Genomic DNA, 57,671 nt, shown 5'->3' on the forward strand with positions numbered 1-57,671 from the left:
CAAAAGATTGCTAATAAGTTAGCTTACGTAATGGCTGGTGGTGATTTATCAGAACCAACCTTGGTATCAGAACAATACTTATTGGATATTGAAAGAGAAGCATTCTTGAGTTTATGTACAGAACGTAAGACTTTGGAAAGAATCCAATTCATGCTAACCAAAGGGAAACCATTACGCAACTAAATCCCATAGGGATTATATATGGGTAGCAAAAAACAATTAAGATAATAAAGTTCCGTAGGAACGACATAAATACAAAACATGAAAACAGCATATATAGTTAAAGCCTATCGAACCGCAGTAGGAAAAGCACCAAAAGGAGTTTTTCGTTTCAAGCGTCCCGACGAATTGGCTGCAGAAACCATACAGTTTATGATGAATGAACTGCCTGATTTCGACAAAACAAGAATCGACGATGTCATGGTGGGTAACGCCATGCCTGAAGCCGAACAAGGATTAAATGTAGCGCGTTTGATTTCGTTAATGGGATTAAAAGTAACCGATGTTCCGGGTGTAACGGTAAACCGTTATTGCGCTTCGGGATTGGAAACGATTGCCATGGCAACGGCTAAAATCCAAAGTGGCATGGCTGACTGCATCATCGCCGGTGGAGCCGAAAGCATGAGCTTTATTCCGATGGGTGGTTACAAACCAACTCCCGATTATGCAGTCGCAGCCGAAGGTCATGAAGATTACTACTGGGGAATGGGATTGACTGCGGAAGCGGTTGCCAAAAAATTCAATGTGTCACGTGAAGATCAGGATGCGTTTGCATTGAACTCACATCTAAAAGCTATTAAGGCACAAGCCGAAGGTAAATTCGACAAACAAATTGTTCCGATTACCATCGACCAAACATTCATAAATGAAAATGGTAAAAAGGAAACCAAGTCCTATACAGTAACCAAAGATGAAGGTCCAAGAGCAGACACCAATTTAGAAGCTTTAGCAAAGCTGAAACCGGTATTCGCGGCAGATGGTAGTGTTACGGCAGGAAGCTCTTCCCAAATGAGTGATGGTGCCGCTTTTGTATTAGTCATGAGCGAAGACATGGTAAAAGAACTAAACCTCACTCCTATTGCGCGCATGGTTAGCTATGCCGCAGCGGGTGTTGAACCAAGAATCATGGGAATTGGTCCGGTGAAAGCTATTCCGAAAGCATTGGCACAAGCTGGTTTAAAACTAAACGACATCAATTTAATTGAACTAAACGAAGCTTTTGCTTCACAAGCTTTAGCGGTTACAAGAGAATTAGGATTAAATCCGGATATTATCAATGTAAATGGTGGTGCGATTGCTTTAGGTCATCCACTAGGTTGTACCGGAGCAAAATTATCAGTGCAATTATTTGACGAAATGAAACGCCGTGGCGATAAATATGGAATCGTTTCTATGTGCGTCGGAACCGGACAAGGTGCGGCAGGAGTTTACGAATTATTATAATCAACCAACTATAAAAAAATAACGAAATGAGCGATATAACTCGTGGAGGACAATTCCTCGTAAAAGAAACAAAATGTGAAGACGTTTTCACACCGGAAGATTTCTCAGAAGAGCAAATCATGATGCGTGATTCTGTTAAGGAATTCGTTGACAAAGAAATCTGGCCAAACAAAAATCGCTTTGAGGCAAAAGATTATGCATTCACTGAAGAAGTGATGAAAAAAGCCGGTGACATGGGATTCCTTAGCGTTGCTGTTCCTGAAGCTTATGGCGGAATGGGAATGGGATTCGTGGATACGTGTCTTGTTTGCGACTATATTTCGGGAGCAACGGGTTCGTTTTCGACAGCTTTTGGAGCGCACACCGGAATTGGAACGATGCCAATCACCTTATACGGAACGGAAGAACAAAAACAAAAATACGTACCTAAATTAGCTTCAGGCGAATGGTTTGGTGCGTATTGCTTAACAGAACCAGGTGCAGGCTCTGATGCCAACTCAGGAAAAACAAAAGCAGTTTTATCTCCTGATGGAAAATATTACAGCATTACAGGAGGAAAAATGTGGATATCCAATGCAGGTTTCTGCTCTTTATTCATCGTGTTTGCCCGAATCGAAGATGATAAAAACATCACTGGCTTTATTATAGAAAATGATCCAAGTAACGGAATCACTATGAATGAAGAAGAGCACAAACTCGGAATCCGAGCCTCCTCTACACGTCAGGTTTTCTTTGCTGATACTAAAGTTCCGGTTGAAAACATGCTGGCCGGTCGTGGTGAAGGTTTTAAAATTGCTATGAATGCGTTAAATGTTGGTCGTATCAAATTGGCTGCCGCCTGTTTGGATGCCCAACGTCGTGTGACTTCCAATGCGGTGAATTATGCTAACGAAAGAATTCAGTTTAATGTTCCGATTTCAAGTTTTGGAGCTATAAGATATAAATTAGCCGAAATGGCTGCTTCGGCTTATGCCGGAGAAAGTGCCACGTATCGTGCTGCCAAAGACATTGAAACCCGTATCAAATTACGAGAAGCCGAAGGAGCTTCACATCACGAAGCGGAATTGAAAGGTGTGGAAGAATTCGCCATTGAGTGTTCAATCCTAAAAGTAGCCGTTTCTGAAGATGTTCAGAACTGTGCTGACGAAGGAATTCAAATCTATGGCGGAATGGGATTCTCAGAAGATACACCGATGGAAAGTGCCTGGCGTGATGCGCGTATTGCGCGTATTTATGAAGGCACAAACGAAATCAACCGAATGTTATCGGTTGGAATGCTAATCAAAAAAGCGATGAAAGGCCACGTTGATTTACTTGGACCAGCATCGAAAGTACAGGAAGAATTAATGGGCATTCCGTCATTTGACACACCAGATTACTCAGAATTATTTTCAGAAGAAAAAGAACTTATCGGCAAATTGAAAAAAGCATTCCTTATGGTTGCTGGCGGTGCCGTTCAAAAATACGGTCCTGATTTAGATGCACACCAACAGTTATTAACCGCCGCCGCCGATATTTTAATAGAAATCTATATGGCCGAAAGTACCATTTTGCGTACAGAGAAGCTGGCTAAAAAAGAAGGTGAAGCCAACGTTAAAGAGCAAATCGCCATGGCCAAATTATACTTATATAAAGCCGTAGATGTAGTTACCCAAAAAGGAAAAGAAAGCATTATCTCTTTTGCCGAAGGCGATGAACAACGCATGATGCTAATGGGATTACGTCGTTTTACAAAATATACCAACATGCCTAATATTGTGGGATTGAGAGAAACAATCACAACAAAATTAGTGGCGGAAAATAGTTATTGTTTTTAGTTTAAATTAAGTTAATTGTTTGAGAAGACCATCTGAATATTCAGGTGGTCTTTTTTTTGTACATTAGCTAATCTTTTATTTTAATCAAATACTTATGAAGTACACTACAAAGTTCATCTCACTGCTCCTACTCGTTTTTTGTTTATTGGGTACCAAATCAATGGCACAAAACACTGTTAAGAACGAAGCGCTTCATCAGTTATTTGAAAACTACTATCAGGAAAGGCTTAAACTATTTCCTCTCGAAGCAACTTCAAGCGGTGACGAACGTTATAACAATTTGCTTCCAAACGACGGAAGCCAGGCATTTCTAAAAGAAACACATGATTTGAATACCAAATACCAGAAAAGTTTAAATAATTTCAAGCCTGACCAGCTAAATGCAGAGGACAAAATCTCCTATTACATTTTGAAAGATGTACTCGCCAGAGAATTAGAAGCCGAGCAATTCCACAGAGAGAGAATGCCTTTTGCACAATTTTTTGCCTTGCCGCTAACGATGGGACAATTGGGAAATGGCAAAGGCAACCAACCATTCAAAACGGTAAAAGATTATGAAAACTGGCTGGAGCGTATCGATGCTTTCACGGTTTACGCAGATACGACAATTGCCAATTTCAGAAAAGGAATCAAATCAGGTATGGTTTTGCCAAAAGCCTTGGTGGTCAAAATGGTTCCTCAGTACACAAGCTTAGCAGAGAAAGACCCTGCAAAAAATGTCTTTTACGGACCGATAAACAATTTCCCAGTAACGTTTACTACTGAAGAAAAAGCGAGATTAACAAAAGCGTATACAGAAGCCATCAACACCAAATTAATTCCGGCCTATCAAAGAATGTGCGATTTTTTTGCGGGCGAATATATGAATGCGGCTCGCTCCACTAGCGGTATTTCCGCTTTGCCAAATGGTGATGCCTTTTATCGCTATAATATCTATTTCTTCACTACGCAACGCACAAAACCTGAAGACGTGCACCAAACCGGATTAAAAGAGGTTAAAAGAATCACAGGTGAAATGGAAAGATTAAAGGATAAAATAGGATTCAAAGGCACACTCAAAGAACTCTTCAACTTTATGCAGACAGACAAACAGTTCATGCCTTTTAAAACCAATAAGGAAGTATTGGATGCCAATGGTGCTGTGCTCGAAAAAGTTAAGCCCTATTTGAGCAAATATTTTAGCATGGAGCCAAAAACACCTTTTGAAATGAGAGAAGTTGAGGCGTTTAGAGCCGCTGCTGCAGCGCCACAATACAACCGCAGTTCCGCTGATGGGAAACGCCCAGGCATTTATTATTTCCCAATTGTTGACCCGACTAAAGTTAACGTAACCAACTTTGCGCTTGAGGCAACTTTCATCCACGAAGCCATTCCAGGACATCATTATCAGATATCATTAATGCAGGAAAATAAGTCCTTACCATCATTTAGACGCTTTGCCAACTTCCCGGTTTTCTCAGAAGGTTGGGCATTGTATGTGGAATCATTGGGTGATATACTGGGTTGTTATACTGATCCTTATCAAAAAATGGGTGCCTATGGTATGGAAATTCACAGAGCCATTCGTTTAGTGGTCGATACCGGTTTACATACAGGAATGATGACTCGTGAAGATGCCATTAAATATATGATGGACAACGAAGCCATAGCAGAAAAAACAGCAACTGCAGAAATTGAACGCTATATGGCTATGCCAGGTCAGGCGTTAGCCTATAAAACAGGTGAATTAAAAATCAAAGAACTTCGTGATAAATATCAAAAACAATTGGGTAACAAATTCAGCCTGCGCAACTTTCATGATGCTTTACTGCAAGGCGGAAGTATGCCGCTAAATGTATTAGAAATGTATATGGCCGAATGGGTAAAAACACAATAACTTTCTGAAGTCCGAAATAATCTGAAAAAGCCATTCGTATACCCGAATGGTTTTTTTATTCTTATATTTATCAGGAAATTTTCAAACACCAACTTCATATGAATAAAAGAATATCCTTCTTACTCACACTTTCATTTATTTCCGTTAGCATAAATGCGCAAGAGGAAAGCAAAGAACCAAAATGGGATGTTGCCAAACCAGGTGACAGCTTTAACTACAAAAAACAAAATTTTACTACTACCGAAGGCACATGGATGAACCTCGATGTCAGTCCAGATGGGAAAACTATTGTTTTTGATATGCTGGGCGATATTTACAATATGCCGATAACAGGTGGCAAAGCCACTGTGCTTCGTTCCGGAATTCCTTTTGAAATACAACCGCGCTTTAGTCCGGATGGGAAACATATTTCCTTTACCAGTGATGCTGGTGGTGGCGATAATATTTGGGTTATGAAAGCCGATGGCACTGATGCCAAACAAGTAACCAAAGAAGATTTTAGATTGGTAAACAATGCCTGTTGGATGCCTGACGGGAATTATTTGGTTGCCAAAAAACACTTCACCTCACAACGTTCTTTAGGTGCCGGTGAAATGTGGCAATACCATATTTCAGGTGGTTCGGGAGTACAATTAACAAAACGTAAAAACGACCAGCAAGATGTCAACGAACCTGTAATTTCTCCTGATGGAAAATACATGTACTACAGTGAAGATGTTTATCCGGGTGGTTTTTTTCAATACAATAAAGACCCAAATAAAGAAATCTTTGTTGTTAACCGCTATGATTTTGAAACCGGAAAAACAGACCGACTAACCGGTGGTCCCGGAGGTGCAGCACGTCCTCAGATTTCACGTGATGGAAAATTGTTGGCTTTTGTAAAACGAGTACGTGCCACAACGGTTTTATACATACAGGATTTAGAAACAGGCGAAGAATGGCCAATCTACGATAAATTGGACAAAGACCAACAAACCGCCTGGACATTGTTTGGTGTTTATCCTAACTTTAGCTGGATGCCTTCTAATGATGCTATCGTGTTTTGGGCTGGCGGACATATTCAAAAGATTGACATTAAAACTTTAGCGGTTACTCCTATTCCGTTTACGATTGATGTTGCTATTGATGTTGCAGACCGAGTACATTTTGATACCCGAATTGCAGATAATGATTTTACCGTAAAAATGATACGGGATGCTGTTACTTCTCCAGATGGAAAAACAGTAGTTTTCAGAGCTTTGGGATATTTGTGGACAAAAGCTATGCCAAACGGAACTCCAAAACGACTGACTTCGGGAACCGACTTTGAAGCGGAACCAACATTTTCGGCAAGCGGAAAAGAAATCGTTTATGTAACATGGAATGATGCTAACCTTGGCGCTATTAGAAAAGTAGGCATTGATGGAAAAAATCCGGTAAAACTAACTACTGAAAAGGGCATTTTCAGAACACCTAATCTTTCGCCTGATGGCAAAATGATAACCTATCTCAAAGAAGACGGTAACATTGATCAAGGTTATGCTTTTTGCAAAAAACCCGGAATTTATACTATGAATGCTACAGGTGGAAATGTGAAATTTGTTTCTGCAAGTGGCGAATATCCTGTATTTACAAAAGACAGCAAACGTATTTTCTTCCAAACAGGTGGTGTCTTTTTTGGCGAATTAACTAAGGAATTAAAAAGTATTGACCTTAACGGAAAAGACGAACGCAGTCATATCAAATCAAAATATGCCAATCGATTAGTGCCAAGTCCAAATAACGAATGGATTGCTTTTACGCTCTTGCACAAAGGTTATGTAGCGCCTTTAAACATCAATGGTCAAACGGTTGATTTGGATGATAAATCTACAGCCGTTCCAGTTTCCCAATTGACAAAAGACGCTGGTATCAGTTTGCATTGGTCACCAGACAGTAAAAATGTGATGTATACTTTGGGAGAAACCTATTATAACAGTGCGCTGAAAGACCGTTTTACATTTTTGGAAGGTTCACCGGTTAAAGTTGAGCAACCAAAAGATGCCGGAATCAAAATTGGCTTAACATCTAAAACAGATAAACCAAAAGGACGCATTGCTTTGACAAACGCACTTATCATCACTATGGAAGGTGATAAAGTTATCGAAAAAGGAACACTAATCATTAACCAAAACCGTATTGAAGCTATTGGTAAAACTGGAGAAGTAGCAGTTCCGGCAGATGCCCGTGTTTATGATATGACAAATAAAACCCTGATGCCCGGAATGGTTGATGCACATGCACATATTGGCGCATTCCGATACGGCTTGACTACGCAGCAAAACTGGCAGTTTTATGCCAATTTGGCTTTTGGCGTGACCACATCACATGATCCGTCATCTAATACTGAATCTATTTTTACACTTTCTGAAATGGTAAAAAGTGGTGCTTTGGTTGGCCCAAGAGTTTTATCGACCGGTTATATTTTATATGGTGCTGATGGCGATTTTAAAGCTGTGATTAACAAACTGGATGATGCCCGTTCTTCTATTAAACGTACCAAAGCTTTTGGCGCACTATCGGTTAAAAGTTATAACCAGCCACGTCGTGAACAACGCCAACAAGTGTTACAAGCAGCGCGCGAAGAAGGCATTAATGTTGTACCTGAAGGCGGTTCTACCTTTTTTACCAACCTGAGCATGATCATTGATGGTCATACCGGAATTGAACACAATATTCCCATCACACCAGTTTATAAAGATGTTTTAGAATTGTGGGGCAAAAGCAGTGTGGGATACACGCCTACTCTTATTGTAAACTATGGTGGTTTGAATGCCGAATACTATTGGTATCAAAAAACCAATGTTTGGGAAAACAAAAAATTGCTGAAGTTCACACCAAGAGGTATCATTGATTCCCGTTCACGTTACCGTATTATGGCTCCGGAAGAAGATTATCAAAACGATCATATCTTAACGTCTAAAACGGCAAAAACATTAGCCGATAGCGGTGTAAAAGTAAATATGGGTGCTCACGGACAATTGCAGGGAATGGGAGCGCAATGGGAATTGTGGAGCATTAATCAAGGAGGTATGAGCAATATTGAAACCTTGAAAACCGCTACAATAAACGCAGCTAATTATATTGGTGCCGGTAAAGATATTGGTTCACTGGAAGTAGGCAAATTAGCCGATGTTTTAGTCTTAGACAAAAATCCATTGGATAACATACAAAACTCAAATACCATTATTTATACCATTGCAAACGGAAGAATGTATGAAACTGAAACAATGAACGAAGTGGGCAACGAACCTAAAAAACGTGGTAACTTCTATTGGGAAAATTCTAAATACAATGCGGCTTTTCCTTGGCATGAAGAAAGTGATAGCTTTATGCACCAACATTGTTGTGGTGCTATCCATGAGAAAAATTAAACTTCTAATAAAAAGCCCTTGTTTAAAACAAGGGCTTTTTATTTATTCGTTATTGGTACCGATAAAAAACGGCTGCCATATAGTTCCATGCTTCGGGGCATTCAGTTTTTTAGGCTTTACGGCATGCTTTTCAATTACTAGCATGTAAGGATAGAAATGAATGGAATGTATAGCCGATTGGAACTGGCTATTATTCCCCATACTGTTTAATTCATTCACAAGTCCGGCAGCATAGGTGGAAAATTTATTAAAGTTTCCGTGAATATCTTCACATATATAAACGCCTCCGGGACGAATATGCTGCAGCATTTGCTCTAAAGTTACCTGCTGTTGTTCCGGTGTGTGTCCACCATCATCAATAAGTACATCAACTCCTTCAACCTTTGTCTTGAAATCATCCCAAAAAGGCTTGCTTTCCTGATCTCCAATAAATACGGATACATAATCATTTTCGTATTGTCTGCATGCCTCTTCAATATCAATTCCATATATATGGCATTTGTCTCCAAAATAAGAGCGCCACATTTCAAGACTTCCGCCGCTATAAATACCGATTTCTAAAACATCAACTTTTTTTCCGATAAACTTTGCAAAATGCTTATGGTAAACATCAAAATAATGCTCCCATTTCCATATACCGTGTCCTTCTTTGTGATTCTGAAAATAATCCCATAACGGATTTTCATGGGCTGTTTTTATCACATCATTTTCAGGTATAACATCTTTATAGGATTTAGAATATTCATAAGCGCTGCAGGTCGTTGGAACGTTTCTGAATATTTGTCTGAATAATTTTGGCTGTTTTTCAAATGCTTTTAGCAAATTATTCAACGTTTTAAGAGAATGTTTTATTTTCATTATTATGATTTGAAATCTTGACGTTAATTTGAGCCTTATCACACAAAGACTTTGGAAACAAAAATATTATAATTTTCCACAATTCAATATTATTTGAAAAAGAGTTTGCAATATTGGTCTTAATGGCTGTTTAAATTATGAGATTGATGGCTAAATCCTAAGCTGGAATTGGCTATATTTGCCCAACTAAATCGATATAGCTTTATGGAAGAATGCATCTCCGTATTTGATATGCTTAAAATTGGTGTTGGACCATCAAGTTCCCACACACTTGGACCTTGGCGTGCAGCCGAACGCTTTTTATCCGAATTGCAAACAGAAAACATACTCGATAAAGTAACCCGTGTCAAAGTTGATTTGTATGGTTCACTTTCCTTAACGGGAAAAGGTCATGCCACAGATTTGGCCATTATGCTTGGACTTAGCGGACAAGATCCTGAGTATATTCCGGTTCAGGACATTGACGGAATTATCAAAAATATCGAGACTAAAAACGAAATCAACTTAGCGAACAAAATCGTTATTCCATTCTATTTTCTGCAGGACATTGTTTTCAATAAAAACTTTCTTCCTTTTCATGCCAATGGATTGACTTTTTCTGCTTATTTGAATGACGATAAAGAATATGTTTCCACCTTCTACTCTATCGGTGGCGGATTTGTGGTAAAAGAAGAACGTGTAAATGCCAAAAAGAAAATGGAAATCAAATGTGCTTTTCCGTTTCCGATTCAAAACGCCGAAGAATTACTTCAATATACAATTACACAAAACAAATCGATTTCTGAAATCGTATACGAAAACGAAAAATCAATGCGTCCCGAAGCAGAAATTCATCACGAATTAATGCGTATTTGGCATACGATGTTAGAATGCATGTACATTGGCTGTCACTCGGAAGGTATTTTACCAGGCGGATTAAATGTACGACGACGCGCTTTTGATATGCATCAGGGATTAATTGGCTTGGCTAATTATAACAATCCACAAGAATGGTTGGAAACCATCCGAAAAACAGAAGTTAAGTTTCGACAAATATTGAAATGGGTTTCTTGTTTTGCTTTGGCTGTCAATGAAGTAAATGCAGCATTAGGAAGAGTTGTAACCGCGCCAACCAACGGAAGTGCGGGTGTAATTCCATCTGTTTTAATGTATTATTTAGTTATCGAAAATCATCAGGCCGGAGAAAAAGAAATCAAGCAATTCCTTATGGTTGCCGGAGAAATAGGAAGCATTTTCAAAAAAGGCTCAACTATTTCCGCAGCTATGGGCGGTTGCCAGGCAGAAATTGGTGTATCGTCAGCTATGGCCGCAGCAGCTTTGTGTGAAGTGATGGGTGGCACTCCTGACCAAGTATTGATGGCTGCCGAAATTGCCATGGAGCATCATCTTGGAATGACTTGTGATCCAATCGGTGGTTTGGTTCAGATTCCGTGTATTGAACGCAATACTATGGGTGCAATCAAAGCCATCAACGCAGCGGAATTGGCTATGGAAACCGATGCTAAAAATGCTAAAGTTCCGTTAGACAAAGTCATCGAAACCATGTGGAAAACTGCCAAAGACATGAATTCCAAATACAAAGAAACCTCCGAAGGAGGTTTAGCTGTAGCGGTAAATATGGCGGATTGTTAAGCTATAATCTGAAATTAACAGCCAAAGTTATTCTGTGTTCTTTTTTCATTAATTCAGCTGCCCAAGGCGTTGTGCCTTCCGGGCCGTTGACATAACCGCTTGGCGAAGTGGTACCACCGGAAGAAGTAAAATATGGAACCGAAGCAGAACGATAACCATATTCCAATCGAAACGTTACATAATCACTTGGCATTACATCAAAAGTAGACGTAAACTGGAATAATCTCAACTTCTCGTTATTGGCTATAGCCAAATCAAAATTATTGGGAACATCACCCGAAACAGCTGGAGTAAAAGCTAAATAAGGTGATACATTCACACTGTTCACCACCGATTGATTGGTTAGATAATCTCCACGTAGGGTTAGCGCCAATTTGTTTTGATGAAACCAAATTCTATTCGCAATCGAAGTACCAATCATAAAGTTTTCCGAGGCTTTTACCTTATCATTAGTTTCATTATTGCTTTGAAAACCATAATGGGAATTGATACTAAAAGCAGCTTGCGAAATACCTTTAGCCTTTGGATTTTTATAATAACGAGCTACAATGCTATTGTCATGATGAAAGCGTTTGCGATTAGATTGATTGCCAAATTCGTCAGGGTTTTGGGTATCTTTTCCGAAATAAAAATTGGCCACCAATTGTAAGTTTTCATTCGGACGATAATAATTGGAACTACCTATTCCCAAGCCATTGCTTGAACTATTATAGGTTTGCCAGCCGTTGAGCAGCCACAATTCGGTTTTAAATTTTTGAGACGGATACAATTGAACTCTTGCACCTGAGAAATAAAAAGGCGTAAAATCACAAACCATACTTCGTTGGTAACTCCAATTTTCCTGCGTGATGTAACTCTCGAGACCTATATAACTCATAAAGATTCCCATTTCGACATTCAAACCATACAACATATCAAAGTGATAACCGGCTGCTGCTTCTCGAATGTATTTCAGATTATTGATGCTCGTATTTCTACCGTGATTTACCGAACCATCTGAATCCTGAACAATCGAACCCATTTGTCCGTATTGCAGCCAAAGACGCCCTATGACGTTCTTATAATTGGTTTCCACACCAATGCTGGCAAGATTTACCGTGAACTCATTGTGTCGACCAATCGTGGAAGAAATGGTTTGGGTATTGTCAATCGGATTGGCGAAATTATAATTGTAATAAGTGTCCAAATAAGCAACACCGGTAAATATGGTTTCTTCTTTGTCTTTAAGCGTTAGCGGGAAATGCTTTTGGCGATTCTGACCGTTTATCCAAGTCAAATCCATGCCATCAAAAGGAATCTTGGAAGTTATGGTGTCATTTTGCGCAAAGCAATTTAGAGCGGTTAAAGCGGTTACGGCAATTATAATATTTTTCATTTTATTTTCTGCATAATTCTAAATTAGTCACGGGAGAATACACCATTGGATATTCTTCAATTTTTACATCACTTCGGTCTAAGCCAAAAGCTTTTTCGTCAGAGAGCGATAGTTTTTTGAGCCAGAAATAGGAAGTTAATAACCAACCTTCTTTCAAAGCAAATTCGTTCTCGACAGAGATGAATTTCTCAATAATGACAAACTTATAATCGGGTTCAGCATTGTATTTTGTTGAACCATCAGGTCGGATATGTAAATTCAATTCCTTGCGTTCCACCAATTCCTGAACTATTTTCTTGAAATACAATTCAACTTTTGGCTGCACACGAAATCCTAAATTTAGCACCACTTTAATTACTTTGTCATCCAGCAATTCAATGACTTCATAATTAAGCGTAAAAGGTTCATTGGTTCTGTTGATATGAAGAAACCAATACACATCGGCACGTTTAGGTTTTTTGGCAAATATGGATTTGATAATCTTCTCCTCTATTTCGTATGTTTTATTTGCTTTGGATAAGAAAATTAAATGAGTGGCATATTTCGGGATAGCATCATCTTTACTCAACTCGTTTAACTTGGGTGTCAGTTCAAATAAGTTGACAAACTTCAGAAAACGATTGTTGATTTTTCGGGAATAATACCACACATACATCACCATAAAAATGAACAGCTCGAAGAACAGAAACATCCATCGTTCTTTGATTTTAACAATATTGGCCACAAAAAAGGAAACTTCAATGACTGAGAAAACCATGAGCATTAGGATTACCCAACTCATTTTTACTTTTTTGATAAAAATCAAATAGTAAGACAATAAAACTGTTGTCATCAACATGGCAATAGTGATAGAAAAACCATAAGCGGCTTCCATGTGCGCGGAGTTTTTGAAGTATAAAATCATTAGAATGCAGCCTATCCAAAGTATCGTATTGACCGATGGAATGTAGATTTGTCCTTTTAAATTCGTTGGATTTTTCAGTGCGACTCTTGGCCAAAAGTTCAAAGAAATGGCTTCGTTAATCAAAGTAAACGAACCGCTAATCAAAGCTTGAGAAGCAATAATCGCTGCCAAAGTGGCTATAACAATTCCGATGAGTAAAAACCATTGTGGCATAATCGAATAAAACGGATTTTGTCCGTTTAGGAATTCGTTTCCTTGGTGCATCAACCACGCTCCTTGTCCTAAATAATTAACAACCAATGCTATTTTAACAAAAACCCAAGTGATTCTGATATTCTCTTTCCCGCAATGACCAAGGTCAGAATACAATGCTTCTGCACCGGTTGTACAAAGAAATACAGCGCCTAGCAACCAAAACCCATGAGGATATTCCACAAGCAAACGGTAAGCATAAACCGGATTAAGTGCTTTCAAAATATCAGGATGATGGATGATTTGTAATAATCCTAAAACCATCAGCATTGTAAACCAAACGACCATCGCCGGTCCGAAAATGGAACCTACTCTTTGGGTGCCAAACCGTTGGAAAACAAACAAGCCTGAGAGAATAGCGATTACAATTGGTATTGTTGGCAAATTGGGTACAATGGTTTCCAAGCCTTCAACTGCTGATGCCACTGAAATTGGCGGCGTTATAATTCCGTCTGCCAAAAGTGTCGTTGCTCCGAGAATAGTTGGAATCACTAATTTTCCTTTGCCAAATCTTTTTACTAAAGCGTATAACGAAAACACACCACCTTCACCATGATTGTCTGCAGAAAGTGTCAACAGTACATATTTTATAGTGGTTTGAAATGTCAATGTCCAAAAGACACAGGAAATGCCACCGTAGACTAATAATTCGGTTATGCTTCTATCACCAATGATGGATTTCATTACGTATAACGGACTGGTTCCGATATCGCCATAAATGATTCCGAGTGCGACTAAGAGCGAAGCTGCGGTAATTTTTTGTTTTACAGTTGTATTCATTTTATTATTGATTTTTAGTTAAATTTAGGCATGCGAATGCCTGGGCGAAGACCAAAAGTGGTTTTCACAAAATGTGTTTTTAGATGATTTTGATTAAATTAATTAGCCGGAATTAAAGCGATAACCTACACCCGATTCGGTAACAATGAATTTCGGACGGTTGGCATCTTCTTCAATTTTTTTGCGGAGCTGTGCTACAAAGACCCTTAGGTATTGCGTTTGGTCTGCATAGCTTTGGCCCCAGATTTCCTTTAAAATATATTGATGCGTTAATACACGACCATCGTTTCTGATTAATAATGTCAACAGATTATATTCTGTTGCTGTGAGTTTGATAATTTCATTAGCTACTTTTACAATACGCGAAGCTAAATCTACTGAACAGTTTCCAAATGAAATGGTCAGTTCATTGTTCACGCTTGTTTTATTTCGTAAAGCTGTTCTGATTCGGGCTAATAATTCCTGAGTACGGAATGGCTTTGTCAGATAATCATTGGCACCGCTGTCTAATGCTTTTACGATTTCTTCCTCAGTACTTTTTACCGATAAAATAATAATCGGATGCTGATACCATTCACGCAGTTTTTTCAGAATCACCTGTCCGTCTTCATCAGGCAAACCCAAATCCAATAGTATCAAATCAGGCTGATGACTAGCCGACATTGTAATGCCTTCTTTTCCGTTAACCGCAAATAGCAGTTTATATCCATTAGCTTCAAGAGTGATTTCCAAAAGCTTTCTGATTTGACTTTCGTCATCAATGACCAATATGGAGAAATTATTACTCATTTTCTACAGTATTTGTTGGTAAGCAATCGACAGCAAAAACCATTTCAAAAACAGCTCCGCCTTCTTCGGCATTGCTTAATTTTATAGTTCCATTCTGGACTTCCACAAAACCTTTTACAATAGAAAGCCCTAAACCTGTTCCACCGGTTTTTGAATTTTGCAGACGGTAAAATTTATCAAATACCTTATCAATCTCGGCTTCAGGAAAACCATGGCCATCGTCAGAAATAGTAATAATGCATTTTTTTACCACATCGATATGCATATCGTAATCGGCATCAATTTCATATTTGACTTCGATTTGGATTTTAGCACCTTTTGGAGTGTATTGCGAGGCATTGTAAATCAGGTTGTACAGAATTTGCTCCATCAAACCATAATCTAGTTTGAAAAGCGGTAGATTATCATCGATAACATAAATGATTTTATGATCTTTGGTTTCTTCCTTCAATCGGTCGCAAACATTGTAAATAATCTCTTTTACATCGCACCAGTCCAATTTAGGATGAATATAACCTGATTCTAATCGGGACATATTCAAAAGATTCTCTACCTGATAATTCAGTTTCATCGAAGCTTTTTCGATTTCGTTTTGCAATTTTTGCTGCGTTTCGGCTGAAAGCGTAACATTTCTTTGTTGCAACGTATCAATTGAACCCAGTATAGCAGCTATTGGTGTACGCAATTCGTGCGAAAGAGAATCCAATAACGTATTGTATAACTTTAATGTGCTTGCTCTAGTTTGTTTGGCTTGAATAGCACGCTGCATTCTCTTGAAATTAATTGTCAATACAGCATTTATCAATACTATAATGAAAAATAAGATTAACAATAATCCGTCTTCTGCACTATCAACATGAAGTGTATAGTAAGGTCTAATAAAAAAAAAGTCCAGAGCCAATGCACTCAAAACGGCTCCTAATAAAACCGGTTTTATTTCCAGAAAAATTGCCAGTAATGATACTACCACCAATAAAAGATAACCAACTATTCTATAATCGATAACATCTCTTACGATTAGGCAGGAAAAAGAAACTGCAGCAACTGATAAGAAGCTAATAAGATATTGATTCTTAAGGTTCTTTAACGTTAACTTGTCCATTGGTTTTAATTTTTGACAAAGTTACGGCATTCGTTATAAGCAGAATATAAGGGAAGTTACAGAAAGCATAAAGATTTTATAAAGATTTAGGCCTGACAGGTTTTGAAAACCTGTCAGGCCTGATATTCTAGTATCTGAGCCACTTAATCAATTCTCTCCATGTTGGTTTTTTGCCATACATCAAAATACCGACACGATAAATTTTGGCTGCAAACCAAACTACTCCAAAGAAAGTACTGAATAGAATTACCATTGATAAGATAATCTGCCACATCGGAACTCCAAACGGAATTCGCATCATCATCACTATCGGAGACGTTAGCGGAATCATTGAAAATACTGTGGCAACTGTCCCGTGTGGATCATTCATAACGGTAAAGAATCCTATGTAAACACCTAATATCAAAGGCATAATGATTGGTAACAGGAATTGCTGTGAGTCAGTTTCGTTATCAACAGCTGCACCAATAGAAGCATAAAACGAACTGTATAAAAAGTAACCTCCGATGAAATAAATGATAAAAGAAATCAGGATGGTTGCAATTGGCAGATTCCACAATTCTTTGATATACATTCCAATATTACTAGCTTGTTGTGCAGTTTCCATTGCCTGAGCCTGTGCACCTGCTGATGCTCCCATTTGAACTCCAAACATGCTTGACACAATGAACATAGCGGCCATACCCAATATAGCCCAAATAAGGAACTGCAAAATTCCGGCTAAAGATGTTCCGATGATTTTACCCATCATCAATTGGAATGGTTTTACCGATGAAATTATAACTTCAATAATTCGGGAAGTCTTTTCTTCAATTACGCTTCGCATCACCATGTTTCCATACAAAATGATAAACATCATAATAAGATAACCAAAGGCACCGCCAATAATGATTTTGATTTCGTTTAGACCTTTAAGCGCTTCTTCACCAGACGCTTTTTCTAAATTGATAGAAACATCTGCTTTAGCATTTTTAATCGCTAATGTATCCAAGCCAGCTTTTTGGAAATTTTCTGCAGTGATTTTTTTGGCAATAACATCTTCTAAATCTTCGGTAAAGGAAACACTTGGACTGTCGTTGGAAACGTATTGAATGCCTTTTTGGAGTTGGGCATTGTTTTCGGCTTTCGGAATGATTAAAAGTCCTTCATAGCTTTCACTAACGATACTATCTTTTAAAACTTTTAAATCGACTGTGGATAAATCAACGTATTTGTATTCCTCATCGTTTTTGAATTCATTTACGAATCTTCCGGTTTCATCATGAACGGCAATGGTTTTTAACTCCGCTTTCATCGTACTTAAATAACCAACAAAAACACCAATTCCAACAAACAATAACGGACTTAAAAAAGTCATTACGATAAATGATTTATTACGCACTTTGGCGATAAATTCTCTTTTTATGATAAGTACTAATTTGCTCATTATTTCTCGCTTACAGTTTGGATAAAAATATCATTCATACTTGGAATTTTTTCCACAAAATGAGTTACTTGACCTCTTTTAATTAAAGTATTCAATAAATCATTTGGCGTAGCATTTCCCAGATTAATTTCTAATTTTAATTCGTCATTTAACGATTTGAAATCAGTTTGAGATAAAGTGAATTTTTGTGACAAATCATACATCAAACCTTCAATGTTATCGCTTAGAATTCCGACTTCATAACTATTGCTTCTGAATTGCTTTTTGACATCAGAAAGTTTGCCTTCTATCAGTTTATTTGATTTGTGGATTAAGGCAATGTAATCGCACATTTCTTCTACGCTTTCCATTCGGTGTGTTGAGAAAATTACAGATGTTCCCTGTTTGTTCAACTCGATGATTTCATCTTTAATCAGATTGGCATTTACAGGATCAAAACCGGAAAACGGTTCGTCAAGGATAAGCAACTTTGGCTTATGCAAAACAGTAACCACAAACTGGATTTTTTGTGCCATTCCTTTAGAAAGCTCCTGAATTTTCTTGTTCCACCAACCTTGAATTTCAAGACGTTCAAACCAATAATCCAATTGTTGTTTGGCTTCTTGCTTTGACAATCCTTTAAGCTGTGCCAAATACAAACACTGTTCGCCTACTTTCATGGTTTTGTACAAACCTCTTTCTTCGGGCATATAACCAATTACGGCAACGTGTTCAGGCTTTAGTTTTTCGCCATCCAAAGTCACACTTCCGCCATCGGGCATTGTGATTTGATTGATAATACGAATAAGGGAAGTTTTTCCGGCACCATTTGGACCGAGAAGTCCATAAATGCTGCCTTTGGGAACGGTTAAAGAAACTTCGTTAAGCGCAGTATAATCTCCATATTGCTTAACTACTTTGTTTACTTCAAGTATATTGCTCATACTTTGTATTGTTTTTTGTAAAAGTACTCAATAAGTAATCAAACGAAAATATTTGTTACAAAAAAAACCCACCCTAATTTTTACAAAAGGATGGGAAAAATTGCTATGAAAAAGAAGTCACTTGTTTCCAAGTAACATTCAAATATAAAAATATTTTTTTAACTATGAAAACATATCCTTTACTTTTTCAAAAAAAGATTTATCCCCCTTTTCAGGTTGTGGAATAAAGTTTTCATCGGTTAAAGATTTTTCAAAAAACTGACGTTGTTCTTTGCTTAGGTTTTTTGGTGTCCATACGTTGATGTGTACCAATAAATCTCCATTGCCATAACTATTCAGACTCGGAATTCCTTTGCCTTTTAATCTCAAAATTTTTCCGGACTGAATTCCGTCTTCTAGTTTAATTCTTACTTTACCGTTAACAGCTTCAATGTCTTTGGAAACGCCAAGTGCTGCTTCAGCAAAGCTGATGTATAAATCGTAATGAAGATTTTCACCTTCACGCTTTAAAAATTCGTGTTCAAGTTCTTCTATGGCAACAATTAAATCACCGGGAACTCCATTTCCTGGAGCGTCATTTCCTTTGCCGGAAACCTTTAATTGCATTCCGTCAACAACTCCTGCCGGAATTTTAATTGAAACTGTTTCGTCTTCCAATATCATTCCGTGCGCATCGGCATTGCTTGGTTTGCTCTCGATAGTTTGTCCGGAACCGCCACAAACATGACAGGTTGTAGCTGACTGCATTCTGCCCAAAATGGTATTGGTAACTCTTAAAACCTGACCTTGTCCGTTACACGTAGAACAGATTTTATATTTTACGCCGGCAGCCTGAACTTTACGTTTTACTTTGACTTTTTTCTCAACACCATTGGCAATTTCTTCTAAAGTCAATTTTACTTTGATACGAAGATTGCTTCCTTTCATTCTGCGTTGTCCGCCTGAATTTCCGCCAAATCCACCAAATCCGCTGCCACCAAATGCTCCGCCAAAAATATCTCCAAACTGACTGAAGATATCATCCATATTCATATGATGTCCGCCACCAAATCCACCAGCACCATCAAAAGCAGCATGACCATACTGATCGTATTTTGCTTTTTTATCGGCATCGCTCAATACTTCATAAGCTTCGGCAGCAGTTTTGAAGTTTTCTTCAGCTTCTTTGTTTCCCGGATTTTTATCAGGGTGGAATTCAATCGCTTTCTTTCTGTATGCTTTTTTAATTTCCTCAGCAGAAGCGTTTTTTGACACGCCTAATATTTCGTAAAAATCTTTTTTGCTCATCTTATTTTTCTAAAATTTTAGCCTTGAATTATTGTCCGATTACAACCTTTGGAAAACGGATTATTTTGTCTCCTAGTTTATATCCTTTTTCAATTACGTCAACAATTTTTCCTTTTAAATCATCTGAAGGTGCAGGAATTTGGGTAATCGCTTCCGCATAATCAGCATTAAAAGCATCACCGGCTCTTACTTCAACTTGTTCCAGCCCTTTTGAAACCAGGGTGCTTTTTAATTTCTCGTGAATCAATTCGACACCTTTCAATAAAACATCATCGTCTGATTTTGCAATTTCTACCATTGCTCTGTCAAAATCATCTAATACTGGCAACAAGGATTGTAATACGTCCTGATTGGCAGTTTTAAACAAATCAATTCTCTCTTTAGCGGTTCTTCTTTTGAAGTTTTCGAATTCAGCAAAAAGACGTAGAAATTTATCTTTTTCATTGGCTAAATCTTCCTGAAGCTTTTCTTCAACGGTTAATTCGGTTGCAGATTCAATTTCATTTACAATGTTATCTGATGCATTTTCATCAATAATTGTTTCTTTTTCTGTATTTTCAGTATTCATCGAGTTTTTATTTTTAAAAATATTTTTCATATTCAATTTTTGTTGCTACACTCCAAACAGTTCGGCTAAGCCTCGAGTGATGATTTTCGGTTTGCAAAAGTACTGCCATTTCTTTAAAAATGTCAAATTGTCATTCAATTTTGTTTGATAAAAATTATTTTAAGCCGAAACTAAAAACCAAATTTTAATAAAACTTTAATAAAATTTTAAGACTATTACGATTTCGTTTAGGTTAAATTTGTTACTCTAAAATAAACAAGTATTCAATTCAGGTTAGCTTATCGCTGTAAAAAATTATTAATTCAAGAATCTTTATAGTAAAAAAAGTGCTGTTGTTCAACAGCACTTTTTTTATGAATATAAATCAGCAATAGCTTGCTTTATCTCGGGAAATTGAAATTGGAAACCGTTATCCATAATTTTTTGAGCAGATAGGTTTTTACTGGAAAATAACAGGTAACTCATTTCGCCCAGCAATAGCTTCATAACAAACTGTGGAATATTGGGTAGAAAAAGCGGCTTTTTTAATGTTTTTGCAATAACAGTTGTTAATTCCTGATTGCTTATCGGATGTGGGGTTACCGCATTATAAACGCCTTCTATTTGATTTTCTATTGCAAACAAATACATCGCCACCAAATCATTAATATGTATCCATGACTGAATTTGCTTACCATTTCCCATAGCGGCACCAAAACCCATTTTAATAGGTTTTACCATTTCTGGTAAAGCGCCACCAGCATTTGAAAGGACAATTCCGGTTCTTAATTTACAGACTTTTAAACCTAAAACTTGAAATCGGCTGGCACTTTCCTCCCATTTTTTAACCACATTAGAAAGAAAGCTATCTTCGGTGGCTGTCGCAGTTTCATCATAAACGGTATCAAAGCTTTCAGGATAGATAGCCGTTCCTGAAGCGGAAATAAATTGTTTTACCTGATTTGGCTTTTTTTTAACCAAATTATAAAGCAGTTCACTAGATAATGTTCTGCTTTCTATAATTTCCTGTTTGTAGTTATTTGTCCAGCGTTTTGCAATATTGGCTCCGGCCAAATGAACAATAACATCGACTCCATAAATACAATTTTCATCGATTTTACTTTGCTCCGGATTCCAGTAAAAGCCTTGGCAGTTAGGTTTGTTCTCAATCTTTGAAAGCGAGGTAGTTAAAAAGTGTACCGAATGATTTTTGGATAACAATAGTTTTACCAACTCATTCCCTATTAGACCTGTTGCACCTGTAATTAGAATCGTCATTTTTGAAGTGTTTTTTTATTCCGCTGCGCTCCATAAAGTTCGGCTGCGACTCGGGTTCTCAAAGTTACAATCAACATCTCATAAATAATAGCCAATTGTAATAGGTTTAACTTTTGTTTACGACTTCAATTTGATGCTCCATTCGAAATTTAATTCAGAAACCTGCTCTCCTTTTTCATTCACGCCAATAGATTTCAACCAAATGGTTTGCCCTTCACCAGTTGCAATTGTTTTTTGGATAGCGTCTTCTATTAAATGACCATCATTACAGGTGAATGTTATTCGTCCTGTGGCTTTTTTGGAAAAGTTTGCATTGTTATTGGCAACCAACATTGAGACATTCCTACCGCTATTTTTGATTTGTATCATTACTAATGCACCAGTTGTTAATTCTGCAGCCATGGCTTGTACCGCAAAATACATTGACTTAAATGGATTTTGATTGAACCATCTGTGCTTGACTGTAACAACACATTGTTCCTTTGAAATGGACTTTACTCTTACTCCACTCCAAAAAGCAGATGGTAATTTTAAAAATAAAAAGGCGTTTAATTTTGCAGGAGAAAATTCCATAAGAGCTTGATTTAACTTCTTTCAGTTCGCCCTTCGGGCTCGAGTTACTGTAAAAATACAACAAAATACATTGATTATTCATTTTTCTAAAATGTTAATTTTTTGTTAAATATAAGTACTTTGTATTGCATAATACCTTTTTTTGATTGTATCTTTGTATAAGAAATTAATGGTCTATCTATAGTATTAAAAGTTTCAGTCAATTCAATCAACCAAAAAAGCAAAATCATGACAACAACTAATGACAAAAACATTGCTACCGTTTTACACCTTAGTGCTTTGATACAATATATTATTCCGTTTGGAAATTTTATTTTTCCGATTGTCATATGGAGTTCAAAAAAAGGAGAATCAGAATTTATTGATTACAACGGAAAACAAGTATTGAATTTTCAATTGAGCATCTTTATATATACTGTTGTGCTATGCTTAATCGCCATACCAATATTTATATATACTATTTTTAAAAATGTTCCTTTTGATGCTTGTTTTCATGATGATAATTTTGTAATCAATCATCTAAACTTAGAGCACATAACCGGAGCCGTAATAATCGGAATTGTTGCCGTGCTCCTATTTGTCTTTATGAAAGTTGCAGAATTTGTACTAATCATTCATGCTGCAGTGAAAGCGTCAAGCGGAGAAGAATATAAGTATCCTTTAAGTATTCCGTTTTTTAAATAAATCATCAATCAATCAATCAATCAAAAATCAATCATCATGAAACAATTAATCTTAATCGCAGCAATGTTAATGAGCATGACCGCAAAATTGGTAGCTCAGGAAAACAAAAGTATCGAAGTTAATCACTTCCAAAAACAAAACATTAAGTTACAAAAAGAAAATCATCAATTCGAAATTGTAGCAAAAGAAGACGTTGATGTCAATCTTAAATTCAAACTAAAAGAAGAAGGCTATTTAAATGTTCTTGTAACAGACAAAAAAGACAAAGTGGTATTCTCAAAAAAAATCCAGAAAGAAAGTGAAAACAGAATCGCATTTACCATGGAAGAAAATGAAAAATATACCATCAAGTTAATTGGAGATAATCAATCCAATTTAGTTGTTAATGTTTCCGAAGACTAATCATCACCCGAGGCGCTGCCGAACTGTTTGGAGCGAAGCGAAAAAAATCAAAATCATCAATCAAAATCATCAATCACAATCATCACCAGTTTCAATCATCAACAAAAAACGAATTAGTAATCAGAAAAAATTAAATCATGTATTATGAATATTGAAAACACAAAAGCCCAGATGCGTAAAGGTGTTTTAGAATTTTGTATCTTGTGTGTCTTGAGAGACAAAGAAGCATACACTTCTGAAATATTAGACACTTTAAAAAACGCTAAACTGCTTGTGGTAGAGGGAACAGTTTATCCGCTATTGACAAGACTAAAAAATGACGGTTTGCTCAACTACCGTTGGGAAGAATCAACCTCTGGACCACCGAGAAAATATTACGGTTTGACAGAAATAGGAAAAACATTTTTAACTGAATTAAGTGGTACTTGGACGGAATTGTCTGATGCCGTAAACATCATCACAACTAACAAATCAAAGAAATCATGAACAAAACAGTAAATATTAATATAGGTGGTTTAATTTTTCACATAGATGAAGATGCATACCAAAAATTGACTCGATATTTCGAAGCAATAAAAAGATCTCTTTCTAATTCTTCCGGTCAGGATGAAATCATGAAAGATATTGAAATGCGTGTGGCCGAATTGTTAACTGAAAAACAAAAAAGCGACAAACACGTAATCAACAATAAAGACGTCGATGAAGTAATCGTAATTATGGGACAACCAGAAGATTACCGAATTGACGACGATTCAGACGATAAAGCTCCGGAACCATTTTATCCTTACACTAAATCTAAAAAATTGTATCGCGATAAAGACAGGGGAACAATTGCCGGAGTTTGTACAGGTTTAGGCCACTATTTCGGAATTGACGCTGTTTGGTTTAAAATCCTGTTCCTGATATTGTTATTCGGATTCGGAACAGGTGTACTGGCTTATCTAATCCTTTGGGTTGCGATGCCAAAAGCGGTAACCACTTCTGAAAAACTGGAAATGACTGGAGAACCGGTTACTATTTCTAATATCGAAAAAAAAGTAAGAGAAGAATTTGAAAGCGTTTCTAACAAGTTTAAAAGTGCCGATTACGACAAAATGGGAAACGAGGCAAAAGCCGGAGCTACAAAAGTAGCTGATGGAATTGGTGAAATTTTCATGAGTGTTTTCAAAGTATTTGCAAAAATATTAGGAGCCATAATTGTAGTTTTCTCTTCGTTTGCCTTATTGGGAATATGCTTTGCTTCGATCTTTATGATCTTTTCATCCTCAATGCCGGATAATTACATCCTGAATCACATCAGCACACCAATTGGTTTAGAAACACCTATTTGGGCTCAGGGAGTATTATTCCTTTTAGCTGCCGGAATACCAGCGTTCTTCTTCCTAATACTTGGTTTAAAATTGTTGGTGACCAACTTAAAATCGATTGGAAACATTGTAAAATTCAGCTTATTAGGTGTTTGGATAATTGCGGTTGGAATCTTAATTTCATTAGGAATAAACGAAGCTACACAAATAGCTTATGATGGAAAATCTGTTAAAAAAGAAACGATTAACATAGCTCCGACAGATACGTTATATATAAAGTTTAAAAACAATGATTTTTATTCAAAAGATATTTACCACAACACCGATTTCAGATTGACACAAGACGAGAAAAACAATGAAATAATCTATTCTAACAATGTGACTATTGAAATTATGAAAACGGAAGAAGCATTGCCATACATTCAAATTGAAAGATTGGCAGTTGGAAAATCAGCACATGAAGCAAGAACTCGTGCAGAAAAAATTAAATATGGCTATAAAATTGAAGGAAATCAATTAATTTTAGACAATTATTTATTGACTGATGTTGCCAATAAATTCAGAGGTCAGGAAGTAGAATTGTTCCTTTATTTGCCAAAAGGAACCATTTTCAAAGCCGACGAAACAGTTCAGAATTATGACAGAACCAGCAACGATTTTTTCAACTTGCACTTTAGTTCCAGCGACTATATTTATAAAGTGGAAGAATCTCAGGTAAAATGTTTGAATTGCCCACCTGAAGAAAATGAATACGGTGATGTTGATAGTGAAGAAGTAAACATCACAAATGAAGATGACACCACAAATGTGGTTACTGTAAAAGTAAATGGTAAAATTGTTACTGAAACTAAAACAGCAAAAACAGGTTCTGATAATAACAAAAAAACAACCCTTACGGTTGATGAAAACGGAGTAATCGTTAAAACAAAATAATCATGGTAAAGTTCGTAGTATTTTGCACCAAAGTAATTGCCACAACTATAGCAGCAGCCTTATTTAGCTCTTGTCATGTAAGAGATATTGAATTCGGATCAGGTATAGACGGAAACGGAAACGTGACAACCCAAAAACGCAGCGTTGAGGGTAACTTTACAAAAGTAGATGTAAGTCGCGGTTTAAACGTAACATTGGAACAAGCGGACACCTATTTTGTAGAAGTAGAAGCCGATGATAATTTGCAGGAACACATTACTACCAAAGTAGAAAACGGAACACTTTACATTACTTCAGATGAAAATATTGATGAAGCAACCGCAAAAAACATTCGTGTAAAACTGCCTTCATTAACCGCACTTGAAACCACAAGTGGTTCATCAGTAAGTACTAAGAACACTTTTAACGGAACCGATATCAACGTAAAAACCAGTAGTGGCAGCGAAGCCGATTTAAGCTTAGAATATGACGCCATAAAATGCGAAAGCACTAGCGGAAGCACTTTGGATGTAAAAGGAAAAGCGCTAAAACTAACTACTCATTCTTCAAGTGGAAGCGAAATAGATGCTAAAGGTTTATTGGTTAACGATGTCGTTTCTGAGTCATCAAGCGGCAGTTCAACTGATGTTCATCCACTGGTGAGTTTAAACGCCAAAGCATCCAGCGGAAGCTCAATCGACTATGACGGTTCTCCCAAAACGGTCAGTAAAGAAGAAAGTTCCGGCGGAAGTGTTTCCAAACAATAAGTTAATAAAACATCTCAATGAAAATTGGGATGTTTTTTTTTCTATTTTTGACACTCGAGACTTTTAGTACGAAGTAAAAACATAGATACCTACATTCATGAAAAAAATAATTACGCTAAGCTTCCTTTTTCTCACTGTGCTGACTTTTGCCCAAAAGAAAGAAAAAGTAAAAGGTTCCAAAATCGTTAAACTTGAACAAAAGCAAGTAAATGACTTTGAGTCTCTTGAAGTAGAAGACAACCTTGAAGTATTTTTGATTAAAGGAAGTGAATGTGGCATCGAAATAGAAGCCGATGACAACTTAATAGGTTTTGTCGAGTATAAACTGACTGGTAAAAACCTTCGTATTTCGACTTCAAAAGATATCTCGAGTTATAAAAAACTAAGCGTTCGTGTTACCTATACAGACAAATTTAATTTGGTCAGCGCCAAAGACGAAACTAATGTAACTGCCCTATCCGATGTGGTTTTAGACAATATAACCTTTAAGAGTTATGACTATGCCAAATTGTTTTTGAATGCCAAAACCAAAAGCTTTACTCTGATGGCAAATGACAGATCAAAAGTTGAACTCAATTTAAAATCTGAAAAAACAGCCATTGACCTGAGTAAAAGTGCCTATGTAAAAGCGCTTATTTCATCAGGCGAAATGAAATTTGATATGTACCAAAAAGCATCAGCCGAAGTCGAAGGCGATGTATTAGATTTAAAACTGCGATTAGATAACAACACCGATTTCATAGGTAAAAAACTAACCGCAAAAAACGCTTTAGTAGAAGTTGGTGGTTATGCTAACAGTAGCATTGGCGTCAGCAATATTGCTACTATTGATGCTTCAGGAAATAGCGAAATTGCTTTGTATGGAGAACCTGTTAAAATTGAAATCAAACACTTAGTCGATAGCGCCGTGCTCCGAAAAAAGCCGACAACAAAATAAACAAAAAACCCGTCCAAAACAGACGGGTTTTTTTATGCTATACTTTAGTTTTTTTTAATCTAACGAAGCCAAATAACGTTCGGCATCTAAAGCTGCCATACAACCAGTTCCAGCAGCAGTTACCGCCTGACGATATACATGATCCGCAGCATCGCCTCCAACAAAAACACCTTTTACATTGGTTTTAGAAGTGCCCGGTTCGTTAATGATATAACCTGTTTCATCCAAATTTAAATAGTCTGCAAAAATATCTGTGTTTGGTTTGTGACCAATAGCTACAAAGAAACCTGTTGCAGGAATGTCAATAATCTCACCTGTTGTTTTATTTTTTGCTTTGACTGCAGTCACCACTTGCCCATCACCTATTACTTCAACAGTATCATGGTTCATCAATATGGTAATATTCTCGGTTTTGCGAACGCGCTCTTCCATGATTTTAGAAGCTCTGAATTTTTCACTTCTAACCAACATCGTAACTTTTTTACAAAGTTTTGATAAGTAATGTGCTTCTTCACAAGCCGAATCTCCGGCACCAACAATAACTACTTCCTGATTTCTGTAAAAGAAACCATCACAAACCGCGCACGCAGAAACGCCACCACCCATATTCAGGTAATGTTGTTCAGAAGGCAATCCTAAATATTTAGCCGAAGCACCTGTAGAAATAATCACGGTCTCAGCATGAATTTCCTTAGTATCGTTAATCCAAACTTTATGAACGCTGCCCGAAAAATCAACTTTGGTTGCCCAACCGTCACGAACATCAGTTCCAAAACGTTGCGCCTGGGCTTGCAACTGCACCATCATTTCGGGACCGGTAACACCATCTGCATAACCCGGAAAATTTTCTACTTCATTCGTCGTAGTTAATTGTCCACCAGGTTGCGTTCCTTGGTACAAAACCGGATTCATATTAGCTCTCGCGGCATAAATTGCGGCAGTATAACCCGCAGGCCCGGAACCTATAATTAAGCATTTTACTTTTTCAATAGTATCTGACATGATTTGAATTTATTTGGTTGCAAATGTAAACTTTTCAATGTAAAATAAATTCAGAAACCAATCGCTAAACGCAATTTGTGAATAAGATTTGATTATTGTTGAAAAACATTTTGAGAACTAATTTTAAGTATTATATTTGCACACGCTTTCGGGGTGTAGCGTAGCCCGGTTATCGCGCCTGCTTTGGGAGCAGGAGGCCGCAGGTTCGAATCCTGCCACCCCGACGAGTAAATCCTTTCTGTTGCAAACAGGAAGGATTTTTCATTTTAAAATAGTCAAGCTCGCTTGGGCTATTTTAAAATGAAAAAGGCTTTGAATGTGAAACATTCAAAAGGATTTACTTGTAATAGAGCCCAATATCAGGATATGTAATCCTGCATATAAATAGCCAAGCTCGCTTGAGATATTTTAAAATGAAAAAGGTTTTGAATGTAAAACATTCAAAGGATTTGCTTGTAATAGAGCGCCAAATCAGGATATTCAATCCTGCCTGTTGCATCTTGCATCTTTTCTCTATTTTCTTTTTTCTTGTCTCTTGCTTCTTTTCTCTAAAAACTTCCGATATAATTTCTATTTTTGTTGAAACTAAAACAACACAACTTTATATGCTAATTATTGGAATTGCTGGCGGTACCGGAAGTGGAAAAACAACTGTTGTCCAACAGATTATTAATGAATTACCGGAAGCTGAAGTCGGAGTGATTTCTCAGGATTCTTATTACAGAGAAAACAATAATTTAAGTTTTGAAGAAAGAGGGCTAATCAATTTTGATCATCCGCGTGCTATCGACTTTGAATTATTGGTGAGTCATCTATCCGAATTAAAAAAAGGCAATACCATTGAACAACCTGTATATTCTTTCGTAACACACAACCGCACAGAAGACAGCATTATCACACATCCAAGAAAAGTAATGATTGTGGAAGGAATTTTGATTTTGGCAAACCCGGAATTAAGAGAAATGTTTGATGTCAAAATATTTGTCCATGCCGATTCTGATGAACGTTTGATTCGTCGTTTAAAAAGAGATATTGCCGAGCGTGGGCGTGATATGGAAGAAGTATTAAATCGTTACCAAACGACTTTGAAACCAATGCACCAGCAGTTTATTGAGCCAACTAAAGCTTTTGCTGACATCATTATTCCAAATGATAAATACAATACCGTGGCTATCGATGTAGTGAGAGCCGTTATCAATCAAAGAATTACCTAAAAATGAGTTTCTTCAAAAATCTAACTGATGCCTATCCTATCCTGAAAATCCTCGGGAACAGATACGTTATTGTGTTAGTTTTTTTTACCGTTTGGATGCTGTTCCTGGACAATACTTCTTATTTGGAACATCGCATTCTGAACAAACAACTCAACGAACTCGAAGACAATAAAAAATACTATCAGGACGAAATCAGAAAGGATAGTACAAGTATCAAACAACTCAAGAATCCCGATCAGATAGAAAAATACGCCCGCGAAAAATATTATATGAAACGCGACAGCGAAGACATCTACATCATCGAATTTGAAGGCGATTCTATCATTGACGAAAAAACAGATTCTAAATCTTTATAAACATTATGGCTGAGAATTTATTTGATGCTTTCGAACCCGTTTCTTCCAAACAGTGGAAACAACAAATTCAGTACGAACTAAAAGGTGCCGATTATAACGACACTTTGGTTTGGGAAAGCCTCGAAGGTATCAAAGTAAGACCATTTTATCACGACGATGAATCGGAAATAAAATATGCTTTAAAGGAAAATCCCAAGCCTTTTGAAATTCTGCAAAACATCTTTGTTCACGATATAGCCTTGTCCAATAAAAGAGCATTAGATAGTTTGAATCGTGGCGCAGAAAGCATTCGTTTTGCCATTGAAAATGAGAATGTTGCAATTGCTGATTTGATGCAGAACTTACCTTTAAAAAACGCATCATATTTTTTTTATTTGCCGTTCCTTTCAATCGATTTCGTAACTAAAATCAATGACTTTGCTGCTAAAAATAACGCAACCTGTTTCGTTCAGCTTGACCCAATTGGGCAACTAACAAGAGACGGAAACTGGTTCGAAAATTTAGACAAAGACTTCGAAAAGCTGAATGCAATTAGTGCTAAAACTACTATTCGTTTTATTGCTATTCAATCAGGTATTTATCAAAACGCCGGTGCCAATATGGTGCAGCAACTCGCCTATACTTTGGCTCATGTCAACGAATATTTTAACCGAATCAAAAGCAGCAACCAACCAATAACTATTGAAGTTGCTGTTGGAACGAATTACTTTTTTGAAATTGCCAAACTTCGTGCGCTGCGTTTATTATTCAACACTTTGGCAAAAGAATACAGTCACACTTTCGATTGCCATATAATAGTTACACCAACAAAACGCAACAAAACACTATACGACTACAATGTCAATATGCTGCGCACCACAACCGAATGCATGAGTGCAATATTGGGTGGAGCCAATTGCATAGCCAATTTGCCATATGATGCATTATATCACAAAGACAACGAATTTGGTGACCGAATTGCGCGTAACCAATTATTGGTGTTAAAACACGAAAGCTATTTTGATAAAGTCAGTAATCCGGCTGATGGTGCTTATTATATCGAAACCTTAACCGAACAACTAGCCGAAAAAGCCTTGTTGCTTTTCAAAGAAATCGAAGAAAAAGGTGGTTTTATTACCCAACTCATCGAAGGAAATATCCAGAAGAAAATTAGCGAAAGTGCTGCTAAAGAGCAGGAACTTTTTGATACCGGAAAAGAAGTTTTATTGGGAACCAACAAATACCCAAACAAAAACGACAAAATGAAACACGATTTGGAATTGTTTCCATTCCTAAAGCAAAAGCCACGAAAAACTTTAATCACACCGATTATTGAAAAGCGTTTAGCCGAAAAATTAGAACAGGAACGTTTAGCTCAGGAAGACTAATGAGAAAGAACATTCAACATATAAAAATAGTGAAGCAAGAAGCAAGAGCCAAGAAGCAAGAAGGAAACAACTTCCTTACGGCTGAAGGTATCGAACTCAAACCTTCATACTCTGAAGCAGACATTGAAGAGCTAGAACACATCGGTTTCGGAGCAGGCTTTGCCCCTAACCTTCGTGGTCCGTATGCCACTATGTATGTGCGTCGCCCTTGGACAATCCGTCAATACGCTGGTTTCTCTACTGCCGAAGAAAGTAATGCGTTTTACAGAAGAAATCTGGCCGCAGGACAAAAAGGGTTATCTGTTGCCTTTGATTTAGCTACGCATAGAGGTTACGATTCCGATCATGAAAGAGTTGTTGGTGATGTTGGAAAAGCAGGCGTTGCGATTGACAGTGTTGAAGATATGAAAGTCTTATTCGATCAGATTCCGTTGGATGAAATGTCGGTTTCGATGACGATGAACGGTGCCGTTTTACCTATCATGGCATTCTATATCGTCGCTGCCGAAGAACAAGGTGTCGCTGCCGAATTGCTTTCAGGAACCATTCAAAATGACATACTAAAAGAGTTTATGGTGCGGAATACCTATATCTATCCGCCTACACCATCGATGAAAATCATTGCTGATATTTTTGAATATACCAGCAAAAAAATGCCGAAGTTCAACTCGATATCTATTTCGGGTTACCACATGCAGGAAGCTGGTGCTACTGCTGATATTGAATTGGCCTACACATTAGCTGACGGTTTGGAATACATCCGAACTGGATTGGCAACCGGAATGAAAATCGATGAATTCGCCCCACGCCTTTCGTTCTTTTGGGCTATTGGCATGAACCATTTTATGGAAATTGCCAAAATGCGTGCAGCCCGAATGTTATGGGCAAAACTGCTAAAACAATTCAATCCAAAAGACGAAAAATCATTAGCGTTGCGTACACATTGCCAAACTTCGGGTTGGAGTTTAACCGAACAAGATCCTTTCAATAACGTAGCGCGAACTGCCATCGAAGCAGCAGCGGCAGCCTTTGGCGGAACGCAGTCTTTACATACCAACGCCTTAGACGAAGCCATTGCGTTGCCAACCGATTTCTCAGCACGTATTGCGCGTAACACCCAGATATTCCTGCAGGAAGAAACCAAAATCTGCAAAACAGTCGACCCTTGGGCCGGCAGTTATTATGTAGAAAAACTAACCGCCGAAATCACTGAAAATGCGTGGATGCTGATTGAAGAAGTAGAATCCTTAGGCGGAATGACCAAAGCCATCGAAGCCGGAATTCCGAAACTGCGTATTGAAGAAGCAGCCGCACGTAAACAGGCTCGTATCGACAGTGGTCAGGATATTATTGTGGGCGTCAACAAATACCGTCTGGACAAGGAAGATCCATTGCATATTTTGGATGTTGATAACCAAATGGTGCGCAAGCAGCAAATCGAGCAATTAGAGCGAATCAAAGCAAGTCGTGACACCGAAAAAGTAAAAGCCTGTCTGGCAAAATTAACTTTGGCCGCCAAGGCCTGCATTGCCCCTGATTTTAATCAGGGGAAAAATGATGAAAATAATTTATTATCTTTAGCCGTAGAAGCAGCCCGAAACAGAGCGACATTGGGAGAAATCAGTGACGCATTAGAAACAGTTTTCGGACGCTATAAAGCACAAATCAGATCATTCAGCGGCGTGTACAGCAAGGAAATAAAAAACGACGAAAGCTTTGAAAAAGCAAAACAACTGGCCAATGCCTTTGCCGTAAAGGAAGGACGTCGCCCACGTATCATGATTGCCAAAATGGGACAAGACGGTCACGATCGTGGTGCCAAAGTAGTAGCAACAGGTTATGCTGATGTTGGCTTTGATGTAGATATTGGTCCCTTATTCCAAACCCCACAGGAAGCAGCAAAACAAGCGGTTGAAAATGACGTACATATCTTAGGCGTTTCCTCTCTCGCTGCCGGACATAAAACTCTTGTTCCACAGGTAATTGAAGAACTCAAAAAATATGGCCGCGAGGATATTATGGTCATCGTTGGCGGAGTTATCCCTGCACAGGACTACCAATTCCTTTTTGATGCCGGAGCCGTTGCGGTCTTTGGACCAGGTACTAAGATTAGTGAAGCTGCGATTAGTATTTTGGAGGTTTTGTTGGAAGATTAACCCTTACAGGTACAATATGAAAAAAACACTACTGATTGCGGGCTTATTAGTTGCTTTCACTGCTTCGGCACAAAATACCAACCGCTACTACCCTTCCCTAAAGAATTTACTTTCGGACAGCATGAATAAACAAATGCCTGCTGATTTTAACTATTATGACACTTGGATAAGAAATGTGGTGCAGGCAGTTTTCTATAAAGACCTACAACATACTGTCAGCACACGTAACGATGCTTCTTTTGACGCCATGGGATTGATATTCAAAAGGCAAAATACTTTTAAGGTAGGAAATTCAGGTTTTGAATTGATTGTCAATAAAGACAAACCTGATTTCTCCACACCTGTCAATATCCAGATGGAACAGAAATTCAGGATTCTCGCTTATCAGCCAAACTTTGACCCTAACAGCTATGACCCAAAAGACTATAAGAAGAAATATGACTTGGGCTTACTTATCTTAAACCTTTCTGAAGAGCAGGTGATTGCCGAATTCATCAACCGCTATATCAGCGAATCGAAAGAAAAGAAAACTGCCATCCAACGTTTGGCTGACGATTTAAAGAAAGAAGCCAAGGTAAAAATTGCAGTCGACGAAAAAAACGACAGTTCCCTACTCAAAACCATCGCTATTCAAATTTACCAGCAAACCAACAAATATGCTTCAGATGTATTGTATGATATTTATCTGAAAACAAACGATCCTAAAAAAGAAGCTCAAAATTTTGCAGGCTTCTTTAGAAAATACCATCCCGGCGATCCTTCTGGCTATATAGACGAAGTGGTTGGCTATGAAGCCACTATTGCCATTCCAAAAACCGAAGTAAGTGTGATAATTCCGAAAGAAGTGTTGGAAGTATTTACTATCAATCCAAAGACCAATGCCACAATTCTCGCCGAAAGCACCCTTGAGGTAAAGCCACGGCAGATTGAAATGAAAACAATCATAACCGCAAAGAAAAAATGTGTGCAGTTTACACTAACTCTGCCCAAAAACAATAGCGATGCCTCGTTCAAGGTATTAAAGGAAATAGCCCTCAACAAGCATGCTTTCCTCAAACCTAACCAACGAACACTAACCACGCTCAAGGTAGCAGATATCAAAAAGCTGATTTTCTCGATTACCGATAAAGAGATAGAAGTTGAAATGATTGCACGTTATGAGAATAACGACTGGAACTTTATCATCATGAAACAGCCCTGCAGCCTGAATTAAATTGGAAGAGTAACCTCAAAAAATGAAAATCCAATCCTTCCCTTCTATCTCTGATGCCAATGCTAAAATACTGATATTAGGCACCATGCCGGGAGCGCAGTCATTGACATTAAATGAATATTATGGCAATCGCCGGAATCATTTTTGGCAGTTGCTGTTTGCTATCTTTAACGAACCTTACACTACCGATTATCAGGAAAAGAAAAGCCTCTTACTCAAAAATCATATCGCCTTATGGGATGTGTTGCAGGATTGTGTTCGCGAAGGCAGTTTGGATAGTGCCATACTACAGGAAGTTCCCAATGACTTTACCAATTTTCTAAAAGCCCATCCGAATATTACTCATATCTTTTTTAATGGACAGCAGGCAGCCAAGTTTTTTAAAAAGTATGTTACTGTTGACAATAATTATACTTTGGTGACTTTACCTTCTACCAGCCCGGCTAATGCAGGGATTTCGTATGAAGGAAAATTGAAAGCTTGGAGACAAATCTTGAGATAAACCAATCAGGTTCAAATAAGTACACAAAAAGTGTAACTCCGTTTAAAATTTCATTCCTATTTTCGTCTACACCTAACAGGTATAAAAACCTATTGGTAATAATCCTATAGGGATGAAATCCGGGTAGAAAAAATAATCAAACAACCACCAAAATCCCGTTAGGGATGATATATGGGTAACAAAGATGGCCAACACCTACAACCAAATCCACATCCAATTCGTTTTTGCAGTAAAACACCGAAACGGATTAATCCATACCACCTTCAAAGAGGAACTGTATAAATATATCGCCGGAATAATAAAATTTCATAATCATAAATTATTAGCAATAAACGGAATGCCAGATCATTTACACATACTGATTGGAATGCGACCAACACAATCTATCTCCGACCTAATGCAGGATATAAAAGGAAGCTCCTCAAAATGGATAAATCAAAAGAAGTTTTTAAAAGTAAAATTTGAATGGCAGGAAGGATATGGTGCATTTTCTTATTCCAAATCTCAGGTTAATATAGTAGTAGATTATATCAAAAATCAGGAACAACATCATGCTAACAAAACATTTCAGGAAGAGTATTTAGAATTTTTAAAAATATTTGAGGTTGAATATGATGCAAGATATATTTTTAAAGAACCAGCATAAAATCCCGTAGGGATGATATATGGGTAGTAGGAGATAGATAATCAACAAAATCAAATCCCGTTAGGGATTAAATCCGGGTAGAAAAAAATAATAAATCTGCCACCAAAATCCCATAGGGATGATATATTATTAAACACACAACGATATGTTTTTACAAGCCAATACAGATTATATCATCCCTAAAGGGATTTTTCATAATATTAATTGTTCTTTCTACCTAAATTGAATCCCTAACGGGATTAATCACATTATAATTCATAACAATAAGTACTTCCTTTTAGTGGGTGTTTTTCACATATAACCCCTTTAGGGGTTTAATATCGGTAGCAAAAACCAACAATAACAACAAAATCAAATCCCGTAGGGATTAAATCCGGGTAGAAAAAAATAATCAATTGCCCACCAAAATCCCGCTAGGGATGATATATCATCAAACACACAACGATATGTTTTTACAAGCCATAATTGTTACCAATACGGTGGAGAAAATGTCGAGGCTGCGTCGACAAAATGTTCAGGCTGCGTCGACAAGATGTCGAAGCCTTGTGGAGAAAATGTCGAAGCCTTGTCGACAAAATGTTAAAGCCTTATCAATAAAATGTTGAAGCCTTATCAACAAAAACCTGAGGCTGCCTTGAGAGACGCAGTAGCCGTTGCAGGTTTAGGATGAGTACCAAGGTAAGCAGTGCGGCGAGTAATATTTTTTGAGGTTCTGTTTCAAGAGTAAAACATTCTCGACAATCTTGTCATGCTGACGAAGGAAGCATCACATCATCTTTTATAACAATTTGCACTCACTTTTTAGGTTATATTTCTTCTATTCCAATCGATTTAAAAAAATCAAAAGTTCCATCATACATAAAAGCTGGTCTAGTTAAATCTTCATTATTCCCATTTGGAATATAAATTACCATTCCTTGCCTTGCACGAGTTAATAAAACTCTATAAGAATTTATCAAGTATTGAACTCTGTCAACATGACTATTATTTTTCCATGTTGTTCCTGTAAACTTTTTATAATTCCATTGATTATTATGATGATGTAAATCTCCATCCCATGCAACACAAGTCCAATCTAATTCTAATCCTTGAATATCAAATTCAGTTGCAACCTCTTCTAAAAAAGATGACGAACGAATATCTTCTCTCTCATTAAGAAACCAAATTGGTGCATCAATCTTAGCTTTTACATTCAATCCAAATGGTCTTAGTCTTATCGCTCCTGAAGATGCTATAATACCAGTTCTTTCAGTTCCTCTCGCTTGCTTATTTAACCATTTTTTAGCCTTATCTAAGTTGCGAGTAATAGCAATAGGATAGTCTTTCTTTATAAATTCTAGATATATTTTTCTAGCTTTGGAAATATCATTATTAATAATCTCTTGAATAAAATTAGAAAGTTGAGAACTTCTAAAAGACCTTAGCGAAACTGATAAATGCAATTCATCCTTCTTTTCAGCTCTTTTGTTTTTTAGTATGGTTATGGCATTTTCATCCTTTATATAATTGCTATCTTCAATAATTTTTGATGAGTAGTAAATATCCCAATCTTCAAACTTATTTTCAAATGGTCTTATCCACTCCTCTAATCCAGCTTCTCCTGTATTTATCTCCTGTCCACCTCCAATTAGACAAACTATAGTACACCAATCTTTATGTCTATCCATTACTTCGATAAGAAACTCGGGCTCTGATGTATTAAAATCAGAATTTCCTTTGTTCCGCTTCATAAAACTTGAGGCTTGCTCTTTAGTCCAAGCTCTTTGAGCTTCGTCAAAGATTGTAACTTTTTCAATTGGTGCTTTGCTATCTTGCAAAGAAGCATCTCTAAAATGATGGATGTTTTGAATAAATGATTTTACTTGAGATTTTGCATTTTCTTTTGAAAGGGCTTCATCGTTTTCTTTTGCAGTCTTAACTTTGTCTCTTGCCAATGCTTCTCTTAATACATCAACCAATGGTCCGTTTCCTGAAAGAAAAACAGCATGTTCTTCTTTTTCATAATTGGAACGTTGATTAGCTATGTTCAAACCAGCCAAAGTTTTACCTGCACCTGGAACGCCTGTTATAAAGCAAATTGATTTCTTTTGATTATGTTTTGAAAAATCAATTATATCTGAAATGCAATTGGAAGTAACAAATAAGTTTTCTGCTCCAGAATCACTTCTTGAAATTTCTAAAACATTGTGCTTTTTATATAAGGCTGTGGCAGCCTCAATAATTGTTGGAGTTGGCTTGTATATTGATTCTTCCCATAACTTTACATCTATCATATCATAAGATTTGAAATGTAGTAATGAGTTTTCAATTACCTCTTTAAGATTATTTGAATTAACACAAATCGTTTCATGCAAACCATTTATACTTTTAGAGAAAGTAGTATTATGTGATGGTGCTCTATCAGCTATTAATATTGGAATGATGTTTTGATTGTGACTTCCTTCATGAAAATTGTTTAAGTCTAATCCATAATCAAAAGCTTGATCTTTGGCATATTTATCATAAACTTCAGAACCTATTTTGAATTCCAAAACAAAAATACAATTATCAATAATTAAGATATTGTCAACCCTTTTTCCCATTCTAGGAATAGTGAATTCAAAATAAATTCTTCCGTTAAAGAACAATAAGCTTTGTTTTAAAATTTCGATTTGTTTTTTCCAAGCGTTTGATTGTTGAATGGTTAGTTTATTCAAATCATAATTTCCAGAAATCTTACCATAAATTGAATCATTATTTTCATTAAGAAAATCAACAACTGAACTTGAATAGTATGCCCTATTCATCAAACAAGTCTTTTACTTTAACATCTAATGCTTTTGCTAGTTTTTCAACTACTTCTATTGAAACATTTCTCTCTCCTTTTTCTATTGTAGGAAGATAGGTTCTGTCAATCTCTGCCAAATTGGCCAATCTTTCTTGCGACAGACCTTTTTGCTTTCGCAACTCTTTTATTTTGAGTCCTAATCTTTGTTTGATATCCATGTTAACAAAAGTTGTAAAATGTAGACTATAAAACAACGGAGTATAGTCCGGTTTTTATTATATTTGATTATAATCTTAAGATATGGGATATAGCGTTGAAATAATATTCGGTAAAGAACAAGTTATTAAATTCAGACAAGGTGAATCTCTATCTGATTACGAAAAATTAATACATAGAAAACAGTTTGTATTTGAAACTTTATCGGAGAGAAATAATTTCTACAAAGGACTATCCGAAAGTAATGGTTGGACAGATTTTGAAATAATCAATGAATATCAAACCAAGTTAAACAAGGATGAAGAGAACGAACCAACATTTGATTATTGGCGCTTTATTGAACAATACTATCCAAATTATGATCATTCTGACAGCATATTATTAAGTGACATTTTAACTAGAAAATTAAGCGGTCAGGAAATCTGTGAAAGTGATGAAGAGTATATTAAAGGCTGGGATGTTAGAAAAGAATTGATGGAACTTGATAAAGAACTTTTAGGTAAAGCCTTTGAAAACTTTTTTAATACTATTTATCCCGAGAATACAATTTGAGACCGCTCTGTTGCAGCTAACAATAAAAAAAGTAAAACCTCCACCTATTTCCCCAAACTTTCCGTACCTTAGTAATCACTAAAACTCCTCGTGATGCTTATTCAAAAAAATACCGAACCTATCATCCTCATCATTGTGACGAGTGTTGTTCTGTATTCCATCATCCGCAGTAAAAAACTTAATTATTTGGGGCATCACTTAAGACATCATATAATTAAGCCGTCTATGAAAACGCTTAGAATGAAGTCCATAACTGAACGTGAATTAAAAAGAGAAATGGTGCATTAATTATTACTTCTTCAACCATCCCGCAATACTCATTCTCCTCCCGTTCGTAACCAGAACTTCATGTTCGAGCACACTGCTTTTAAAGAAAACCGTTTTGCCCTGAGTAGGTGCAATCATTTGGTTGGCATCGGTTTGATAGACTAATAGTTCTCCTCCATCCTTCCCAACCCAATCCGGATTTAAATAAGAAATCATCGAGTATTGCCGACTGGCGTTGTCCTTAAACTGATCGAGGTGCTTTACATAAAAATCGCCCGCTTCATAAAGTGAATAATGAAATTCATAACTCTGAATGTTGGCATAACAAGTAGCGTTTAAGTAAGCTACAAAAGCATCCATCTTTTCGAAGAACAAGTTTTCATAAGGGTCATTGTGCTCTTTATCCAACCAATAAATCCTGTCCTTCCTTATTAATTGACTGTGCTTTAACAAACTGTCATTACCAGTACCTGCAGGTTTTAATTCATCATCCTCATGCAGCAACAATAAATTAGAAGCCAGGTGTTCACACAAACCATCACTTAAAAAATGTTCAGAGATACCAATACCATCATCCAAAAATCCTGCAATCAAGTCTTCAAAATCCGCTTCCATACTTCCACACCTGAATTGACAAGTTGTGGCAAGGTAGGCCAATTAAAAACAGTAATCAGATTATTAATTTATAATTAAATCTCCACCTTAAAACCCTATAACATTTAGTGCAAATCCTGTAACGTATAATCCCTATAAAATCAAGAACTTAGTACTAGCATCAGGTTGCAGTATAAATCGTAGTAACAGTATTATGCCGGCACTGTGACCTGATGTTTTTTACTCGTTTAATCTAAAAGAAAATACCATGGAAAAGACAATAAAACTGTTGTTGTGCATGGGGTTCTTTTTACTATTGAATTCCTGTGCTGTCGGATATGTCGAGTCTGAACCAACTTATGTAGCCGTTTCCCGTCCACCCCAGCCTTCTGCGACCTATGTATGGATTGAAGGCAATTGGGTATGGACCAATAATAATTATGTTTACCGACAAGGATACTGGGCTAGACCAAGACCGGGAAGAACCTATGTTTCCGGATATTGGCGCCACGAACCCCGAGGCTATGTTTGGGTAAAAGGACGATGGAATTAAGATGATAAACGCACCGAATGGTGCGTTTTTTTATTGACCGGCAGGTAAAATATAATCGTTTAATGCAGAAGGGAATTCTCTTGCTAAACTGTTAAATAGCAATATGCTATCCAAAAAATCGTATATTTGAAGAACTCAATCTGTTAGAAAACTGAGTATACTTTACCCAAATAGAACAGCTGGTTTCCCCATGAAAAGATTGTTTAACATTCCGGTTTTTTTTATCCAATTGCTATTTCCCCTAATTGGATTTGGGTTCAACTTAACGGTTACTCCTACCCATGAAACCTGTCCCGGAAATGCCTCTTTACATTTTACAGTTACGAATACAATACCGGGAAGCTCAATTGTTTATGTGGTTTATAAACTTCCCGATCTAACAACACCTTACGCCTCAGGAACCGATACCACTGTCAACGGACTTACTGTTGGAAATTATAGGGTTATTGCAAGAGAGACTGTCGGTAGTACTACCACAACACAACAACAGGATGTTACGATAACAACTTCGTTTGTACCGCTGAACTATACGGTTGAGGCACTCAATCAGGCGTGTTCAAACACTAGTAACATTTCGGTTATGGTCAGTGCAGGAACCGCCGCTACTTATGCCATAATTTCGGGACCGTCCACCTTTCCATCGCAAACATCCAATACCTTTTCGGGTTTAGTAGCTGGTGTTTACAGAATAAGAGTAACAGACAACTGCGGAAACTCTGCAGTACAGGCATTTACCGTAACGCAAAACCCAACGCTTCTCACTGTAAATAATCCCAGTTTCACCGATACCACTCCTGCATCATGCAATCAGGTTGTGGCTAATAATACAATAGTACCGGCAGCCGGAACGGTAATAGGCTATCCGTTACACATTGATTATGTTTTGCATTTGCCAACAGGAATTACCCATATACTGGTAGTTTTAAATTCGGGTGACCCAACATCTCAGGACATCTCACAAATCCTTCCTTATCCAAACAGTCAGGACTATCTTTATGATGTCGTGATAACCGATGCCTGTGGCACAACCTATCCGGGCAGTAGTTTCTTTGTGAATAGGTCTATTTCATTAAGCTCGGCCATTACTACCCTTCCCTGCAACCAATATTATTTTACCCTGAACGTAGACAATTTTATCGGTCCTTATACACTAAATTTTAATAGCGTTCCGGCGGGTTTCAATCCTGCTGCCTTTAACAGTACTTATCCCGGGCCTTACACTCAGACATCCGTCGTTTTTGGCAGTGACTCTCAACCGGTTCCTATTGGAGATTATACAGTCACCATCACCGATAGCTGTGGCAAGACCCAAACCGAGATTGTTGAAATCAAAGACAAACCACCTGTACCTAACATTTTAGGACTTAGTAACGGTTGCTTAGCCAATAACGGAAGAATAGTACTAAGCCTTGCCGACTATGATATTGTTACAGCAATAGTAACCTCCGCGCCTGCCGACTATCCTTTTCCATTGCCACATGATGTATCGGCTTTGATAAGCAGTGATGGCAGTATTTTGACTTTAGATCCTGTTCCATTAGGTGATTATACCATTCAAATTACAGATGACTGTGGTGATATTATCAGTCCTTTAGAGGTGAACGTACCTCCATTTGATCCTCCCGGAATCACCATTGATGTATTGCAGGGATGTGATATTGGTACGGCTTCGGTAAAAATAAACAGCAGTGAACCAGTTTCCGTAAAAATCACAGTGGCTCCAGCAACGTATCCCTTTTCGCTTCCTCATGATGTTTCCAATAATATTATCAGTAGTGGCGAAATATATCTGACAGGCTTAACCTCTGGAAATTACACTTTCAGCATTCTTAATGCTTGCGGAACTACTACAGCTGCATCGGTAACTATTGATGGTTATACTATAACAAATAGCACATTTTCGCTGGTCCCCGATTGTGGCGCGTTCAATATTCCACTTGATTTTGTAGACAATGTGACCGGAGATGAAACATTTTGGCTCCAAAAACTATTAGACGCAACAACCAACACTTGGGGAAATCCTGTTACTGATGCTTTTTACACTGAGGGAACAGTACCGGATGATACCAATTCTCTTGCGCTGGAAAATAATGCTACCACATATAATCTTACCATCAACGGAGTCTTCCGAATTGTACATCATTTCACTTCCTTTAACAATGGCAGCGACATCAATAACAATTTGGTTCTTTCTCCAACCAAAGACTGTATCGAAATTTTATCACCTACACTGAGCTTTACCAATGCTTTAGCCATTAATGATGTCTATCGTATTCCCTGTTCGACAAGCGGTAATTTTGATGTTTTTTTGTCTGCAACCGGTATTCCACCGCTAAAGTATCGCATTATTGAAAAAGATGGAAGTCCATTTCTTGTAGATAATGGCACTTCAGATGTATTCTTAAATCTTAGTCCGGGCATCTATAAATTTGAGGTAGAAGACAGTTGTGGCAACAGTATTAACCGAATTTTTGATGCTTCCGATTTGACTTCATTGGTTACCATCTATCCAACTTGTCCTTTGTTTAGTTGCACCAGTATCATAACCGGCAATGAAACTTTTGATTTATCAGCACAAAGCAGTGTTATACTTGGTATTCAATCAGCAAGTCAGTATACCTTATCCTATCATACTTCGCAGTCAGATGCAGATGCCAATACCAATCCGATAACCAGTCTAACCAATTTCAATCCAGCTACGAATCCACAAACGATTTACATCAGGCTTATTTTTAATCTGTTTCCAAATTGTTATCAAACGGCAAGTTTTGATTTAATTACGGGACAAATACCAAGAATTAATCTCGCACCGGAATACGTCGATTGTGACGGTCAGCCTGTAGTACTGGATGCTTCTGCAGGTAATTTACCAACAACCGGCTATTCGTGGTCAAACGGATTAACTACACCGGCAATTACCATTAGTGATATTGGCACCACTACACTAAACGTGACGACTACCAACAGTTATGGTACATGTAATGCTTTACCTCTTAGTTGCACCGTTTCAAAAGACATTGTTGTAAACATTGCAGATATACCGGAAATAGATCATATAGAAACTCATGACTGGACCGATAATGAAAACAGCATTACTGTTGTCACCACGCACGATGGTGCTTTTGAATATTCCATTGATGGAATAAACTTTCAGGAAAGTCCCGTTTTCTCAAATTTAAGACCAGGGCTTTATACGGTTTATGTTCGCGATGCAGGCGGATGCAGAACACTGACAGAAGTTGTATGGCTACTGAATTATCCCAAATTCTTCACACCAAACGGAGATGGTTACAATGAAACCTGGTATATATTAAACTCCAATAATGAGCCCGACTTTAAAGTGTTCATTTACGACCGTTATGGCAAACTGATTACCAATATAATTTCTAATGGTCCGGGTTGGGATGGCAAGCTAAACGGAAAGGTATTGTTTGCTGATGATTATTGGTTTGTAGCTTACCGACAGGATGGAAGAATCCACAGAGGGCATTTTACTTTGAAACGATAACTACTCCAGAAAACAGCTCTTCTCTTTCTTTTGCCTTGATGCAAAAGACCCGAGGCTAGAAAGCCGAACTGAGCGAAGTTAAACAAAAAATCAAGGCTCTTGCCAGCGCGCCTCCTGGCTCCTTCGCTAAAACAGTTCGCTGAACTGTTTCTTTACGCTCGGCCCTGCTCAAACAGCTTTTCTTTTTACGGACTTTTCAATTAATTGACACTCGCCTGCAGATTCTAAGGCCGAAAGCGTTTAGCTGAAACCACTTTTATAGTTACTTCTTAAACAAATCCTTTACCGAAACATTCTCTTTTTCAGAAGTAACCGCTTCAAAATAGTTTTTACGCGTAGCACCCATTTCTTTAGCTACCCAGTTTGACGGCATCGTTTCTATTTGATTGTTATAGGCTAAAACACAGGAATTATAGCTATTTCTTGCTGCGGCTATATCTTCTTCCAAATCAATAATAGTGTGTTGCAAATGCATAATATTTCCATTGGACTGCAACTCAGGATAGTTTTCCACCGTTACCAAGACTTTGGACATCAGCGAACTTAATTCATTCTCTTTCTGAATTCGTTCTTCCGATTGCAAATCGGTGTTACTTGTAGCATTTCGCAAACTGACAATTTTTGCCAACGTATCACCTTCAAAAGTCATCGACTGTTGCACCGAAGCAACAATGTTAGGCAAAATATCAAAACGCTTTTTCAAAATAGCATCTAGAGTAGAATACGCCTTCTCAACAGCATTTCTTTTGATGACAATATTGTTGTAAGACACAAATATGATGAAACCACCAATTATCAGAATAAGGATAAGGAAAATCATAGCGCTGTATTTTTAAGTATTGAACAAATATAATTATTTGAAGTTAAAAATATTTACTAAAATGCAAAACATCATTTTACACTTCTAAAGTTGCCTAAGTCTGAAATCTTTTTTAATTTTAAGTCAAAATGGTAGCACAATGAAACGTCTTATTTGCTTTACCGTATTCTTATTTATCTGCAATGCTTATTGCCAACCCGGACTCGGATTTTCCTATACCCATCGGGAAGTTGATGAATACGAAGGTGATTACAGAAATGAGTACTTTGTACAATATGTGTTTAAAAAGAGTCCGGCCGAAAAGGCAGGCTTAAAAGCTGGTGACCAAATCATTAAGTTTCATGATGCCATCGTACAGTTTAACAATACTCTTGCATTTAGTAATAATCTAAAAGATTCGCCAGCTACGGTTACCATGATAATTTCTAGAAATGGTGTAAAACATACCTTTACCATCACCAAAGCAGACAGATCAACCTATTTAAACATCTGCCTCGAAGGCAATTGCACCAATGGAACTGGTACTTTCGTCGATACCAATGGAACAACCTATAAAGGACAATTTAAAAATAAGAAAAAAGAAGGCAAAGGAGAATCAGTTGGAGCTAATGGTGATAGTTATATTGGTGACTGGAAAGATGATAAACGCGAAGGCAAAGGCATATACATTTCAAAACTAGACCCAAATCATATTGTAAGCACCGGCTGGAGTTATACAGGTGATTGGAAAGAGGACGCCATGACGGGCAAAGGAAAAATGACTTATAACGGAGGATTTTATGAGGGCGATATGCTCAATAACCTAAAAAGTGGACAGGGAAAATTAGTAACCGCCGATAAAACGGTTTATGAAGGTAGCTGGAATAACGACAAGCTTAACGGTAAAGGGACAATGACACAACCTAATGGCGATAAATTAACCGGTAACTTTCTCAGTGGCAAGCTTGAAGGAGAAGTTACTGTATACACCAAGGCAACGAACTCGACGACAACTGCTACTTATAGATATGGAATAAAAATATAAAACAAAAAACTCTCAAGCTTTCATTTGGGAGTTTTTAATTTAAAATAAATTTTGATGTTTCAGAATTTATAATATTTTTGATTCTCCCTAACCTAATTCTATGTCAGTCGTTAAAGTATCATCTCAGTTCAAAGCCCAAGCTTATAAAGCCGTATTCTCAATCATTCTTTTTACCATCGTTTACTTTCTTTTTTTTCTTCTATCCGTCGGAATATTTGTTGGATGTTGCTATGCTGCTGCAATGATTGTTGCAGCCAGCCCTGCCTTTATTACAATAATGCTGGGAATAGGATTACTGGGAGTAGGCTTTTTTGTGATGTATTTCATGATTAAATTCTTATTTACCAAAAATAAGAGTGACTATTCTCATCTCACAGAAATAAATATAAAAAATGAACCCAAATTATATCAGATGATTCAGGATTTAGTCAACGAAGTTGAAACAGATTTTCCAAAAAAAGTATATCTATCTTCTGATGTTAATGCTTCTGTATTTTATGATTCAAGTTTTTGGAGTATGTTTTTCCCTGTGAAGAAAAATCTTAATATCGGAATGGGATTGGTAAATACTTCAACTGTTGTTGAACTCAGGGGAATTTTAGCTCATGAATTTGGACATTTCTCGCAAAAATCAATGAGAGTTGGAAGTTATGTATATAATGTCAACCGTGTAATTTATAATTTGTTGTATGACAATGATGAATATAGCGAAGCCATGACTACCTGGGCAAGCAGGAGCGGTTATTTTGCATTACTCATTGGCATAGCCATTGCCTTTAACAAAGCAATACAGTATGTTTTACAGTTCATGTATAAAATTGTAAATGTAAGCTATATGGGATTATCGAGAGAAATGGAGTTCCATGCAGATGAAATTGCGGCTAATGTGGTTGGCTCTGAACCAATGATACATTCAATGATGAGAATGAATTTAACTTCAGATTCATTTGACAGAGTTCTTAATTATTATGAATCCAAAATAAATGATTCCATAACTACTTTTAATGTTTATCCACAGCATCTTTTGGCTACAAACTTAGTGGCAACTCAGAATAAGATTGAAATAATTAATAACTTACCACTGGTTAAGGAAGATTATTTTGAGAAATTCAATAAGACTAAACTAATTATAAAAAATCAATGGGCTTCCCATCCATCTACAGAAGAAAGAATTCTGGCCTTTAAAAAACTAAATATTGTTTTAAAAACAATTGATAACAGGCCTGCAAATGTTTTATTTAAAGACATAATAAAAACCCAGAAGCTACTAACAAAAAAAATGTTTCAAAATGTTGAATATCCTGATTCTCCAATTGAAGAAGATGTTAGTTCTTTCTTAAATACTCTGGAAAAAGAATATGTTGAAAACAAATTTCCTGATGCTTTTAATGGCTATTATGACAACTATTCAATGGATGCCATGGATTTGGAAAAATTAACTGAAGAAACCAGTATTTCAGCTTTTGAAGAGCTTTTCAGTAATGAAAAAATAGAATTGGTTTATGCAAACAACAGTCAGATAAATGATTTAGAAACATTAAAACAAATTGCCAATAAAGAATTTGAATTAAAGTCTTTTGATTATGACGGAAACAAATACAAAGCATCCGAAGCTCAAATTCTTGTAGATAATTTGAATAGTACTATTGAAAATAACAAAAAGCTTTTACGCCAAAATGATAATGAGATTTTCAAATATTTTTATCAAAAAGCAAAACAAAAGACTGGAGAATCGAAACTTGTAAAACTTTACAAGGATTTCATTTTAATGGATAACCAGTATAAATTAAAAATACAACTATATATTGATATGATTAATAATTTTTCTTTTGCTTACCAGCAAAATCAGCCAGATGTAATAAATCGTAACATGAAAAATTTTTATGGTTTAGAGGAAAAATTTAAAACTGAATTAAAATCTATTTTGAATGATGAACTTTATCAAAATGTAGTTACAAACGACCTGAGAGAAAAGTGTAATAAATACTTGGATGATCATTTAATTTATTTTGGAGGCGGGAAATATGACGATGAAGCTATAAATTCAAAAAATGAAATCCAGAATACTTATTTATTCATTTTGCAGCAATCATATTTTCTAAAGAAAAAGGAAATTTTAGAATTACAGGATTCTCTAAGATAAAAAAAACTCCCAAGTTTTCACTTGGGAGTTTTTATATTAAGCATACATTTTCTTTCTCATTTCCTGAATCTTCTCATCATCAAGATATTCATCAAAAGTCATGTATCTGTCAATAACTCCGTTTGGTGTAATTTCTAAAACACGATTCGCAACCGTTTGTGCAAACTCATGGTCATGCGTAGTAAACAATACCGAACCTTTAAAGTTTTTTAATGAATTATTGAATGCCGTAATCGATTCCAAATCCAAATGATTGGTTGGTTCGTCAAGCATCAAAACGTTGGCACGTATCATCATCATTCGTGATAACATACAACGCACTTTTTCGCCACCGGATAATACCGTACATTTTTTCAAGGCTTCTTCACCTGAGAAAATCATTTTCCCAAGGAAACCACGAACATAAACCTCATCACGCTCTTCTTCGGTTTTCACAAACTGACGTAACCAATCTACAAGATTTAAACTTCCGTCAGTAAAGAACGAACTATTATCATTCGGCAAATACGACTGTGTAGTTGTAATTCCCCAGTCAAAAGTCCCGGTATCTGCTTTTAAGTTTCCGTTTAGTATTTCGTAAAAAGCAGTCGTAGCACGCGAATCTTTAGAAAACACAACTACTTTGTCACCTTTTGCCATGTTTAAATCTACATTCTTAAATAACAATTCTCCATCCATTGTTGCGGAAAGATTTTGAACATGCAAAATTTGATCTCCGGCTTCTCTTTCGGTTTCAAAAATAATTGCAGGATATCTACGGCTTGATGGTTTAATTTCTTCCAGATTCAATTTGTCAATCATCTTCTTACGTGAAGTCGCTTGTTTTGATTTGGCTACATTGGCGCTAAAACGACGAATGAATTCTTCCAGCTCGGCTTTCTTTTCTTCTGCTTTTTTGTTTTGCTGTGCTTTCTGACGAGCCGCTAATTGACTTGATTCATACCAAAACGTATAGTTTCCTGAGTAATGGTTAATCTTTGAAAAGTCAATATCCGAAATATGGGTACAAACAGCATCCAAAAAGTGACGGTCGTGAGAAACTACAATTACCGTATTTTCATAATTTGCCAGGAAGTTTTCTAACCACGAAATCGTTTCGAAATCCAGGTCATTCGTAGGCTCATCCATTACCAATACATCAGGATTTCCAAAAAGTGCCTGCGCCAAAAGCACACGAACTTTTAGTTTTCCTTCTACATCAGCCATCAAAGTATAATGCATATCGGCAGTAATACCCAAGTTAGACAACATCGCACCAGCGTCAGATTCTGCATTCCAGCCATTCATTTCCTCAAACTGCACCTGCAACTCTCCTATTCTATCCGCATTGGCATCATCATAATCAGCATACAAGGCATCCATTTCTGATTTCACAGCAAACAAAACCTTGTTTCCCATCATTACAGTTTCTAAAACCGTATGCTCATCAAACATATTGTGATTTTGGTTCAAAACCGACATACGTTTTCCCGGCTCCAGGAAAACTCTTCCCGATGTAGGATCAATATCTCCGGCAAGAATTTTAAGGAAAGTAGATTTTCCGGCGCCGTTAGCACCAATCACACCATAGCAATTGCCTTGAGTGAACGTAGTGTTTACTTCGTCAAACAATATTCTTTTACCAAACTGAACCGATAAATTATTTACAGTTAACATGAATTGTGTTTATTAAATTTCGGTGCAAAAGTAGTTAAAATAAAGGATAAAATAATTAAAAAATTGTTGTGTAATTAATGATAAAACAGCATATTTACCCCGATTTAACTTTAACGATAGATTAACAGTAAAATCCATTATATAGAAATATTTTTGTTTACTAGTTTCGAATGATGCACTGCTTAAGAAATATAAAGGTTTTTAGTTTAGTTCTCCCGATGATTGCTCTTTTGAGTTCGTGTAAAAGCGAGTTTAAAGGTTGCGAGTATGTCGCTTATTTTGGTGGAGAAGTAGTAAATCCGAATAATCCTTATGTGCTTTTCTGCAAAGATAATGAAGTCATTGACACCTTAAAACTTGACGAAAACAATCGCTTTTTTACGCAATTCGACTCGCTTGCTCCCGGACTTTATTCTTTTAAACACGAGCCTGAATATCAATATGTTTATTTTGATAAGAATGACAGCATTATGGTTCGTGTGAATTCAAAAGAATTTGATGAATCAATTGCTTTTTGTGGCCGTGGCGATCAGAAAAACAATTTCCTTATGGAAATGTATTTGAAAAATGAAAAGGACAAATACAAAATGTTTGAGTATTTCGATGACAATTTTGAAGACTTTTCTAAAGAAATAGATGCAACTTATGCTAAAGCAACTTCCTTTTACAATACCCGAAAAGCAGAAATTAAATGGAGTGACGAATTTGATCTTTTTGCCAAAGCATCTTTAGATTTTAATTATTATTCCAAAAAAGAATTATATCCTCTCATTCACAAAATCAGAACCGGAGAAGATATGATTGAAAAATTACCGGCAAATTATTACGATTACAGAAAGACCATTGATTTCAATAATGTTGCCCTTTCAAATTACGCTCCGTATGTGATGTATTTGTCGCATATGCTGAACAATATGGGAACTATCAATTATCACAATCATTTTAGTGAAAAGGATTTAGCCTTGAAAACCAATATCAATAAAATGACCATAGCTGATACGTTGATTAAAAATAAAATGGTAAAAAATAATATTCTCAACAATATTGCTTTTACCTATTTGCTTGAAGATCAGAACATGACCAACAACAATAAGTTTTTGGACACCTATAAAAAACTGTCTACCGACAAGAGCAAGAAGAATGAAATAACAGCCATTTGCAACGCAATCCAAATGCTTAAAGTTGGTAATTCATTACCCGAAGTTCCTCTAATTGATACAACCGGCGCTAGTGTTTCTTTAACTAGTTTGTCAAAACCAAATACAGTATTTTTCTTTTGGACAGAAAAAGCGAAGTCGCATTTTGAAGCTGTCCACATAAAAATAATGGCGCTAAAATCTAAATTCCCACAATATAATTTTGTGGCAGTAAATATTAATGACAGCAAGGAAGATTGGAAAAAAACCTTGGATAAATACAAATTCAAAGGCGTTACCGAAGTGCATTGTTCCGATTTTGAAACGATAAAAAACAAATGGGCAATCAACAAAATACACCGTACCATAATTCTTGATAACAAAGGAGTAATCAAAAATGCCTTTACGAACATATTTGATTCGAAGTTTGAGGAGAATTTGAAGTAGATTATTAGAAATAAAAAAGTCCCGATTAAATCGGGACTTTTTTATTATTAGCTATTTAATTACTGATTTCCTTTAGCATAATCCGCTAAGAACTGCGCCAAACCGATATCCGTTAAAGGATGTTTTAACAATCCTGTGATTGATGATAATGGTCCGGTCATTACATCTGCACCAATTTTAGCACAATTTACAACGTGCATAGTGTGACGAATAGAAGCTGCCAAAATTTGGGTTTCAAAAGCGTAGTTATCATAGATGTCACGGATTTCCTGAATCAATGCTAAACCATCTGTAGAACAATCGTCTAATCTTCCTAAGAACGGAGAAACATAAGTTGCTCCTGCTTTAGCTGCTAAAAGCGCTTGACCAGCAGAGAAAACTAAAGTTACATTTGTTTTAACTCCTTTATCTGAGAAGTATTTACAGGCTTTCACACCTTCTTTTGTCATTGGCAATTTTACCACAATTTGTGGATGCAAATCAGCCAACTCTTCTCCTTCTTTAATCATTCCGTCATAGTCAACCGCAATAACTTCGGCACTAACATCACCATCAACAATATTGCAAATGTCAACGTAGTGTTTTAGGATATTGTTTTTTCCTGAGATTCCTTCTTTTGCCATCAACGAAGGATTTGTTGTAACGCCATCAAGAACACCAAGTGCTTGTGCTTCTCTGATGTCATTTAAATTGGCAGTGTCAATAAAAAATTTCATAATCTGTTGTTATATATTAAAAATAGTTGTGTTTCTGATTTCGTGGTGCAAAATTACACAATTTTTAGGTTCTGAGGTACTAAGCAGCTAAGGTTCTGAGTTTTTTTTCAGTGTTTCAACGACACTACCTTAGTGCCTTAGCTCCTTAGTACCTTAAAACCTTATAGTTTATAATGATTCATCAACATACTTTCATAAATTCTATCCGGCAAAATTCGCTTTAAAACTATGGAGAACTTTTGCATAAACGAGCCGACTTTATAATGCAGTTTCGGATTCTTATCAATTATGATTTGGTAAATTGCCATTGCCATTTCGTCTGGATTGCTACCGCTATCCACGTGTTCATCCATTTGTTTTAGCGTATTGCCATAAGTCGATTCATAAGCCGAACCGGAAACAACCGGCGCATGATATCTTCCCGATGCAATATTCGTAGCAAAATCGCCCGGAGCAACATTCACCAGGTTTATCCCAAACGACTTTACTTCCATACTAATCGCTTCAGTTATAATTTCCAACGCACCTTTAGACGCCGAATAAATGCCTCTGTAAGGCAAACCCATATAACCTGCAATCGAAGTAATGTTGATAATCAAACCCGATTTTTGTTCGCGCATTTGTGGCAAAACCGCCTTAATCACTTCAATCGGGCCAAAGAAATTCGTTTCGAAATTATTCCGCATTTCAGCTGTTGCCGTTTCTTCTATTGGTCCCGTAATTCCAACACCGGCGTTGTTGATTACAACATCAATTCGTTTAGAAATAGAAATGACTTTGGCAACAGCCAGCTGAATGCTTTCAGCACTTCGAACATCCAAAGCAATCAAAGGAAATACTGAATTAGTTACTTTCTCCGGATTGCGGCTCGTTCCGTAAACGGTAAATCCTTTGTGAAATAAAAACTCTCCAATGGCTTTCCCAATTCCGGATGAACCGCCTGTGATTAATACTACTTTACTCATAATGTCATTGCGAGGAACGAAGCAATCTCATTCTCTCTATTTTCTATGTTCTATGTTCTTATTTTTGATGTTAAAGATAAAATGTTTTATCTCAATTTTATACCTAATCCGTAACTTTCACTGAGCTGAATTTTACCATTTACAATTTCGCTTCCTCTAGCAATATCATTGGCAATCAAATTCGCGCCATCCAAATCGGCATAATCACAAAACGGCGCTAATGCTGCACCAGCAGAAATTCCGATTGTAGATTCGGTCATGCAACCAATCATGATTTTATAACCCAATTCTTTTGCAGCGTAAATCATTTCAACTGCTGGTGTCAATCCACCGCATTTTACGAGTTTAATATTGATACTTCGGTAATGATTTTTCAAATCTTTTAAAGCAGTACTATCCTGGCAATCTTCATCTGCCATCCAATTGGCAGATTTATCAGCGTGTAAAACTTTGTAATTATCTAAGCCAGGTTTCATAGGTTGCTCCAAATAGGCAAACTTTGAAATGGCTTCGTTGTTTTCTAACCAAAGGCAATTTTCTTTGGTAAAACTTCCGTTGGAATCAAGTGCAATAGTTGCATCCAATTCTAATAATTTAGAAATATCGTTTTCATCAAAATAATTGCATTTGACTTTAAATTTTGTCCAGACAGATTTATCAATTTTTTTGATTTGATTTTCAACAGTGTCAACACTAATTGTAATCGAAGAATCAGGAAGTTTATTAAAATCGATATTGTTTAATTCCAAAAAACTTTTCTTTTCGAGTTTGCCAAACAAATCCCAATAAGCGCAATCTAGTGCAGAGCGCAGAAAACTTGGCAGTTCTAATTTTAAAAGGAAACTATAAAAATCGGTCGGATGAATTATGTTTTGGCTTTCAATCTGTGATCTTATTTTGGACAAAGTAACTTCGAAATCCGCAAGACTTATATGATAATAATCTATAGAAGTGCATTCTCCATAACCTTTGCTTCCACTCTTTTCAAGTGCTACGATTAAAGCTTCTCTGTGGGTATAATTTCCATAGGCAATGGCAAAGGTTTCCTTAAGTTGAAATCGTACTATTTGCCATTGTAAAACCATAGGGTATAAAAATAAAAAATCCGAATCAATGTTCGGACAATATTATAAAATTTAAGGGAAGATTCTGAAACAAGTTCAGAATAAAAAATGGCAAGCGACCTACATCGCACCGCTCAACCACATACCTTTGCTATGTTCCCATCCTGGAGGATTTTGCAGGAGCTGGTCGTGTAGGACTTGCCGGTGCAAATATACAATCTTTTTATTTTTTTGCAAGAATTTAAGAGCAATATAAATATATTTGCGAGTGAAAAATTAATTGCAAAAAATGAAACTCCGTAAACCTTTAATTACCATTTTATTAGGCTTATTCTGCGTTAGCTTTTTAGGCGTAAACATTATTAGCTGTGGCGATAGTCGACATGATATAGAAAACTATTTTAGCTTTGACGAAGGCAATTTAAAGCCTATGTATCAGGCAACAGACAAAGTTGACTTAAGCTTATTGAATGCTAAAAACAAAACCATTGACAGCATTGCGTATTTTGTAAATGATAAAAGAGTTTCCTCTGTAAAAGGCAATGCCAAATTCACATTGGATTTGAATGGCAAAAAGTTAGGCTATCAAAATGTGAAAGCTTTGGTTTATTTTGAAGGCGATACGGTTTCCACCAAAACCCGCGTTGAAGTGGCTTCTGGAATTGTTCCAAAACTATTAAAGTATACAATTGTTAATACTTATGCTCATGACCCGAATGCGTTTACCGAAGGATTTGAATTCTTCCGTGACACTTTAATAGAAAGCACCGGACAAAATGGTAAATCGTACTTTGCCAAAATTGACCATAAAACCGGAAAAGCATACAAAAAAGTGGACATTGACCAGCAATATTTTGGTGAAGGCGTTACCGTTATCAACAACAAAATCTATCAATTAACCTGGCAAAATGAAGAAGGTTTTATTTATGATGCCAATACCATGAAAAAGCTAAAAACCTTTAAGTTTGACAAAAAAGTAGAAGGTTGGGGAATGACGAATGATGGTAAAAACATTTATCACTCTGACGGAACAGAAAAGATTTGGACAATGAATCCGGAAACGCAAAAGCTAACCGATTTTATAAATGTCTATACCAATGACAGTAAAATTAAAAGCGTTAACGAACTGGAATGGATTAACGGCAAAATCTATGGCAACATCTGGCAGAAAGACGCTATAGCGGTTATCAATCCGCAAACTGGAGCAGTTGAACAAGTATTGGATTTATCGGCTTTGCGGGCTAAAGTAACCAATCCTGAAGCCGAAGTCTTAAACGGAATTGCCTACAACAAAAAGACAAATACCATCTTCGTTACCGGTAAAAACTGGAATAAAACATTTGAGCTAAAGGTTTCAGAATAAACTTTAAAAATATCTAATAAAAAAGCGAGCATTTAGGTCGCTTTTTTATTTCTTTTAATTCCCTTTTCTAAAACTGAAAATAGATAAACGAACTACCGCTTTCCTGTGCCCAAATAAGCAATAGCAACATTCCTGACCAGGCAATGCTCAACCAAACCCACGAGAGTTTGTAAGCAACATCGAGTACTTTGGTGTTTCGTAAAAACCAATGAAACAATACTATAAACGGAATGATAATAGCTACTTTCAAAATGGCTAAAGTGGTTAACAGTGGTTTTCCATCAGCCATACCAAACATAGATTGCAACAACGCCCACGAACCTGCAAAAGTTTCAGAACGGAAGAATACCCATGTGATATTGACCAACATAAAGGTTAACATCGCATAACAAAAGTTGGTCAAGGTGTTTGCCGTTGTATTACTTTCAGGCTTCACTCCCCTTCTGTCTTTAAAGAATTTTTCCACCCAAAGATACAAACCATGCAATCCGCCCCAAGCCACAAAAGTCCAATTGGCGCCATGCCATAAACCTCCCAAAAGCATGGTCATCATTAAAGCAAAATACATCTTAGCTTTTCCGTTACGACTTCCACCTAACGGAATATAAAGATAATCTCTTAACCAACTCGATAAAGTAATATGCCAACGACGCCAAAAGTCAGTAAATCCAATTGCAGCATAAGGATAGTTAAAGTTCTGAGGCAATACAAATCCAAGACATAACGCCACACCAATAGCACAGGTAGAATACCCTGCAAAGTCAAGGAAAATCTGTCCGGAAAAAGCAAGAACTCCAATCCATGCATCTAACATCGGTAACTTATCATGGCTGTCAAAAACCGAATCAGCAGTATCCGATAACATTGAATCGGCCAATACTACTTTCATAAACAATCCCAAAGTCAGCAGAAGTAAACCATCCATCATTTGCTTACGCGAAGCTACTCTTGGACTTTCAAACTGTGGTACTAATTGCGGTGGTCTGACAATCGGACCGGCAACCAAGTGTGGAAAGAAAGTCACAAACAAAGAGAAATCCAATAATGATTTGACTGGCTTGCTTTCCTTTTTATACATATCAATAGTATAACACAAAGTTGTGAATGTGTAAAACGAAATTCCTGCCGGAAGAATAATATTTGGTTTAGCCGGATTAAAATCAAATCCGACTACATGGCTTAATGCCACAAAATTCTCTAACAAAAATGTTCCGTATTTGAAGAAGCAAAGCATTCCCAAATTACCAATCAAACTAACAACTAATAGAAGTTTCTTTTTGTGCGGGTTTTCCTTAGTATATAACGCTCTACCAACATAAAAATCAATAACCGTGGACAGCCATAACAGCAGGATAAACGGCGGATTCCAGGCAGCATAGAAAATATAACTGGCTAATAATAGGTTTACTTTTTTAGTTTTCCATGGAATTGGCAAGTTGTGCAGAAAAAGTATCAGTATAAAGAAAGCGACGAATGTATAGGAATTGAATACCATAATTGCTTGAGATTAGTTGGTTTTTGGATTGTTGGATTGCAAATCTGTAAAGCCTTTTTGTTTGCTTAGCTCATTAAAAAATGATTTGGTAAACAGTACAGCATCCGAAAGTTTCAAATGCGAAAATTCAGGGCAATCAAAATGATCCATAGCCGGATAATCCATAAAATGAATTCCCTGACAAGCTGTTTCTTTTAGCAATCTTTCCCAAAACTTATCTCTGGGGAAACCCATTGTTTCTCCTTTATAATAATCTCCGCTGGACGGCGTTCTCACAAATACTACTTCTCCTCCACGCGCTTTTATTTTGTTGATGTTTTCCTTTACCGATTTGAAGATTGCCTCATAAGCTTGCGGAGGTGTTGGTGGTCCACTCCTCGCCATTTTGGCAAAGAAGACCCAATTGCTTTTTACCTGATTAATTTCGGCAGTATTCGCCACAAAGGCATCGGTCATATAGTGTTGTCTTCCAAAAGTAACCATCGAAAAATTTCTCGGAAAATAAGGCATCATAAAAACTCCCGGCCTGCTTTGTATTCCTAAGCCGTCAAGTTGTGCATTTAAAGAAAAGTAATCCTTGTTCAAAAAAACAAACTGTGATTCAAGAACTCTGTTTAATTCAAAACTGACGCGTTGTGCCGGAGTTCGGTCATGAAAATATTTTAT

At 36.8% G+C, this 57,671-nt stretch carries 48 protein-coding genes, 1 tRNA gene and 1 other RNA gene (2 of these 50 running past the window's edge); 27 read left to right on the plus strand and 23 right to left on the minus strand.

Annotated elements, in window-relative coordinates:
• From GS03_RS10185 to GS03_RS10205, 5 genes are all read left to right on the plus strand, one after another.
• On the plus strand, positions 1–183 hold the end of the coding sequence (locus tag GS03_RS10185) for a 3-hydroxyacyl-CoA dehydrogenase/enoyl-CoA hydratase family protein (RefSeq protein WP_136152438.1). It extends 2,208 nt beyond the left edge of the window; only the last 183 of its 2,391 coding nucleotides appear in the window; its start codon lies beyond the left edge, outside the window; it ends in the stop codon at positions 181–183.
• Positions 184–261: 78 nt separating this feature from the next.
• A complete protein-coding gene (locus tag GS03_RS10190) occupies positions 262–1,443 on the plus strand; it encodes an acetyl-CoA C-acyltransferase (RefSeq protein ID WP_136152439.1) in 1,182 nt (393 codons plus the stop codon).
• A gap of 26 nt (positions 1,444–1,469) precedes the next feature.
• The gene (locus GS03_RS10195; RefSeq protein WP_136152440.1) at positions 1,470–3,260 is read left to right on the plus strand and encodes an acyl-CoA dehydrogenase family protein; all 1,791 of its coding nucleotides are present in this window, start codon (positions 1,470–1,472) and stop codon (positions 3,258–3,260) included.
• A 94-nt stretch (positions 3,261–3,354) separates the two neighbouring features.
• Complete coding sequence (locus GS03_RS10200; protein WP_136152441.1) at positions 3,355–5,136, plus strand: DUF885 domain-containing protein; 1,782 nt, start codon at positions 3,355–3,357, stop codon at positions 5,134–5,136.
• A 98-nt stretch (positions 5,137–5,234) separates the two neighbouring features.
• A complete protein-coding gene (locus GS03_RS10205; RefSeq protein ID WP_136152442.1) occupies positions 5,235–8,528 on the plus strand; it encodes an amidohydrolase family protein in 3,294 nt (1,097 codons plus the stop codon).
• 42 nt (positions 8,529–8,570) lie between these two features.
• Here GS03_RS10205 and GS03_RS10210 read toward each other — a convergent pair whose 3' ends face one another.
• Positions 8,571–9,386 (minus strand): class I SAM-dependent methyltransferase, encoded by an 816-nt coding sequence (locus GS03_RS10210; protein WP_136152443.1) that lies wholly within the window; start codon positions 9,384–9,386, stop codon positions 8,571–8,573.
• A 204-nt stretch (positions 9,387–9,590) separates the two neighbouring features.
• Between GS03_RS10210 and GS03_RS10215 the strand changes: the two genes are divergently transcribed.
• Positions 9,591–11,018, plus strand: coding sequence for an L-serine ammonia-lyase (locus GS03_RS10215; protein WP_136152444.1), 1,428 nt, complete (start codon positions 9,591–9,593; stop codon positions 11,016–11,018).
• Between the two features lies 1 nt (position 11,019).
• On the opposite strand, the gene GS03_RS10220 is transcribed toward GS03_RS10215, so the two are convergent.
• From GS03_RS10220 to GS03_RS10265, 10 genes are all read right to left on the minus strand, one after another.
• Positions 11,020–12,393 (minus strand): outer membrane beta-barrel protein, encoded by a 1,374-nt coding sequence (locus GS03_RS10220; protein WP_136152445.1) that lies wholly within the window; start codon positions 12,391–12,393, stop codon positions 11,020–11,022.
• A gap of 1 nt (position 12,394) precedes the next feature.
• Positions 12,395–14,329, minus strand: coding sequence for a KUP/HAK/KT family potassium transporter (locus GS03_RS10225; protein WP_136152446.1), 1,935 nt, complete (start codon positions 14,327–14,329; stop codon positions 12,395–12,397).
• A gap of 102 nt (positions 14,330–14,431) precedes the next feature.
• A complete protein-coding gene (locus GS03_RS10230) occupies positions 14,432–15,118 on the minus strand; it encodes a response regulator (protein WP_136152447.1) in 687 nt (228 codons plus the stop codon).
• Positions 15,111–16,220 (minus strand): sensor histidine kinase, encoded by a 1,110-nt coding sequence (locus GS03_RS10235; RefSeq protein WP_136152448.1) that lies wholly within the window; start codon positions 16,218–16,220, stop codon positions 15,111–15,113. Before GS03_RS10235 ends, GS03_RS10230 begins: the two co-directional genes overlap by 8 nt.
• Before the next feature lie 127 nt (positions 16,221–16,347).
• Positions 16,348–17,646 carry an ABC transporter permease gene (locus GS03_RS10240; protein WP_136152449.1) on the minus strand — a complete coding sequence of 433 codons (1,299 nt, stop codon included), beginning with the start codon at positions 17,644–17,646 and terminating at the stop codon, positions 16,348–16,350.
• Positions 17,646–18,569 (minus strand): ABC transporter ATP-binding protein, encoded by a 924-nt coding sequence (locus GS03_RS10245; protein WP_136152450.1) that lies wholly within the window; start codon positions 18,567–18,569, stop codon positions 17,646–17,648. The genes GS03_RS10240 and GS03_RS10245 overlap by 1 nt, the downstream gene beginning before the upstream one ends.
• A gap of 162 nt (positions 18,570–18,731) precedes the next feature.
• Positions 18,732–19,856, minus strand: coding sequence for a molecular chaperone DnaJ (gene dnaJ, locus GS03_RS10250; RefSeq protein WP_136152451.1), 1,125 nt, complete (start codon positions 19,854–19,856; stop codon positions 18,732–18,734).
• A gap of 28 nt (positions 19,857–19,884) precedes the next feature.
• Positions 19,885–20,454 (minus strand): nucleotide exchange factor GrpE, encoded by a 570-nt coding sequence (locus tag GS03_RS10255; protein WP_246034070.1) that lies wholly within the window; start codon positions 20,452–20,454, stop codon positions 19,885–19,887.
• Between the two features lie 321 nt (positions 20,455–20,775).
• Entirely contained in the window at positions 20,776–21,681 is a 906-nt protein-coding gene (locus tag GS03_RS10260; protein ID WP_136152453.1) for a TIGR01777 family oxidoreductase, read from the minus strand.
• Positions 21,682–21,798: 117 nt separating this feature from the next.
• Complete coding sequence (locus GS03_RS10265) at positions 21,799–22,254, minus strand: DUF4442 domain-containing protein (protein ID WP_136152454.1); 456 nt, start codon at positions 22,252–22,254, stop codon at positions 21,799–21,801.
• Positions 22,255–22,482: 228 nt separating this feature from the next.
• Here GS03_RS10265 and GS03_RS10270 point away from each other — a divergent pair, with 228 nt between their 5' ends.
• From GS03_RS10270 to GS03_RS10295, 6 genes are all read left to right on the plus strand, one after another.
• The gene (locus GS03_RS10270) at positions 22,483–22,938 is read left to right on the plus strand and encodes a DUF4870 domain-containing protein (RefSeq protein ID WP_136152455.1); all 456 of its coding nucleotides are present in this window, start codon (positions 22,483–22,485) and stop codon (positions 22,936–22,938) included.
• Between the two features lie 36 nt (positions 22,939–22,974).
• The gene (locus GS03_RS10275) at positions 22,975–23,340 is read left to right on the plus strand and encodes a hypothetical protein (RefSeq protein ID WP_136152456.1); all 366 of its coding nucleotides are present in this window, start codon (positions 22,975–22,977) and stop codon (positions 23,338–23,340) included.
• Positions 23,341–23,484: 144 nt separating this feature from the next.
• A complete protein-coding gene (locus GS03_RS10280) occupies positions 23,485–23,826 on the plus strand; it encodes a PadR family transcriptional regulator (protein WP_136152457.1) in 342 nt (113 codons plus the stop codon).
• On the plus strand, positions 23,823–25,580 hold the full coding sequence (locus GS03_RS10285; RefSeq protein ID WP_136152458.1) for a PspC domain-containing protein: 1,758 nt from the start codon (positions 23,823–23,825) through the stop codon (positions 25,578–25,580). The genes GS03_RS10280 and GS03_RS10285 overlap by 4 nt, the downstream gene beginning before the upstream one ends.
• 2 nt (positions 25,581–25,582) lie before the next feature.
• A complete protein-coding gene (locus GS03_RS10290) occupies positions 25,583–26,326 on the plus strand; it encodes a head GIN domain-containing protein (RefSeq protein ID WP_136152459.1) in 744 nt (247 codons plus the stop codon).
• A gap of 97 nt (positions 26,327–26,423) precedes the next feature.
• Positions 26,424–27,263: a GIN domain-containing protein gene (locus tag GS03_RS10295; protein ID WP_136152460.1), complete on the plus strand. Its 840-nt coding sequence runs from the start codon at positions 26,424–26,426 to the stop codon at positions 27,261–27,263.
• A 54-nt stretch (positions 27,264–27,317) separates the two neighbouring features.
• Here GS03_RS10295 and trxB read toward each other — a convergent pair whose 3' ends face one another.
• Positions 27,318–28,265 (minus strand): thioredoxin-disulfide reductase, encoded by a 948-nt coding sequence (gene trxB, locus GS03_RS10300; protein WP_136152461.1) that lies wholly within the window; start codon positions 28,263–28,265, stop codon positions 27,318–27,320.
• Between the two features lie 149 nt (positions 28,266–28,414).
• On the opposite strand from trxB, the gene GS03_RS10305 reads away from it, so the two are divergent.
• The 8 genes from GS03_RS10305 (at position 28,415) to tnpA (ending at position 35,719) form a co-directional block, all read left to right on the plus strand.
• A tRNA-Pro gene (locus GS03_RS10305) sits at positions 28,415–28,489 on the plus strand.
• 381 nt (positions 28,490–28,870) lie between these two features.
• Positions 28,871–29,479 (plus strand): uridine kinase, encoded by a 609-nt coding sequence (udk, locus tag GS03_RS10310; RefSeq protein ID WP_136152462.1) that lies wholly within the window; start codon positions 28,871–28,873, stop codon positions 29,477–29,479.
• A gap of 2 nt (positions 29,480–29,481) precedes the next feature.
• The gene (locus GS03_RS10315; protein WP_136152463.1) at positions 29,482–29,835 is read left to right on the plus strand and encodes an FtsB family cell division protein; all 354 of its coding nucleotides are present in this window, start codon (positions 29,482–29,484) and stop codon (positions 29,833–29,835) included.
• A 5-nt stretch (positions 29,836–29,840) separates the two neighbouring features.
• Positions 29,841–31,202: a methylmalonyl-CoA mutase subunit beta gene (locus tag GS03_RS10320; RefSeq protein ID WP_136152464.1), complete on the plus strand. Its 1,362-nt coding sequence runs from the start codon at positions 29,841–29,843 to the stop codon at positions 31,200–31,202.
• Complete coding sequence (gene scpA / locus GS03_RS10325) at positions 31,202–33,358, plus strand: methylmalonyl-CoA mutase (protein ID WP_136152465.1); 2,157 nt, start codon at positions 31,202–31,204, stop codon at positions 33,356–33,358. Before GS03_RS10320 ends, scpA begins: the two co-directional genes overlap by 1 nt.
• A gap of 16 nt (positions 33,359–33,374) precedes the next feature.
• Positions 33,375–34,571 (plus strand): hypothetical protein, encoded by a 1,197-nt coding sequence (locus tag GS03_RS10330; RefSeq protein WP_136152466.1) that lies wholly within the window; start codon positions 33,375–33,377, stop codon positions 34,569–34,571.
• A 22-nt stretch (positions 34,572–34,593) separates the two neighbouring features.
• Positions 34,594–35,073: a DNA-deoxyinosine glycosylase gene (locus GS03_RS10335; protein ID WP_136152467.1), complete on the plus strand. Its 480-nt coding sequence runs from the start codon at positions 34,594–34,596 to the stop codon at positions 35,071–35,073.
• Between the two features lie 184 nt (positions 35,074–35,257).
• On the plus strand, positions 35,258–35,719 hold the full coding sequence (tnpA, locus tag GS03_RS10340) for an IS200/IS605 family transposase (RefSeq protein WP_136152468.1): 462 nt from the start codon (positions 35,258–35,260) through the stop codon (positions 35,717–35,719).
• Positions 35,720–36,525: 806 nt separating this feature from the next.
• Here tnpA and GS03_RS10345 read toward each other — a convergent pair.
• Together GS03_RS10345 and GS03_RS10350 are read right to left on the minus strand one after the other, a co-directional pair.
• Positions 36,526–38,505, minus strand: a complete 1,980-nt coding sequence (locus GS03_RS10345; RefSeq protein WP_136152469.1) for a DUF2075 domain-containing protein — start codon at positions 38,503–38,505, stop codon at positions 36,526–36,528.
• Complete coding sequence (locus GS03_RS10350; protein ID WP_136152470.1) at positions 38,498–38,704, minus strand: helix-turn-helix domain-containing protein; 207 nt, start codon at positions 38,702–38,704, stop codon at positions 38,498–38,500. The genes GS03_RS10345 and GS03_RS10350 overlap by 8 nt, the downstream gene beginning before the upstream one ends.
• Before the next feature lie 82 nt (positions 38,705–38,786).
• Between GS03_RS10350 and GS03_RS10355 the strand changes: the two genes are divergently transcribed.
• Entirely contained in the window at positions 38,787–39,254 is a 468-nt protein-coding gene (locus tag GS03_RS10355; RefSeq protein ID WP_136152471.1) for a hypothetical protein, read from the plus strand.
• Between the two features lie 291 nt (positions 39,255–39,545).
• Here the strand turns inward: GS03_RS10355 and GS03_RS10360 are convergent, their stop codons facing one another.
• Positions 39,546–40,178 (minus strand): 2OG-Fe(II) oxygenase, encoded by a 633-nt coding sequence (locus GS03_RS10360; protein ID WP_246034073.1) that lies wholly within the window; start codon positions 40,176–40,178, stop codon positions 39,546–39,548.
• 205 nt (positions 40,179–40,383) lie between these two features.
• Between GS03_RS10360 and GS03_RS10365 the strand changes: the two genes are divergently transcribed.
• Together GS03_RS10365 and GS03_RS10370 are read left to right on the plus strand one after the other, a co-directional pair.
• Positions 40,384–40,668, plus strand: a complete 285-nt coding sequence (locus GS03_RS10365) for a YXWGXW repeat-containing protein (RefSeq protein WP_136152472.1) — start codon at positions 40,384–40,386, stop codon at positions 40,666–40,668.
• 190 nt (positions 40,669–40,858) lie between these two features.
• On the plus strand, positions 40,859–44,176 hold the full coding sequence (locus GS03_RS10370) for a T9SS type B sorting domain-containing protein (RefSeq protein ID WP_136152473.1): 3,318 nt from the start codon (positions 40,859–40,861) through the stop codon (positions 44,174–44,176).
• 262 nt (positions 44,177–44,438) lie between these two features.
• Here the strand turns inward: GS03_RS10370 and GS03_RS10375 are convergent, their stop codons facing one another.
• Positions 44,439–44,996, minus strand: a complete 558-nt coding sequence (locus tag GS03_RS10375) for a LemA family protein (protein ID WP_136152474.1) — start codon at positions 44,994–44,996, stop codon at positions 44,439–44,441.
• Positions 44,997–45,135: 139 nt separating this feature from the next.
• On the opposite strand from GS03_RS10375, the gene GS03_RS10380 reads away from it, so the two are divergent.
• Entirely contained in the window at positions 45,136–46,020 is an 885-nt protein-coding gene (locus GS03_RS10380; RefSeq protein ID WP_136152475.1) for an MORN repeat-containing protein, read from the plus strand.
• A 100-nt stretch (positions 46,021–46,120) separates the two neighbouring features.
• Positions 46,121–48,163: a M48 family metalloprotease gene (locus GS03_RS10385; RefSeq protein WP_136152476.1), complete on the plus strand. Its 2,043-nt coding sequence runs from the start codon at positions 46,121–46,123 to the stop codon at positions 48,161–48,163.
• Positions 48,164–48,199: 36 nt separating this feature from the next.
• On the opposite strand, the gene GS03_RS10390 is transcribed toward GS03_RS10385, so the two are convergent.
• Entirely contained in the window at positions 48,200–49,819 is a 1,620-nt protein-coding gene (locus GS03_RS10390; protein WP_136152477.1) for an ABC-F family ATP-binding cassette domain-containing protein, read from the minus strand.
• Between the two features lie 170 nt (positions 49,820–49,989).
• Between GS03_RS10390 and GS03_RS10395 the strand changes: the two genes are divergently transcribed.
• Positions 49,990–51,402 (plus strand): TlpA family protein disulfide reductase, encoded by a 1,413-nt coding sequence (locus tag GS03_RS10395; RefSeq protein ID WP_136152478.1) that lies wholly within the window; start codon positions 49,990–49,992, stop codon positions 51,400–51,402.
• 59 nt (positions 51,403–51,461) lie between these two features.
• On the opposite strand, the gene fsa is transcribed toward GS03_RS10395, so the two are convergent.
• The 4 genes from fsa to ffs form a co-directional block, all read right to left on the minus strand.
• Complete coding sequence (gene fsa, locus GS03_RS10400; RefSeq protein WP_136152479.1) at positions 51,462–52,118, minus strand: fructose-6-phosphate aldolase; 657 nt, start codon at positions 52,116–52,118, stop codon at positions 51,462–51,464.
• A 161-nt stretch (positions 52,119–52,279) separates the two neighbouring features.
• A complete protein-coding gene (locus GS03_RS10405; protein WP_136152480.1) occupies positions 52,280–53,083 on the minus strand; it encodes an SDR family oxidoreductase in 804 nt (267 codons plus the stop codon).
• Positions 53,084–53,169: 86 nt separating this feature from the next.
• On the minus strand, positions 53,170–54,168 hold the full coding sequence (locus tag GS03_RS10410; protein ID WP_136152481.1) for an enolase C-terminal domain-like protein: 999 nt from the start codon (positions 54,166–54,168) through the stop codon (positions 53,170–53,172).
• Between the two features lie 85 nt (positions 54,169–54,253).
• Positions 54,254–54,351: signal recognition particle sRNA small type (ffs, locus tag GS03_RS10415), an RNA gene on the minus strand.
• Between the two features lie 85 nt (positions 54,352–54,436).
• Here ffs and GS03_RS10420 point away from each other — a divergent pair.
• Positions 54,437–55,510, plus strand: a complete 1,074-nt coding sequence (locus tag GS03_RS10420; protein WP_136152482.1) for a glutaminyl-peptide cyclotransferase — start codon at positions 54,437–54,439, stop codon at positions 55,508–55,510.
• Positions 55,511–55,577: 67 nt separating this feature from the next.
• Here GS03_RS10420 and GS03_RS10425 read toward each other — a convergent pair whose 3' ends face one another.
• Both GS03_RS10425 and GS03_RS10430 read right to left on the minus strand, forming a co-directional pair.
• Entirely contained in the window at positions 55,578–57,005 is a 1,428-nt protein-coding gene (locus tag GS03_RS10425) for an MBOAT family O-acyltransferase (RefSeq protein ID WP_136152483.1), read from the minus strand.
• Between the two features lie 12 nt (positions 57,006–57,017).
• On the minus strand, positions 57,018–57,671 hold the 3' portion of the coding sequence (locus tag GS03_RS10430; RefSeq protein ID WP_136152484.1) for a hypothetical protein. The gene runs 402 nt beyond the window's last position; 654 of the gene's 1,056 nt are visible here — the last part of the coding sequence; its start codon lies beyond the right edge, outside the window — the gene reads right to left on this strand; its stop codon occupies positions 57,018–57,020.

It is taken from the genome of Flavobacterium sangjuense, from assembly GCF_004797125.1.
In the GTDB taxonomy this organism is placed as follows: Bacteria; Bacteroidota; Bacteroidia; order Flavobacteriales; family Flavobacteriaceae; genus Flavobacterium; species Flavobacterium sangjuense.

What these genes read in the sequence shown, in the direction of transcription:
- GS03_RS10265 (WP_136152454.1), bottom strand. Translation starts at nt 22,254, where the DNA reads ATGGAATTTTCTCCTGCAAAATTAAACGCCTTTTTATTTTTAAAATTA.
- scpA (WP_136152465.1), top strand. Translation starts at nt 31,202, where the DNA reads ATGAGAAAGAACATTCAACATATAAAAATAGTGAAGCAAGAAGCAAGA.
- GS03_RS10425 (WP_136152483.1), bottom strand. Translation starts at nt 57,005, where the DNA reads ATGGTATTCAATTCCTATACATTCGTCGCTTTCTTTATACTGATACTT.
- GS03_RS10350 (WP_136152470.1), bottom strand. Translation starts at nt 38,704, where the DNA reads ATGGATATCAAACAAAGATTAGGACTCAAAATAAAAGAGTTGCGAAAG.
- GS03_RS10410 (WP_136152481.1), bottom strand. Translation starts at nt 54,168, where the DNA reads ATGGTTTTACAATGGCAAATAGTACGATTTCAACTTAAGGAAACCTTT.
- GS03_RS10290 (WP_136152459.1), top strand. Translation starts at nt 25,583, where the DNA reads ATGGTAAAGTTCGTAGTATTTTGCACCAAAGTAATTGCCACAACTATA.
- GS03_RS10230 (WP_136152447.1), bottom strand. Translation starts at nt 15,118, where the DNA reads ATGAGTAATAATTTCTCCATATTGGTCATTGATGACGAAAGTCAAATC.
- GS03_RS10390 (WP_136152477.1), bottom strand. Translation starts at nt 49,819, where the DNA reads ATGTTAACTGTAAATAATTTATCGGTTCAGTTTGGTAAAAGAATATTG.
- GS03_RS10260 (WP_136152453.1), bottom strand. Translation starts at nt 21,681, where the DNA reads ATGACGATTCTAATTACAGGTGCAACAGGTCTAATAGGGAATGAGTTG.
- GS03_RS10225 (WP_136152446.1), bottom strand. Translation starts at nt 14,329, where the DNA reads ATGAATACAACTGTAAAACAAAAAATTACCGCAGCTTCGCTCTTAGTC.
- GS03_RS10220 (WP_136152445.1), bottom strand. Translation starts at nt 12,393, where the DNA reads ATGAAAAATATTATAATTGCCGTAACCGCTTTAACCGCTCTAAATTGC.
- GS03_RS10370 (WP_136152473.1), top strand. Translation starts at nt 40,859, where the DNA reads ATGAAAAGATTGTTTAACATTCCGGTTTTTTTTATCCAATTGCTATTT.
- GS03_RS10365 (WP_136152472.1), top strand. Translation starts at nt 40,384, where the DNA reads ATGGAAAAGACAATAAAACTGTTGTTGTGCATGGGGTTCTTTTTACTA.
- GS03_RS10280 (WP_136152457.1), top strand. Translation starts at nt 23,485, where the DNA reads ATGAATATTGAAAACACAAAAGCCCAGATGCGTAAAGGTGTTTTAGAA.
- GS03_RS10255 (WP_246034070.1), bottom strand. Translation starts at nt 20,454, where the DNA reads ATGAAAAATATTTTTAAAAATAAAAACTCGATGAATACTGAAAATACA.
- GS03_RS10330 (WP_136152466.1), top strand. Translation starts at nt 33,375, where the DNA reads ATGAAAAAAACACTACTGATTGCGGGCTTATTAGTTGCTTTCACTGCT.
- GS03_RS10380 (WP_136152475.1), top strand. Translation starts at nt 45,136, where the DNA reads ATGAAACGTCTTATTTGCTTTACCGTATTCTTATTTATCTGCAATGCT.
- GS03_RS10240 (WP_136152449.1), bottom strand. Translation starts at nt 17,646, where the DNA reads ATGAGCAAATTAGTACTTATCATAAAAAGAGAATTTATCGCCAAAGTG.
- GS03_RS10275 (WP_136152456.1), top strand. Translation starts at nt 22,975, where the DNA reads ATGAAACAATTAATCTTAATCGCAGCAATGTTAATGAGCATGACCGCA.
- tnpA (WP_136152468.1), top strand. Translation starts at nt 35,258, where the DNA reads ATGGCCAACACCTACAACCAAATCCACATCCAATTCGTTTTTGCAGTA.
- GS03_RS10200 (WP_136152441.1), top strand. Translation starts at nt 3,355, where the DNA reads ATGAAGTACACTACAAAGTTCATCTCACTGCTCCTACTCGTTTTTTGT.
- GS03_RS10320 (WP_136152464.1), top strand. Translation starts at nt 29,841, where the DNA reads ATGGCTGAGAATTTATTTGATGCTTTCGAACCCGTTTCTTCCAAACAG.
- udk (WP_136152462.1), top strand. Translation starts at nt 28,871, where the DNA reads ATGCTAATTATTGGAATTGCTGGCGGTACCGGAAGTGGAAAAACAACT.
- GS03_RS10395 (WP_136152478.1), top strand. Translation starts at nt 49,990, where the DNA reads ATGATGCACTGCTTAAGAAATATAAAGGTTTTTAGTTTAGTTCTCCCG.
- GS03_RS10295 (WP_136152460.1), top strand. Translation starts at nt 26,424, where the DNA reads ATGAAAAAAATAATTACGCTAAGCTTCCTTTTTCTCACTGTGCTGACT.
- GS03_RS10215 (WP_136152444.1), top strand. Translation starts at nt 9,591, where the DNA reads ATGGAAGAATGCATCTCCGTATTTGATATGCTTAAAATTGGTGTTGGA.
- GS03_RS10195 (WP_136152440.1), top strand. Translation starts at nt 1,470, where the DNA reads ATGAGCGATATAACTCGTGGAGGACAATTCCTCGTAAAAGAAACAAAA.
- GS03_RS10245 (WP_136152450.1), bottom strand. Translation starts at nt 18,569, where the DNA reads ATGAGCAATATACTTGAAGTAAACAAAGTAGTTAAGCAATATGGAGAT.
- GS03_RS10375 (WP_136152474.1), bottom strand. Translation starts at nt 44,996, where the DNA reads ATGATTTTCCTTATCCTTATTCTGATAATTGGTGGTTTCATCATATTT.
- GS03_RS10285 (WP_136152458.1), top strand. Translation starts at nt 23,823, where the DNA reads ATGAACAAAACAGTAAATATTAATATAGGTGGTTTAATTTTTCACATA.
- GS03_RS10270 (WP_136152455.1), top strand. Translation starts at nt 22,483, where the DNA reads ATGACAACAACTAATGACAAAAACATTGCTACCGTTTTACACCTTAGT.
- GS03_RS10205 (WP_136152442.1), top strand. Translation starts at nt 5,235, where the DNA reads ATGAATAAAAGAATATCCTTCTTACTCACACTTTCATTTATTTCCGTT.
- GS03_RS10420 (WP_136152482.1), top strand. Translation starts at nt 54,437, where the DNA reads ATGAAACTCCGTAAACCTTTAATTACCATTTTATTAGGCTTATTCTGC.
- GS03_RS10210 (WP_136152443.1), bottom strand. Translation starts at nt 9,386, where the DNA reads ATGAAAATAAAACATTCTCTTAAAACGTTGAATAATTTGCTAAAAGCA.
- GS03_RS10355 (WP_136152471.1), top strand. Translation starts at nt 38,787, where the DNA reads ATGGGATATAGCGTTGAAATAATATTCGGTAAAGAACAAGTTATTAAA.
- GS03_RS10235 (WP_136152448.1), bottom strand. Translation starts at nt 16,220, where the DNA reads ATGGACAAGTTAACGTTAAAGAACCTTAAGAATCAATATCTTATTAGC.
- GS03_RS10315 (WP_136152463.1), top strand. Translation starts at nt 29,482, where the DNA reads ATGAGTTTCTTCAAAAATCTAACTGATGCCTATCCTATCCTGAAAATC.
- fsa (WP_136152479.1), bottom strand. Translation starts at nt 52,118, where the DNA reads ATGAAATTTTTTATTGACACTGCCAATTTAAATGACATCAGAGAAGCA.
- GS03_RS10345 (WP_136152469.1), bottom strand. Translation starts at nt 38,505, where the DNA reads ATGAATAGGGCATACTATTCAAGTTCAGTTGTTGATTTTCTTAATGAA.
- GS03_RS10385 (WP_136152476.1), top strand. Translation starts at nt 46,121, where the DNA reads ATGTCAGTCGTTAAAGTATCATCTCAGTTCAAAGCCCAAGCTTATAAA.
- GS03_RS10335 (WP_136152467.1), top strand. Translation starts at nt 34,594, where the DNA reads ATGAAAATCCAATCCTTCCCTTCTATCTCTGATGCCAATGCTAAAATA.
- dnaJ (WP_136152451.1), bottom strand. Translation starts at nt 19,856, where the DNA reads ATGAGCAAAAAAGATTTTTACGAAATATTAGGCGTGTCAAAAAACGCT.
- trxB (WP_136152461.1), bottom strand. Translation starts at nt 28,265, where the DNA reads ATGTCAGATACTATTGAAAAAGTAAAATGCTTAATTATAGGTTCCGGG.
- GS03_RS10405 (WP_136152480.1), bottom strand. Translation starts at nt 53,083, where the DNA reads ATGAGTAAAGTAGTATTAATCACAGGCGGTTCATCCGGAATTGGGAAA.
- GS03_RS10190 (WP_136152439.1), top strand. Translation starts at nt 262, where the DNA reads ATGAAAACAGCATATATAGTTAAAGCCTATCGAACCGCAGTAGGAAAA.